51 protein-coding genes and 2 pseudogenes (1 of these 53 running past the window's edge) are annotated in these 57,671 nt (G+C 47.9%); 30 read left to right on the top strand and 23 right to left on the bottom strand.

Features of this window, described 5'->3' with window-relative positions:
- On the bottom strand, positions 1-209 hold the beginning of the coding sequence (locus tag AC5JO6_RS13290) for an HhoA/HhoB/HtrA family serine endopeptidase (protein ID WP_496081546.1). 1,015 nt of this gene lie to the left of the window's left edge; 209 of the gene's 1,224 nt are visible here — the first part of the coding sequence; it begins with the start codon at positions 207-209; its stop codon lies off the left edge, out of view.
- Positions 210-573: 364 nt separating this feature from the next.
- Here AC5JO6_RS13290 and AC5JO6_RS13285 point away from each other — a divergent pair, with 364 nt between their 5' ends.
- From AC5JO6_RS13285 to petM, 3 genes are all read left to right on the top strand, one after another.
- A complete protein-coding gene (locus AC5JO6_RS13285; protein WP_496081545.1) occupies positions 574-1,533 on the top strand; it encodes a peptidoglycan DD-metalloendopeptidase family protein in 960 nt (319 codons plus the stop codon).
- Positions 1,534-1,683: 150 nt separating this feature from the next.
- Positions 1,684-2,424 carry a photosystem II biogenesis protein Psp29 gene (psb29, locus tag AC5JO6_RS13280; protein ID WP_496081544.1) on the top strand — a complete coding sequence of 247 codons (741 nt, stop codon included), beginning with the start codon at positions 1,684-1,686 and terminating at the stop codon, positions 2,422-2,424.
- A gap of 196 nt (positions 2,425-2,620) precedes the next feature.
- Positions 2,621-2,722 (top strand): cytochrome b6-f complex subunit PetM, encoded by a 102-nt coding sequence (petM, locus tag AC5JO6_RS13275; protein ID WP_496081543.1) that lies wholly within the window; start codon positions 2,621-2,623, stop codon positions 2,720-2,722.
- Positions 2,723-2,777: 55 nt separating this feature from the next.
- Here petM and AC5JO6_RS13270 read toward each other — a convergent pair whose 3' ends face one another.
- Positions 2,778-3,332, bottom strand: a complete 555-nt coding sequence (locus tag AC5JO6_RS13270; RefSeq protein ID WP_496081542.1) for a hypothetical protein — start codon at positions 3,330-3,332, stop codon at positions 2,778-2,780.
- 386 nt (positions 3,333-3,718) lie between these two features.
- Here AC5JO6_RS13270 and ygfZ point away from each other — a divergent pair, with 386 nt between their 5' ends.
- On the top strand, positions 3,719-4,774 hold the full coding sequence (gene ygfZ, locus AC5JO6_RS13265; protein ID WP_496081541.1) for a CAF17-like 4Fe-4S cluster assembly/insertion protein YgfZ: 1,056 nt from the start codon (positions 3,719-3,721) through the stop codon (positions 4,772-4,774).
- Between the two features lie 485 nt (positions 4,775-5,259).
- Here ygfZ and AC5JO6_RS13260 read toward each other — a convergent pair whose 3' ends face one another.
- The 13 genes and pseudogenes from AC5JO6_RS13260 to AC5JO6_RS13200 all read right to left on the bottom strand — a co-directional run bounded on the left by AC5JO6_RS13260 (position 5,260) and on the right by AC5JO6_RS13200 (position 14,859).
- Positions 5,260-5,400 carry a hypothetical protein gene (locus AC5JO6_RS13260; protein ID WP_496081540.1) on the bottom strand — a complete coding sequence of 47 codons (141 nt, stop codon included), beginning with the start codon at positions 5,398-5,400 and terminating at the stop codon, positions 5,260-5,262.
- Positions 5,401-5,537: 137 nt separating this feature from the next.
- Positions 5,538-5,822: a hypothetical protein gene (locus AC5JO6_RS13255; RefSeq protein WP_496081539.1), complete on the bottom strand. Its 285-nt coding sequence runs from the start codon at positions 5,820-5,822 to the stop codon at positions 5,538-5,540.
- Between the two features lie 138 nt (positions 5,823-5,960).
- On the bottom strand, positions 5,961-6,185 hold the full coding sequence (locus AC5JO6_RS13250; RefSeq protein WP_496081538.1) for a hypothetical protein: 225 nt from the start codon (positions 6,183-6,185) through the stop codon (positions 5,961-5,963).
- Positions 6,186-6,368: 183 nt separating this feature from the next.
- Positions 6,369-6,914, bottom strand: a complete 546-nt coding sequence (locus AC5JO6_RS13245; protein ID WP_496081537.1) for a hypothetical protein — start codon at positions 6,912-6,914, stop codon at positions 6,369-6,371.
- A gap of 35 nt (positions 6,915-6,949) precedes the next feature.
- On the bottom strand, positions 6,950-7,321 hold the full coding sequence (locus AC5JO6_RS13240; RefSeq protein ID WP_496081536.1) for a hypothetical protein: 372 nt from the start codon (positions 7,319-7,321) through the stop codon (positions 6,950-6,952).
- 104 nt (positions 7,322-7,425) lie between these two features.
- On the bottom strand, positions 7,426-7,620 hold the full coding sequence (locus AC5JO6_RS13235) for a DUF6887 family protein (protein WP_496081535.1): 195 nt from the start codon (positions 7,618-7,620) through the stop codon (positions 7,426-7,428).
- Positions 7,617-7,706: pseudogene (locus AC5JO6_RS13230) on the bottom strand (DUF6888 family protein); the annotation flags it as partial. The gene AC5JO6_RS13235 and the pseudogene AC5JO6_RS13230, both read right to left, overlap by 4 nt.
- A gap of 49 nt (positions 7,707-7,755) precedes the next feature.
- Complete coding sequence (locus AC5JO6_RS13225; RefSeq protein ID WP_496081534.1) at positions 7,756-8,244, bottom strand: SMI1/KNR4 family protein; 489 nt, start codon at positions 8,242-8,244, stop codon at positions 7,756-7,758.
- A 143-nt stretch (positions 8,245-8,387) separates the two neighbouring features.
- Positions 8,388-8,612 carry a hypothetical protein gene (locus AC5JO6_RS13220; RefSeq protein ID WP_496081533.1) on the bottom strand — a complete coding sequence of 75 codons (225 nt, stop codon included), beginning with the start codon at positions 8,610-8,612 and terminating at the stop codon, positions 8,388-8,390.
- A gap of 71 nt (positions 8,613-8,683) precedes the next feature.
- Entirely contained in the window at positions 8,684-9,247 is a 564-nt protein-coding gene (locus AC5JO6_RS13215) for a transposase (RefSeq protein ID WP_496081532.1), read from the bottom strand.
- A gap of 79 nt (positions 9,248-9,326) precedes the next feature.
- Positions 9,327-13,313, bottom strand: coding sequence for a magnesium chelatase subunit H (locus AC5JO6_RS13210; RefSeq protein ID WP_496081531.1), 3,987 nt, complete (start codon positions 13,311-13,313; stop codon positions 9,327-9,329).
- Positions 13,314-13,689: 376 nt separating this feature from the next.
- Positions 13,690-14,091, bottom strand: coding sequence for a hypothetical protein (locus AC5JO6_RS13205; RefSeq protein ID WP_496081530.1), 402 nt, complete (start codon positions 14,089-14,091; stop codon positions 13,690-13,692).
- A gap of 381 nt (positions 14,092-14,472) precedes the next feature.
- On the bottom strand, positions 14,473-14,859 hold the full coding sequence (locus AC5JO6_RS13200) for a hypothetical protein (RefSeq protein WP_496081529.1): 387 nt from the start codon (positions 14,857-14,859) through the stop codon (positions 14,473-14,475).
- A gap of 164 nt (positions 14,860-15,023) precedes the next feature.
- Between AC5JO6_RS13200 and AC5JO6_RS13195 the strand changes: the two genes are divergently transcribed.
- Together AC5JO6_RS13195 and AC5JO6_RS13190 are read left to right on the top strand one after the other, a co-directional pair.
- On the top strand, positions 15,024-16,454 hold the full coding sequence (locus tag AC5JO6_RS13195; protein ID WP_496081528.1) for a 16S rRNA (cytosine(967)-C(5))-methyltransferase: 1,431 nt from the start codon (positions 15,024-15,026) through the stop codon (positions 16,452-16,454).
- 91 nt (positions 16,455-16,545) lie between these two features.
- Positions 16,546-16,971 carry a tellurite resistance TerB family protein gene (locus AC5JO6_RS13190; protein ID WP_496081527.1) on the top strand — a complete coding sequence of 142 codons (426 nt, stop codon included), beginning with the start codon at positions 16,546-16,548 and terminating at the stop codon, positions 16,969-16,971.
- A gap of 146 nt (positions 16,972-17,117) precedes the next feature.
- Here the strand turns inward: AC5JO6_RS13190 and psb35 are convergent, their stop codons facing one another.
- Positions 17,118-17,324 carry a photosystem II assembly protein Psb35 gene (psb35, locus tag AC5JO6_RS13185; RefSeq protein WP_496081526.1) on the bottom strand — a complete coding sequence of 69 codons (207 nt, stop codon included), beginning with the start codon at positions 17,322-17,324 and terminating at the stop codon, positions 17,118-17,120.
- 239 nt (positions 17,325-17,563) lie between these two features.
- Here psb35 and AC5JO6_RS13180 point away from each other — a divergent pair, with 239 nt between their 5' ends.
- Together AC5JO6_RS13180 and rimM are read left to right on the top strand one after the other, a co-directional pair.
- Entirely contained in the window at positions 17,564-18,865 is a 1,302-nt protein-coding gene (locus AC5JO6_RS13180) for a valine--pyruvate transaminase (RefSeq protein ID WP_496081525.1), read from the top strand.
- Positions 18,862-19,548: a ribosome maturation factor RimM gene (gene rimM, locus AC5JO6_RS13175; RefSeq protein WP_496081524.1), complete on the top strand. Its 687-nt coding sequence runs from the start codon at positions 18,862-18,864 to the stop codon at positions 19,546-19,548. The genes AC5JO6_RS13180 and rimM overlap by 4 nt, the downstream gene beginning before the upstream one ends.
- Before the next feature lie 105 nt (positions 19,549-19,653).
- Here the strand turns inward: rimM and AC5JO6_RS13170 are convergent, their stop codons facing one another.
- Positions 19,654-20,328 carry an HAD hydrolase-like protein gene (locus AC5JO6_RS13170; RefSeq protein ID WP_496081523.1) on the bottom strand — a complete coding sequence of 225 codons (675 nt, stop codon included), beginning with the start codon at positions 20,326-20,328 and terminating at the stop codon, positions 19,654-19,656.
- Positions 20,329-20,743: 415 nt separating this feature from the next.
- On the opposite strand from AC5JO6_RS13170, the pseudogene clpP reads away from it, so the two are divergent.
- Positions 20,744-21,361, top strand: a pseudogene (gene clpP, locus AC5JO6_RS13165) (ATP-dependent Clp endopeptidase proteolytic subunit ClpP); the annotation flags it as partial.
- A 142-nt stretch (positions 21,362-21,503) separates the two neighbouring features.
- Here the strand turns inward: clpP and AC5JO6_RS13160 are convergent.
- On the bottom strand, positions 21,504-21,872 hold the full coding sequence (locus tag AC5JO6_RS13160) for a hypothetical protein (protein ID WP_496081522.1): 369 nt from the start codon (positions 21,870-21,872) through the stop codon (positions 21,504-21,506).
- 100 nt (positions 21,873-21,972) lie between these two features.
- Between AC5JO6_RS13160 and AC5JO6_RS13155 the strand changes: the two genes are divergently transcribed.
- Both AC5JO6_RS13155 and pyk read left to right on the top strand, forming a co-directional pair.
- Positions 21,973-23,259, top strand: coding sequence for a HEAT repeat domain-containing protein (locus AC5JO6_RS13155; RefSeq protein WP_496081521.1), 1,287 nt, complete (start codon positions 21,973-21,975; stop codon positions 23,257-23,259).
- Between the two features lie 224 nt (positions 23,260-23,483).
- Positions 23,484-25,265: a pyruvate kinase gene (gene pyk / locus AC5JO6_RS13150; RefSeq protein WP_496081520.1), complete on the top strand. Its 1,782-nt coding sequence runs from the start codon at positions 23,484-23,486 to the stop codon at positions 25,263-25,265.
- Between the two features lie 104 nt (positions 25,266-25,369).
- Here the strand turns inward: pyk and AC5JO6_RS13145 are convergent, their stop codons facing one another.
- Positions 25,370-26,830, bottom strand: a complete 1,461-nt coding sequence (locus AC5JO6_RS13145; protein ID WP_496081519.1) for a phosphoglucomutase/phosphomannomutase family protein — start codon at positions 26,828-26,830, stop codon at positions 25,370-25,372.
- Between the two features lie 450 nt (positions 26,831-27,280).
- Positions 27,281-29,095 (bottom strand): ShlB/FhaC/HecB family hemolysin secretion/activation protein, encoded by a 1,815-nt coding sequence (locus AC5JO6_RS13140; RefSeq protein ID WP_496081518.1) that lies wholly within the window; start codon positions 29,093-29,095, stop codon positions 27,281-27,283.
- Between the two features lie 318 nt (positions 29,096-29,413).
- Here AC5JO6_RS13140 and AC5JO6_RS13135 point away from each other — a divergent pair, with 318 nt between their 5' ends.
- From AC5JO6_RS13135 to AC5JO6_RS13125, 3 genes are all read left to right on the top strand, one after another.
- Positions 29,414-31,024 carry a hypothetical protein gene (locus AC5JO6_RS13135; protein WP_496081517.1) on the top strand — a complete coding sequence of 537 codons (1,611 nt, stop codon included), beginning with the start codon at positions 29,414-29,416 and terminating at the stop codon, positions 31,022-31,024.
- Positions 31,025-31,929: 905 nt separating this feature from the next.
- Positions 31,930-32,967 carry a polysaccharide biosynthesis/export family protein gene (locus tag AC5JO6_RS13130; protein WP_496081516.1) on the top strand — a complete coding sequence of 346 codons (1,038 nt, stop codon included), beginning with the start codon at positions 31,930-31,932 and terminating at the stop codon, positions 32,965-32,967.
- Between the two features lie 198 nt (positions 32,968-33,165).
- The gene (locus AC5JO6_RS13125; protein WP_496081515.1) at positions 33,166-35,496 is read left to right on the top strand and encodes a GumC family protein; all 2,331 of its coding nucleotides are present in this window, start codon (positions 33,166-33,168) and stop codon (positions 35,494-35,496) included.
- A 110-nt stretch (positions 35,497-35,606) separates the two neighbouring features.
- On the opposite strand, the gene AC5JO6_RS13120 is transcribed toward AC5JO6_RS13125, so the two are convergent.
- Positions 35,607-36,071, bottom strand: coding sequence for a protein-tyrosine phosphatase family protein (locus tag AC5JO6_RS13120; RefSeq protein WP_496081514.1), 465 nt, complete (start codon positions 36,069-36,071; stop codon positions 35,607-35,609).
- Between the two features lie 694 nt (positions 36,072-36,765).
- Here AC5JO6_RS13120 and AC5JO6_RS13115 point away from each other — a divergent pair.
- Entirely contained in the window at positions 36,766-37,209 is a 444-nt protein-coding gene (locus tag AC5JO6_RS13115) for a hypothetical protein (RefSeq protein WP_496081513.1), read from the top strand.
- A gap of 333 nt (positions 37,210-37,542) precedes the next feature.
- Here the strand turns inward: AC5JO6_RS13115 and AC5JO6_RS13110 are convergent, their stop codons facing one another.
- Positions 37,543-37,692, bottom strand: coding sequence for a hypothetical protein (locus AC5JO6_RS13110; protein ID WP_496081512.1), 150 nt, complete (start codon positions 37,690-37,692; stop codon positions 37,543-37,545).
- Between the two features lie 755 nt (positions 37,693-38,447).
- Between AC5JO6_RS13110 and rffA the strand changes: the two genes are divergently transcribed.
- From rffA to AC5JO6_RS13035, 15 genes are all read left to right on the top strand, one after another.
- A complete protein-coding gene (gene rffA, locus AC5JO6_RS13105) occupies positions 38,448-39,680 on the top strand; it encodes a dTDP-4-amino-4,6-dideoxygalactose transaminase (RefSeq protein WP_496081511.1) in 1,233 nt (410 codons plus the stop codon).
- A gap of 177 nt (positions 39,681-39,857) precedes the next feature.
- Entirely contained in the window at positions 39,858-40,949 is a 1,092-nt protein-coding gene (locus AC5JO6_RS13100) for a CgeB family protein (protein ID WP_496081510.1), read from the top strand.
- Between the two features lie 40 nt (positions 40,950-40,989).
- On the top strand, positions 40,990-42,156 hold the full coding sequence (locus tag AC5JO6_RS13095) for a glycosyltransferase family 4 protein (protein WP_496081509.1): 1,167 nt from the start codon (positions 40,990-40,992) through the stop codon (positions 42,154-42,156).
- Complete coding sequence (locus AC5JO6_RS13090; protein WP_496081508.1) at positions 42,146-43,132, top strand: glycosyltransferase family 2 protein; 987 nt, start codon at positions 42,146-42,148, stop codon at positions 43,130-43,132. The genes AC5JO6_RS13095 and AC5JO6_RS13090 overlap by 11 nt, the downstream gene beginning before the upstream one ends.
- A gap of 590 nt (positions 43,133-43,722) precedes the next feature.
- A complete protein-coding gene (locus AC5JO6_RS13085; RefSeq protein WP_496081507.1) occupies positions 43,723-44,754 on the top strand; it encodes a glycosyltransferase family 1 protein in 1,032 nt (343 codons plus the stop codon).
- A 69-nt stretch (positions 44,755-44,823) separates the two neighbouring features.
- Positions 44,824-46,317, top strand: a complete 1,494-nt coding sequence (locus AC5JO6_RS13080) for an oligosaccharide flippase family protein (RefSeq protein ID WP_496081506.1) — start codon at positions 44,824-44,826, stop codon at positions 46,315-46,317.
- A 3-nt stretch (positions 46,318-46,320) separates the two neighbouring features.
- Positions 46,321-47,946, top strand: a complete 1,626-nt coding sequence (locus AC5JO6_RS13075) for a hypothetical protein (protein WP_496081505.1) — start codon at positions 46,321-46,323, stop codon at positions 47,944-47,946.
- 54 nt (positions 47,947-48,000) lie between these two features.
- Positions 48,001-49,179 carry a glycosyltransferase gene (locus tag AC5JO6_RS13070; protein WP_496081504.1) on the top strand — a complete coding sequence of 393 codons (1,179 nt, stop codon included), beginning with the start codon at positions 48,001-48,003 and terminating at the stop codon, positions 49,177-49,179.
- Positions 49,180-49,334: 155 nt separating this feature from the next.
- A complete protein-coding gene (locus AC5JO6_RS13065; protein WP_496081503.1) occupies positions 49,335-50,627 on the top strand; it encodes a glycosyltransferase in 1,293 nt (430 codons plus the stop codon).
- A gap of 76 nt (positions 50,628-50,703) precedes the next feature.
- Entirely contained in the window at positions 50,704-51,555 is an 852-nt protein-coding gene (locus tag AC5JO6_RS13060) for a glycosyltransferase family 2 protein (RefSeq protein WP_496081502.1), read from the top strand.
- A 51-nt stretch (positions 51,556-51,606) separates the two neighbouring features.
- The gene (locus AC5JO6_RS13055) at positions 51,607-52,227 is read left to right on the top strand and encodes a WcaF family extracellular polysaccharide biosynthesis acetyltransferase (RefSeq protein ID WP_496081501.1); all 621 of its coding nucleotides are present in this window, start codon (positions 51,607-51,609) and stop codon (positions 52,225-52,227) included.
- A gap of 244 nt (positions 52,228-52,471) precedes the next feature.
- Entirely contained in the window at positions 52,472-53,851 is a 1,380-nt protein-coding gene (locus AC5JO6_RS13050; RefSeq protein WP_496081500.1) for a glycosyltransferase family 4 protein, read from the top strand.
- A gap of 453 nt (positions 53,852-54,304) precedes the next feature.
- Positions 54,305-54,931: a YdcF family protein gene (locus AC5JO6_RS13045; RefSeq protein ID WP_496081499.1), complete on the top strand. Its 627-nt coding sequence runs from the start codon at positions 54,305-54,307 to the stop codon at positions 54,929-54,931.
- A gap of 117 nt (positions 54,932-55,048) precedes the next feature.
- Positions 55,049-55,933: a phytanoyl-CoA dioxygenase family protein gene (locus tag AC5JO6_RS13040; RefSeq protein ID WP_496081498.1), complete on the top strand. Its 885-nt coding sequence runs from the start codon at positions 55,049-55,051 to the stop codon at positions 55,931-55,933.
- Between the two features lie 43 nt (positions 55,934-55,976).
- The gene (locus AC5JO6_RS13035) at positions 55,977-56,864 is read left to right on the top strand and encodes an aldo/keto reductase (RefSeq protein ID WP_496081497.1); all 888 of its coding nucleotides are present in this window, start codon (positions 55,977-55,979) and stop codon (positions 56,862-56,864) included.
- Positions 56,865-57,192: 328 nt separating this feature from the next.
- On the opposite strand, the gene AC5JO6_RS13030 is transcribed toward AC5JO6_RS13035, so the two are convergent.
- A complete protein-coding gene (locus AC5JO6_RS13030; protein WP_496081496.1) occupies positions 57,193-57,447 on the bottom strand; it encodes an IS1/IS1595 family N-terminal zinc-binding domain-containing protein in 255 nt (84 codons plus the stop codon).
- Positions 57,448-57,671: the final 224 nt, after the last annotated feature.

Genomic DNA, 57,671 nt, shown 5'->3' with positions numbered 1-57,671 from the left:
CCTGAGCCACTACTTGCTGCATAAGGAGCGGCAGCCACCGTTGGGCTGGTTGGTTTGCTGGGCAATGTCTTCAGCACGGTTGGCATATCCGCAGAGTTGGAGCTAAGCCGCTCATGAGGCAAAAAATATTGACCACCAAGAATCCCTGCGCCGCTACCGATCGCCAGTAACGAGACGTATGTTGCCAACTGCTTTAACGAGAGATTCATAGGTTGATTAGCCTAACAACAGCGGTACTTAGCTCAAACATGGGCTTATTGTAACTGAGGCAGTGAGGAGTAAGGGGGCAGGGGGCAGAGGGAGCGGGGGCAGCAGAAGACGGAGAGAAGGATCAAAACTCACTCTTTAACCCGCAACTCACAACTCTCTAGCAGCGCTACTCAAAACTCTCCCCCTGCTCTCCCCTGCTTCCCTCTCTCCCTCGCTTCCTCTTCCTCCCCTGCTCCCCGTCCTTCCTCTTTGATTCAAAATCCGGATTAAGCCTGCATAACGAAGAAGGGCATAAAGGGCAACGCGATAGAGTGGAGGAGCAGCATTTACCTTTCACATGTCACTATTGGAACCCTTGGCTGTATGAGACGACTTCACTGGCTATCGATGCTTTCGGTATGTTTTGGGATGACCCTGGCAGCTTTGGATGCGGCACGATCGCCCGTCCTTGCCCAGACAAAACTTGGACAGACAATGCCCACAGCAGCGTCTACTCCATCAGCCTGTACTGCCCCGGTGCTCTCGCGGCTAGTGCGCCACAAAGTGGTCTCTGGCGAAACGTTAGAGGAAATTGCTCAGAAATATAACCTCATTCCCTCAACTTTAATGGGGTTCAACCCAGTGCTGCGTAGCGGTAAGGCACCGATCGGCGCTGAAATTTTAGTGCCTCCCTTCAACGGCATTCGCGTTGCGCTGAAGCCTAACCAAACCTGGCGGGATGTGGCAAAGACCTACAATATTCGCTCTGATGTGTTGTTTGAGGTCAACGGTTGCCAGCCAGCACCGAAAGTCGTCTTTGTGCCGGGAGTGAACTGGTCACCTGTAGCGACCACAACGTCTACTAGCCAACCTGCGGCTGCACAAACAGGAAAGATCCTGTCCGCCTATCCGTTATTATCAAAGCCCACGCGATCGGCACTACTGCTTGCGTATGGTTGGGGCATTCAGCCAACAACAAGCAAAGTTGGTTTTCATAGCGGCGTTGACCTGGCAGCAGCTGTAGGTTCGCCAGTGCTGAGCGTTGCTGACGGTACCGTTGCTTTTGTGGGCAGACAGGGCGCATACGGCAATCTCATTGTCATTAACCATGCTGAGGGCTTGCAAACCCGCTACGCGCAACTTGCCAGTTTTAAGGTCAAAGTGGGGCAGATCGTGAAACGTGGACAGCCGATCGCCACTGTGGGCACAACCGGAAGCCCTAGTTCCAAAGCACCACATTTGCACTTTGAAGTGCGATCGCGCTCTACACTCGGCTGGGTTGCCGAAAATCCTGCACCTTATGTCCTCAGAGATCCCGTGCGACCGACTCAAGCGCAGAAATGAGCAAAGTACGGTATGCGAAGTCTTTAACAAACTGATCAATGGTTCTCAGACGACGATCCAGGGGATTGCTGTCCGTCGCTTCTAGTCAAAACTTGGCAAACTTGCCGTCAAGCGCGAGAATAGAGATAGTCCTGCCCTATCCCTTTTGCTGTGAATAACGTCCGCACCGTCTCAGACACTAAGAGAGCTTTCTACATCACTCATACTCGTCCAATTAATTCGATCTACCGTCGGGTAGTAGAGGAATTAATGGTCGAGATGCATCTGCTGACGGTCAACGTAGACTTTCACTACGATGCTTTCTACGCGTTAGGTGTTTTTACCTCCTTCCATCGCTTCATGCAGGCGTATCGCCCTGAGCAAGATATCGCCTCCATTTTTGACGGTCTTTGTCAGTCACTACAGGATGATCCTCAGCGCTACAGGCACGATGCAGAACGCCTGCAAGCCCTGGCAAGCCGATCGTCGGTCGAGACTCTTATCAAATGGCTAGAGCAAGCAGAGCCGATCGCAGACTTTAATGAGCTGCAAGCACAGGCAGCCGCGATCGCGCACAACGCCACCTTTAAATACAGCCGTTTGTTTGCGATTGGTCTGTTTACCTTACTGGAGACAGCCGATGCCGATTTGGTCAAGGATGAAACCAAACTCAAGGATGTGCTTAAGCGTGTCTGTGCGGCTTTAAATGTGTCTGAAGACAAGGTGCAAAAAGACCTGGAGCTTTACCGCAGCAACCTTGAGAAAATGGCTCAGGCTCAGATTGTGATGGAAGATGTGCTAAAAGCAGAGCGCAAGAAGCGAGAAGAGCGCGATCGGGCAAAAATGGCTGCGAATACCGTCAACCCATCTGATGCAGCCGAAGTAAAAGGAGAACCGACCCCCGGCTCCTAGCGATCGTCAACGGTTGCTCAACAACTGCGGTCAGTCCTGAACGCCTCCTCTGTTCAAACTGCCAGGTACATAGCTAAACCGGGTGTACCAATCTAGTTTAGAATGCTCTCTATCAGCGAGATGGCAGCGTTGGCAATCGGTGCTGCCTTTTTCGCAACGCCATCCGTCAACGCACTCCCAAGGAAGAACATAACCCATGAGTGAAATTCTCAATGCTGCTTTACTGGCTCCCGTTCTGGTTTTAGTTGGTCTCAGCGTCGGCTTTCTCCTGCTGAAGCTCCAGGGCGGTGAAGAATAACGGCAATAGGCAACGAATAACAGTCATAGGCAAAAGCAATATTCAACCTTTTGCCTCAGCCTTCTAATCGTTCAGGTTCGTATTCCGCTGTTGCGTACGGCAGATTGGCAAACGTTTGCTCTACAAGGTGCTGCGTTTTTTGATCGAGTCGATGCCAGTCTATGTCTCCAGCTTCATCGAATAAAGCACCATCGATCTTGACTCCTTGACTACTACCGCTTTCTCCAGGAACGTGAGAGGTGCCGATCGCAGCGTCATAATCTTGAAAACAAATTTGGTAGCAGAGGTTCCAGAGGTCTACCGTCACATTACACTCCTGTTTCTGAAGGTGCAGATGATAGCCCGGATAGGGTGATGGTAGTGCTGTCAGAGCTGATTCGATCGCGATCGCCTCTTCTGCTGAGGCGGTTTCAAGTTCTGCTTGGAGCTGAGCCACTTTAAACTGAGTTGCCGCATTAACATCTTCAGCCCAAACCTGAACCTCTTCATACGTACCGCGCCACGTAGACTGTTCGAGCTGCTTGCGAAGATTGTCAATCAACCGGATAAAGGCAGGTTGCATGAGTTGCTCTGCTTGCTGCCAGGTCGCTAAATCCTGAAATTTTGGCATCGGTAGAACTGAAAATGTAGCTTACGCGACCGTGAGAATAGCTGAAAAAAAGTATTTCCTCAAGTTTTCGTAACAGAACCGCAATAGTGTTTCGCACGGTTTGATTGCTGCTGCTCTGTTCTACCTGTCGGGTGTTGCGTACGATCGACAGCCCCTACTGTCGCCCATCAGCTACTTGAGGTCTTCTCCCAGTTTTCTGAAGCTCCCCGGTTTACTCGTCCTGCAACGCCTGAACTGCTTGGCATTATCAAGTAGGCTTGCTTCCGTTGACTCTCGCCTGAAAACTTAAAAGTCTGCATCATCGCTGGCGATCGTGCAGACTTTTGGTTTAGACGGGCTTGACTCGCGCTAACCTGTAAGCGAGAGGTTTGAGTGAGTTGATACCGATGGCTGAAAGTTTGCGTGATGTCCAAGTACAGCTTGGTGCTGTGTTTGAAGATGCAACGGTGCCTGTAAGTTTCGGCAATGAGGCAGTGGCAGTCCAGGCAGCACGATCGGGTGTGGCAATTTGCGATCGCACCCACTGGGGACGCATTGAGCTTTCTGGAGACGATCGCCTTAACTTTTTACACAACCAGAGTACTAATGATTTCAAGCGCTTGAAACCAGGGGATGGTTGCGACACAGTCTTTGTCACGTCCACCGCTCGCACCATTGATCTGGCTACAGCTTATGTTCTAGAAGATGCCATCCTGATTCTGGTTTCACCCAACCGCCGTATGCACCTATTGCAGTGGTTAGACCGCTATATTTTCTTTGGTGACAAAGTAACGCTGACTGATGTGACCGAGCAAACATCGACCTTTAGCGTCATTGGGTCGGACAGCAGCAAGCTCTTAAAACAGCTAGGTATTGATGCTTTGTCCAATCAACCGTATGCCAGCCATCGCTTGATAAGACTGGCAGGACAGGCTGTACAAATTGCAGTCGGTAGTGGTCTGGCACTAGAGGGCTACACATTGACGATGGATACAAGCGCTGCGTCGAGCGTGTGGAGGGTCTTGATGGAAGCAGGTGCTGTTCTACTTGGCGAACATGCCTGGGAGCGTTTGCGGATTGAACAGGGTAGACCTGCACCGGATCATGAACTCACAGAAGATTACAATCCATTGGAAGCGGGGCTATGGCAGACGCTTTCGTTTGATAAGGGCTGTTACATTGGGCAAGAAACGATCGCCCGTCTCGATACTTACAAAGGCGTTAAACAGCAGCTTTGGGGCATTCGTCTTCAAAGCATCGCTGCGCCAGGAACGATTATTACGATAGGGGATGAAAAAGTCGGTACCCTCACCAGCTCGACTGAAACGGATCAAGGAACGTTCGGGTTAGCGTATATTCGCACTAAAGCAGGTGGAGCTGGTCTACACGTTCAGGTTGGTGTTACAGAGGGGGATATCATTGATGTGCCGTTTGTGACGCGTGGGCGTATGGACGATCGCTAAAGAGCTTCTGCACCTACACAACACAATGACATCTGTAAACTGACGCTCCCCTAAATACAGTGAATACGTTAGCTAGAGCATAGTTTAAAAGTAAGGCTTCTTTGCACTGGAAACTGGCAGTGGCGACGACACAGACATTAGCGTTCGCAAAGCGAGTGCTTTGTACTCAGCCACGCTCAAAGGGCTACAAGCTGACTCCGCAGATTCTCAAAACTTTAAGTTTGCAGTCCCGCAGGCGGACTTTGTTTCTGTAGCGGCGTAGAGCCATTGACATCCAAGAAATGCAAAGCGTCTCCAAAGAAATTATTCGATTCGCCTGCTACTTCTCAGATATCCTCTCAGCCATTTGCTCAAAATATCACTTGAAGCTGAATGAAAAAAGGGCAGACAGTGCCCACCCTCAAAACGTTCTTTGAGTTTGAACTACTCAATGCCTTCGATGCGGTCTTCGACTTCTTGATAGAGTTGGCGAAGGCGATCGCGCCTTACGCAACATCATCTGCTACCGTTTGCTCAACAAAATTCTGCGCCTCTCCTGCTTCCAGTTCAGCGAGTTTTGCGGTTAGTTCTGCCAAGCGTCGCGCCGCATTTGCCCGACGCACTGGATTTTTTCTTTCCAGAGCCATTCACTCTCAAAATAGACGGCGAGTTGATGTGCTCTAAGTGAGTCTGCTGGCAGAATGTAATCGTCTGAGTTTGCGCTAGTGTCCATGAGAAAAACCTCATTTGCGTATCAATTCTCAGCAAGCGGCGTTGGGCTTCATTATAAACAAACCGACTTACTGCGATGAAACGGGGCAAACGCAGCTTCAACACCCAAACCCACGTCATAGCGAGCTTCAGTTGGCATTAGGCTGGTATGCCTTGCAATAATCGTGTAGTCCCCAGCCTCTAAATTTCGGAAGAAAGCAGTTGCTTGGCGAACCGTCACAGATTGTTGCGCCTGAAAACGACCATCGTTTGTGACGAGGACAACGATCAGGTCGCCATCGACTGAGGACATTGCCACTTCATTCTGGTTCCAAATCGCTACATAGATTTCAGCCATCTGTTCAGGATATCACTTGAGGCTGAATGAAAAAAGGGCGGACATTGCCCACCCTCAAGACTCCTTTAATTTTGGCGTTACTCAATCCCTTCGATGCGGTCTTCGACTTCTTGATAGAGTTCACGGAGGCAACGTACCTTAAGCAACGTCACTGGATGCCGTTTGCTCTAGAAACTTCTGAGCTTCCTCTGCTTCCATCTCTGCCAGTTTCACTGTCATCTCTGCCAGCAGGCGTGCGATGTTTGCCCGACAAACGGGATCTTTCTCGTTCCAAAGCGCCTGACTTTCAAACCAGACTCCACGCCTGTAAAGCAAGATTGAATCGTGCGGAACGATGTGTTGATCTGAATGTTCGCTATTCATCACAAGAACCTCATTTCAGTTTCGATTCTGAGCAAGCGGCGTTGAGGATCATCAGTACGATCGCCCCTTAACGTAATGTGATCGCCATGAAATTGGGAGAGTTTTCTAGTAGTTGAAACATTAGATTTAACATTTCAATCTAATCGAAGTAGGAGACAATTTCACCATTCTCAGTAGATGTTTTTAGGCAGTGGTGAACTTACGACTCAGCTTCTGGTGCTGTTCGCAGATGTGATCAAATAAAGCTAAATCTGCGGATGTAAGCTCACTTGCAGACGGTGCCTCTTCATATTGTGCCCGATTCGCACTAGCAATAAGATGAAGCAAGGTGGCATCAGCGAACTGCTCATTCCCTCTAATGAGATCGTTGATCTTATCTAGCGGAAAATCCGAGCCGAACTCAACCTCTCCGCTAGTTCCGAGTTCCTGTTTGTCAAAGAGTGCTTTTATAGCTTTATTAATGCCACCGCGTTTTACCAGAATCTTCCAAGAATTCTGCATGCGCTGCCAAAGGTACGGAGCACATCGCCCAATAGCAGTTGTGATGTGAGAATGAAGAAAAAATCCATACATCGGAGCGTACAGCCGAGAGAAACGGTTCTGCTCTCGCTCCGAGTTGATGCTTAATTGAGCGCGTTTGTAGCCGACTCTCAAGCCGAGTTCATAAACCGTGACCATGCAAGCCAACGCACCAATGATTGCTCCAAACGCTGTCCAGAAGTCATTCATAGTACACGGAAATACCTAATGAACATCAGATATTACTAAACCAACTTAAGTGCAACAAGAATTTTTATAACAAGTAGAAAACCAACAAGGAACACAAAAACAATTACTCCAGCAACAACTGATTGTAAAAGTGATGGCATTTCTGTGTAAGCAGCCACTATTCTCTTCAAGCCCTTTAAGAAAGCAGGATTATCTTCTGTAATATTCCGCTCAAAGAAAAGACGGATTGGATCGGTTTTTGGATTATTTGATGGACGCTGGAAAGCAGGACGAGCTTTCCATTGCTTACGAATACGCTGTAGTTGGTGCCAACTTTTTGTAGCTTCACGTCTGGTTCTACGAATGCTCTGCTGACGTGCCCGTGTCTCAGGGGAAGGATTTCCGCGTCCGTCATAGTACCAACCCATCTTTTTCCCTCAGTTAGTTCTTCTCTGTTCTGGCATTGATCAGAAGAAATGTCACGGAACTTCGCTTTTACGGTGGAGGAAATATGAGCAATCGCACTTTCCAATTACTCTGCCTGATTCTCATGGACTTTTTGCTTGGTTTCGATTAGTGTTGTCAGATCTTCTAAAGACTGAAGTTCTACGCCTTCTGTATGGACGCGATCGGCTAGAGCATAAAAGGCTTCATCATCTGTCCGATGGCTCAGAACATAGGCTCTTAGATCGGCGATTGACATAGCAGCAAAGTTAGGTTTGGTCATAGGACTTTCCTTGCTCCAGTTGGGTCAATTTCAATCACGATGTCTTCACCTGCACTGACAACAATGTTATCAGTGCGCCGATCAACCCTGACTAAGTGTGTATAACGCCCTTACCGAATGTTGAAGAAAAGGTGATTAATCAGGTCTTGGCAGCGTGCCATCATTTTTAAGCCAAGACCCCTCTCCTAAACGTTCCCTATTCAGAGCTCGTTCAATGAGGTGGCCAAAACTTGAAGCCTCGTATCTGGAATACTCAAAGTCACAAACCCCCAAACCAACAGAGTAAACTGCCCAGTTTCCTTTCCCAAGATAGTTCTCCGGATCAAAGTAAAACACATCATCCCCGCAATCGTTACCCAAGAAAATCATGCCAGGCAGATCTGGAGACCAATCAGGATCTGGATTAAACGACTCAATCTCATATATGCCAAACAAATACAAGCGATAATCTGTAAACGATCCCCCATCGCTATACATGAGAAACTGTCTATAGCTTTCAGGAAACCTAACACCAAGCTCCTGCTCTACTCGCAGCAAATCATCTTCCCCGACGGAAAGAATACTCCCACCAAATTTTTCCGGTGCGCTTTTTAGTAGCTGTACGATGTTTAATGGTTCATCCATGTTCTGCCTCTGATTCTGTCTGTAAGGAAGCTACATGTAACATCCCTATAGACAAAATGCCCAATTTAGAGAAGCGATCGATTATTCGATGCCTTCGATGCGGTCTTCGACTTCTTGATAGAGTTCGCGGAGGCGACGTGACCTTATGCAACGTCATCTACTACCGTTTGCTCAACGAAATTCTGCGCCTCTGCTGCTTCCAGTTCAGCCAGTTTCGCGGTTAGCTTTGCCAGTCGCTTTGACGCATTTGCCCGACGAACCGGGTCTTTTTCCTTCCAGAGCCACTCGTTTTCAAAGTAGACAGCGAGTTGATAGGTTCTAATGGAGTCAGGTGGCAGGATGTAGTCTTCTGATGTCTTGGTAGTCATGGCAGAAACCTCATTTCAGTTTATTACATGTCGTAGGGGCGTTACATGTAACGTCCCTACGAATCCGCTCTTCATTCTGGCTTCCAATTAATGGGATTATTTGCGATGTATTGCCGCATTTGATTAAGTGAAGCATCATCACGAATCATTTGCTCATGAAAGCGGTTTTGCCATGCAAAGGATGAATAGCCATTGAATTTGCACCATCGGCTTACAGCAGATTTATAGGAGCGCAGAATGACACTTAATGTTCCAGCTTTCGGCGATAGTGCTGACATGGCTGTAGCCAAATCGTAGTGTTCTGGATAATTGGTAGATACAGGACTGGAATCATTTTTGCAAGCTACGTTTTCTGTTATTTGAGAAGGACGATCGATCCCCAAAATACCATGTAGATGATTGGGCATGACGACATAAGCATCAAGACTGACATAGTTGAAATGGTCTAGAAGTTCTAACCAGTATTGTTGGGCGATTTCACCGATCGCGGATAATTGCATTGTCTCTGAAACGATATCACCGAAGAATAGTTGGCGATCGCGGGTGCAGATGGTGACAAAGTACCAGGCATTAGAGGCGTAATCCCAATTTTGTAGTCGAATCGAAACCCGATTGGGTCGTCTGGGTTGGGTCATATATCCCCCACAAACGTCTGTAGGGACGTTACATGTAACGTCCCTACAGACAGAATGCCCAATTTAGGAAGACGACCAATTACTCGATGCCTTCGATGCGGTCTTCGACTTCTTGATAGAGTTGGCGGAGGCGATCGAGGTTTTCCTCACTCGTTTCCCAGTAGCCGCGACCGTTTGCCTCTAGTAGCGTCGTCACCATTTTGCGGAACGAACTGGGATTGAGGTCGAGCAAGCGTTTCGACATCTCCTCATCCTTAAAGAAGGTGTCGTTGGCATCTTCGTAGACCCAGTTATCGACGGCTCCTGCGGTAGCTGACCAGCCCATCGTGTTGTTCAAGCGCTTCGAGAGTTCCCGTACACCTTCGTAGCCGTGGCTGAGCATCCCTTCGTACCATTTGGGGTTGAGCAATTTGGTACGGGCATCCAGGCGGACGGTTTCGGAGAGGGTGCGAACCTGGGCGTTGGCGGTGGTGGTGTCGGCGATGAAAGAAGTGGGCGCTTTGCCGTCATTCCGCAGGCGAGACACGACTTTAGTGGGGTCGGAGTCGTAGTAGTGGGAGACATCGGTGAGGGAGATTTCCGACGAGTCGAGGTTTTGGAAAGTGACATCTGCTGTCTTGAGGGCAGACTCGAAAATCTGGCGGTTCTGATCCATCGTGCCGGGGTTATCGGACGAGAAGGCAAAGGATTTTCGCGCCAGGTACATATCCTGAAGTTCCGCTTCGTTTTCCCAGGTGCTGTTTTCCACTGCCAGGTTGATGTTGGAGGAATAGGAACCAGAGGCGTTAGAGAAGACGCGGGTGGCAGCCTGCCGGATGTTGATGCCCATTTCTTCGGACTGCTTGAGGGCGTGTTTGCGGACGAAGTTCATTTCTAGCGGCTCATCGGCTTCCGCTGCCATTTTCACGGCACGATCGAGCAGTGCCATCTGGTTAATGAACAAATCGCGGAAGACACCGGAGCAGTTAACAACGACATCAATGCGGGGACGACCGAGTTCTTCCAGCGGAATCAATTCCAGCTTGTTCATCCGTCCCAGCGAGTCGGGCAGGGGCGCAACGCCGAGCATCCAGTAGATCTGTGCCAGCGATTCGCCGTAGGTCTTGATGTTATCGGTGCCCCAGAGGACAGCGGCGATCGTCTCTGGATACTGTCCATCATTCTCGGCGCATTGACGAGCAAGCAGGCGATCGACGACCACTTTGGCAGATTTCACTGCGGCAGAGGTGGGAATTGCCTGTGGATCGAGGGCGTGGATGTTCTTGCCAGTGGGCAACACGTCCGGATTGCGGATGGGATCGCCACCGGGACCAGGGATGACGTATTCGCCTTCCAGCGCGGTGAGCAGGGCACCGAGTTCGTTGTCTGCCACAATTTGCTTGAGGCAAAACTCCAGATAGTCGAAGAGGGGTTTGATTTGCTCCACGTCTACTTTGGTGTAGCCCGCTGTGTGTAGCGCGTCTACCCAGGGTTCCTTTTTGCCCATGTTGAAGAAGTTGAGCTTAGATACTCTGGACACACGCCCGTCGGCATCCACTTGCGCCTGGACGAGCGCAGCCGTAGCGGTACGGGTTGCCAGGGTAATGTCCTGAAGCAACTGCACGTCTTCTAACACACCACGATCGCTGCCCTGGTAGATCTCCTCCATCGTGCGACCGAGGCTTTGAGCGATGATGCTGGGCAGACTCAAGATGTCGTCTTCAGGACGATCGAGGCTGGCGATGTTGACCAGCGTGGCGATCGCTTCTTCTGCGGTGGGTGATTTGCCGATGACGTGCAGACCACAGGGCAACAGACGCGACTCGATTTCCATCAGCTTGATGTAGACTTTGCCGACGATCGTATCACGAGCGTCTGCGTCCAGTTCCTTCGCGCTTTCGGGGAACTCAATATCCTTATCCAGATTACAGATCCGCGCTTTGTCCATGATGGAATCGACGATCTGGGCACCGCGTCCCGTATCTTTCAGGGTTTGGTAGGACGCAACGAGTTCACCCAGTTCCTTCAAGCCTTTGTACAGGCCAGCGTTCTCAGCAGGCGGCGTCAGGTAGCTGATGGTTTCCGCATAGGAGCGGCGTTTGGCGATCGTAGCTTCGGATGGATTATTCGCCGCGTAGTAGTAGAGGTTGGGAATGGTGCCAATCAGACTATCGGGGAAGCAGGCATCGGACATCCCGATTTGCTTACCAGGCATAAATTCCAGCGATCCATGCGTCCCAAAATGTAGGACGGCATCGGCTTTCCAGATCTGCTCCAGATAGGTGTAGTACGCCGCAAAGCCATGATGAGGGCTGGCAGAACGGGAAAACAGCAGCCGCATCGGGTCGCCTTCGTAGCCAAAGGTGGGCTGTACGCCGATGAAGACGTTGCCAAACTCCTTGCCGTAGACCAGGAGATTCTGTCCATCGGTATTGAGGTGTCCCGGTGGTGGTCCCCAGGATTCGTGGAGGCGATCGGAATACGGGGTCAACGCCTCATACTCTGGCACCGACATGCGATAAGCAACGTTCAGTTCGGGACTGTTGTACTGGGCGCGGGCATCATGGAGCACTTCCAGCATCAATGCCTCAGCGGTTTCGGGCAAGTCCTGTACGTCGTAGCCGTTGTGCTGCAATGCCTCCATCACTTTATGGATGGAACCGAACACATCCAGATAAGCAGCGGTGCCTACGTTGCCTTTATCAGGCGGGAAGCTAAAGACCGTAATGGCGACTTTCTTCGTCAGCTTGGGCTTGCGGCGGAGGTTTGCCCATTTCATCGATCGTTGGGCGATCGCTTCCACCCGATCTTGCAGGGCGATCGCCTTACCCGTGATGCCATCCCGACCCGAAAGAATGATGGGTTCGATCGCGCCATCCAGTTCGGGCAAGGCAATTTGCAGCGCGACTTGAATGGGATGCAGACCCAGATCGCTGTCTTCCCATTCTTCGGTGGTTTGGAAGACGAGGGGCAATGCCACCATGTAGGGACGGTTGAGCCGCTTCAGGGATTCGATCGCCTTCGGATGATCTTGCTTGGCGGGACCACCGACCAGAGCGAACCCGGTTAAGGAGATGACGACATCAACGATCGCGGTCTGTCCTTTGGACAACGGATCGTAGAAAAACGCGTCCACTGGCTTAGAAAAGTCCAAGCCGCCTGCGAACACCGAAATCACCCGTGCGCCCATGCTTTCGAGTTCCTGCACCATCGAGACATAGTGGGCATCATCGCCCGTCACCAGATGCGTTCGTTGCAGCACGAGACCAATGCAGGGGGCAAGCGGATCTTTCAGGTCAGCCGAAATATCGGTGCGGGAGTTAAACCAGTTGAGGTATTCCTTCACATCCTCAAACATGGTGGGCGCTAAGGGATGCCAGATGCCCAGATCGGGATAGGTGACAGGATCGCGGTACTGCAATGCGCCGCTATCCGTGTCCATGTCTTTGTAGACGTAGCGATCAGCAAGCATCAGCAAGAAATTCTCTAGATTCTCCTGGGAACCACCGAGCCAGTATTGGAAGCTCAACATGAAATTACGAGCATCCTGCGCTTTGTCCATGGGCAGGTACTTCAGGACTTTTGGCAGCGTATTCAGCAGCTTTAGCATCCCATCCTGGAAGCCAGAGCCGGATTTTTCCTTGCGCTTCTTCATGAACTGGGCGATCGCGCTCTTGGACTGACCCAACTGCGCCATCGAGAAGCTGCCCATTTTGTTCAGGCGCATGACCTGGGGCATGGAGGGGAAGACAACCGCTACGTCGAGGCGATCGCGGTGGGGTTCGACAGCGGCAACCACTTTATCTGCTAAATCTTCCAGAAAAATCAGCGACGCAATGAAGATATTTGCCTGCGAGATGTCTTGCTTAAAGGCTTCGTAATTGTCTGAATCGCGGAGTTCCTCAATCAAGTAACCGCTAATTTCGACAGCCAGAGTGGGGTGATTCTGGTTGATGGCGCGCACCGCTGCCGAAAGCGAACTTTGATACTGAGGCTCTAGCACGACATAGACCACGCGTAGCAGAGCGCGTCCCCGCAAATCATCGGGTGCAACGTGTCTGATGGTGGGCTTGACGTGTGTGAACATGCAGTTAAGCTCCTTATCTGGTAATGCGCGAGGTAGAACGGTCAGGCGTGAGCAGGCAATCCGAAGCCTCGACTAAGGCGCTTAGCCTGGAGAGGACATCAGAATCAAGACGATTGACGCTGAACGCAGACTGTTAAGATAATCGCACACACACGTTTGTACCAGAAAACCAGACCACATAAGCGTTCTGGGAGCTATCCGACACAATTTGATAAAAATAATTCAAGTTTTCGTTACATTTGCCGCGCTTTAAGTGAGCGATCGCTCAGCCTCAAATTTGCAAAACTTCATTAAATCGGAGCGATGACACTCGTTCGCCAGGAGCGCATAAATCCCTACGCAGCGAAGCTTGTAGCCCTCTCTAACAGGAATCTGTTTACCGCTGATGCCGAGAGAGCGAGTCAGGCGTGTAGTCTGTGCAGTCGATCGCCTTTGTGGTGAGTGCATCGATCGGATTAATGGCGCATTTCAGGTAAGGGTTGTTTTTGAAAAAGATGCAGTTGCGGCAAGGCAAGCGGTTGAGCGGTTTGCGTCCATCACCTCTACTGAGCGCGTTGTTCTGTCGCTTCGCCTGTTGTCTCACGTAGAAAAGCGCGATCGTCCACAGCAGGACGAGACCAAACGGCACCAGAATCAACGTACTGTTAGACAGCTTAAGGGCGATCGGCGGTGTGGTCTTTTCGTACAACAAACTTTGTTCGATCGTGGTCGTCTGCGGCGATCGCGCATTCGACGTATCCTGTGCCTTTATGCCCAACTGAACTGGCTCGTCGTACATAACTCTCTGCTTACCCCAATTGGCGTGTATGACAGTGGCAGGATGAACGCAGAGCACCACCATAAGGAGCATTCGTTCCGAATCCTTACTACGGTTATGGTGAAATCACGTCTTTAGCGCCTCTCTCGTTCGTTGGACTTTTGAGTGGATTTAGCTATCAGCGGTCAGCGGTCAGCGGTCAGCTATCAGCGGTCAGCGGTCAGCGGTCAGCGGTCAGCAAAAGGATGTAGCTGATGGCTAATGCCAAAGCGTGCAGTGACTGTTTAGCAAATGCTAACCAGCTTCAAAGACTGGATCGTCGGTCAGTATATAACTGAGCACTCATAGCTGATAGCTGATAGCTGATAGCTGATAGCTGATAGCTGATAGCTGTCTACTAACCTAAGGCACTGGCAAGAAAGGAAAGAACGTTTTGATGAATTTGCGGAGACGCAACAGATTGAGGTTCTTTTCGAGCGATCGCCCTACTTGCGGTCGAGACGGTCCAGGCTCTTGCAGTTCTGCCTGGAGTTGGGCATATTCGCTTGCAGTGATAGGTTTGCCATCGATCGGCGATCGGGCACCTGTGATAATTTCCGATCGCAGCACTTCTTCCGGCGTATCGTCTGGGCTAGGTAGCGCTTGGGCAGGCTCGATCGTCAAAATCAGCCCTGTCAAAAGAAGCAGCGCCTTGAGCTTGTAAACCTGACCGTGTTGTTTAGCGATCGCCAAGGATGCTTTATGCGATTGCGCTGAAGGGTTTTGAAGGTTAGATGTTGGCTGCTTCATTCTCTTCTTGCTTCATCCTAGCTCTGGCGACAATGCGGTAATCGGACACATTCTACCCACACCCTACTCCTCATCGCCACACCTGACAACGGGGTTGCTTCACGCATCGACAACCTGCTTGGAACCACCCTGTTATCCTGAAAAAGGCGTTTTAAACGACAGTTGTGACTCAAAATCCTCGTCAGTTGGCTTTTTTGGCGCTGCGATCGGTGCATCGAGGAGCCTTCGCCGATGTAGCGCTCGACAAAACGCTGCGTCAGGCAAAGCTAAGTAACCTGCTCGATCGTCGCCTGCTGACCGAGCTAGTCTATGGCAGCGTTCGCAGACAGCGCACCTTGGATGCGTTGATTGATCAACTGGCAAAAAAGCCTGCCCAACAGCAGCCTGCTGATCTACGTGCCATCCTCCATTTGGGACTCTATCAACTGCGCTATTTGAACCAGGTCCCAGCCTCCGCAGCAGTGAACACGACTGTTGATCTGGCGAAAGAAAACGGGTTTGCTGGCTTAACAGGATTCGTCAATGGTTTGCTGCGGCAATACATTCGATTAGCGGCGAAAGAGCAGGAGGCGGGAGGCAGTGGGCAGAAGGAGAACCAAGAAACGTTACAACCATTAATGCCTTACTCCCCACTCCCTACTCCCTACTCCCTACTCCCTACTTCCCTTTATCCGTCTGACGTCGATCGCCTGGGCATTCTGCACAGCTACCCTGACTGGATCGTCAATCTTTGGCTAGAGCAGTTGGGGTTAGAAGCAACGGAGCAACTGTGCCAATGGATGAACCAGCCACCACATATTGATTTGAGGGTGAATACGTTTAAGGCTTCAATTGACACCGTTGAGGCGGCAATGCAGGCAGCAGGCATTGCGGTAAGCCGCATTCCTCACCTTCCACAAGCACTGCGCTTGCCAGACGCACCAGGAGCGATTCAGCAGCTACCAGGGTTTGCTGACGGCTGGTGGATTGTACAAGATAGCAGCGCTCAGTTAGTGGGCTATCTGGTCGATCCGCAGCCTGGAGAAATGGTGGTTGATGCCTGTGCAGCACCGGGCGGCAAAACGATGCATCTGGCAGAATTGATGCACGATCGCGGTACCATCTGGGCGTGCGATCGTGCTGCTTCTCGTCTCAGAAAGCTGCAGCAAAATATCGATCGCTTGGGTCTGCAATCAATCCAACTCTGTGAAGGTGACAGCCGCAACTTGCCGCAGTTCATCGGGCAGTGCGATCGTGTGCTTGTCGATGCGCCCTGCTCTGGTTTGGGCACCCTTCATCGTCATGCCGATGCGCGCTGGCGGCAGACTCCAGAAACGGTGCAGCAGCTCACACAACTGCAAGCCGAATTGTTAGAGCAAGCAGCGTTGTGGGTCAAGCCTGCTGGCAGTTTAGTTTACGCCACCTGCACCTTACATCCACTGGAGAATGAGGCGATCGTGCAGCAGTTTCTCGATCGTCATGTTGATTGGGCGATCGAGCCGCCACCAGCCGACTCACCTCCTGCTGTCTTTGTAACGCCTGAAGGATGGCTCAAAGTCTGGTCACATCAACACGACATGGATGGCTTCTTTATGGCTCATCTAAAGAACCGTTAAGCAGTAAGTTGGTGGTACAGACACGGTGTAGGGTGTAAGCAAATCAACCGCTCTCTGACCGCATCCACCCTATTCACACCCCTTTAAACTCATGGCAGCCGATCCCAACCTGAAACCATTACTCAAAATTTTGATTGGTGTCGCCTGGATTGATGGTCAAATTCAACCAGAAGAACGCACTTACTTGCATCGCGTCGCTGCCGAAAAGGGTTTAGAGAACGAGCCAGAGATCCAGTCGCTGCTCCACGAGGCGAGAGGCGTAAAGCCAGAAGAGTGCTACACCTGGGTCAATGAATACCTGGGCGAACATCCTACGTCTGATGCATGCCAGCAACTAATCGAAGCGATTAGTGGATTGATCTATAGCGATGGCATGGTGGACAGTGCTGAAGCGAAACTGCTCGCAAACTTGCAGTCGCTAGACCCTACACAAGCGACATCTGAGTCCGGTAAGAGTCCAGTGCTGACAGCAGTTCGTAGCGTTTATCAGCGCTGGATCTCCACCCTGAACTCATAGCCCCCTGTTTGGCACTTGACGCAGGGAGACACAATTAAATTCAAAGTGACCTAGGTTTTGTTGAAATGCAAACCCAACGTCCGCGTGGGTTACGCTGCTCTAGCCCATCCTACAGTTAATTATGCCCAGCTATCGAGCAATCTAAGTCAAAGACCAGGCGTTTCCTCTTTCTTCACTTCAGGCACAGCGTCAGGGCGATCTTTGCCTTCCCAACCGGGCGGACGCTTAGAGTTGTACCAGGCGATCGAGCCGATCGACACTGCTGCAATAAAACCGACCACATAGACAGCCGTGAACGAAACCGGAAACTGCATACCTGTGCCGACTGCATCGGCAACCATTAGTATATTCATCACTAGCACTCCATACGAATTTTGTGATCTATCAATCGAAGATATACGTGTGAGTATACCAACACATCTTCCACAGGTTGAATGTGCGATCGTAGACTTTCCTCATCTTGATAGATAGACATTTTTCTACATAGGAACGTTACAGATGGATTCCTACTGAAATCGTTGGCAAGCTGGCAAGCGGTACGTTCAATTCGGTAGTATGGGTGGTTAGCGCTCACGTACCTTACACTCGTCCTATGAAGCCTGCCCTGACTCAACTTGGCAATGAAATGACCCGCTTGACTGGCGTGCGGGCGATTATGAAAGATATTGTGGAGACGCTACGATCGGGCGCAGGGCAAGAATTTATCAATCTAAGCGCAGGCAACCCGCTCATTCTGCCCGAAGTCGAACTACTTTGGCGAGACTGTACGGCTGCGCTGCTGGCAAGTTCTGAGTATGGCGAAGTTGTCTGTCGCTATGGTGCAAGTCAGGGCTACCAACCGCTAATTGATGCTGTTGTCGCTGACTTTAACCAGCGTTACGGGTTGAGTCTAACCGCACGCAATATTCTCATCACACCCGGTAGCCAGAGCCTCTACTTCTATGCTGCAAATGCCTTCGGTGGTTACACGACCAGCGGCACCTTGAAAAAAATCGTTTTACCACTTAGCCCTGATTACACAGGCTATGGTGGCGTAGCGCTGACTCAAGCAGCGCTCTTTGCCTACAAGCCGTCACTTGATGTGGATACGGTCAAGCATCGGTTCAAGTACCGTCCGGACTTTAGCCAGCTCGAGATCGCCGACGATACTGGCTGCGTTCTTTTCTCCCGCCCCTGTAACCCAACTGGTAATGTGCTGACTGATGATGAAGTGCAGAAAATTGTGGCAATGGCGGCAGCTTACGATGTCCCTGTGCTGATTGATTCTGCCTACGCCCCGCCGTTTCCAGCGCTCAACTTTACTGAGATGACACCGCTGTTCGGCGAAAATATCTTGCACTGTATGAGCCTCTCTAAAGCCGGGTTGCCTGGAGAACGCATCGGTATTGCGATCGGCGACGAACAACTCATTGAGGTGCTGGAATGCTTCCAAACCAACATGTGTATTCACTCGCCCCGGTATGGTCAAGCGATCGCCGCCCGTGCCATCAACTCCGGTGCGTTAGCAGACATCGCCGCTAACGTCATTCGCCCTTTCTACCAGAAAAAAGGCAAGATTGTTGAAACGACCCTCGATCAGGCAATGCCCGATGTGCCCTGGTTTTTGCATCGTGGTGAAGGTGCCATTTTCTCCTGGCTTTGGCTCAAAGACTTGCCTATCACTGATTGGGAACTCTACCAGGCATTGAAGCAGGTCGGCGTGATTGTTGTTCCCGGCAACTCGTTCTTCCCTGGATTGCGGGACAATTGGGAGCACACTCGCCAGTGCATTCGCATTAGTCTGACTGGCAGCGATCGAGCGCTTGAAACAGCCATGAAGCGGTTAGCAGTGGTAGTAGAGCAAGTGTATCAGCAGTCAGCGGTCAACCAACAGCAATCAGTGGTGGCACCGTGAGCGATCGCAACTCAGAAGTAAAACCAACCGCAGCCGTAGACAGCACCAGAAAACGAGCCAAAACCAGAAGTAAAAAGGCAGAAGTAAAAAGGCAGAAGGCAGAAGGCAAGCACCCCACACCCCACACCCCACACCCTACCCCCCACACCCCACACTTCCTCCCAATCGGCAAAATTGTCGCTGCTCAGGGCATGAAAGGCGAGGTGCGAGTGTATCCAGAGTCGGACTTCCCAGAGCGTTTTTTGGCACCAGGAACACGTTGGCTGTTGCGATCGCATTCCACGCAACCAGAACCGATTGAGCTGATCCGGGGGCGCTACCTCGACGGTAAAGGGCTATACGTGGTGCAGTTTGCTGGCGTGACCGATCGCACTCAGGCTGAAGCGTTGCGAGATGGTCAACTGTTTGTGCCAGAAGGCGATCGTCCCCCCTTAGAAGAGGGCGAATTCCACATACTCGATTTGATTGGTCTGGAAGTCTTTGATCAAGCGACTCAAGTGGTGGTTGGCACTGTTGTCAGCATCGTCCAGGCAGGCAACGATCTTTTGGAAGTGCAACGCGGTCAAACAGGCGCAAAGAAAGCCCAAACGCTGTTGATTCCTTTTGTAGACGCGATCGTGCCCGTGGTTGATTTACAACAGCGCCGCATCGAAATTACGCCACCATCCGGGTTGATTGAGTAAGACCAATTCTATAAAATCGCCCTACAGATTCGTTTTTGCTGCTGACCGCTGACCGCTGACCGCCCCAGCCGAAGCTTGCCTGTTCATAGAAGGCGGTGAGCCGCTTTAATGGGTCATCACAGTAGCAAGCTCAGCGGGTTTGTGAATGATAAAATCTGGTTTTTGCGCTGCCAGCACTTCGCAGGAATTGAACCCCCAGCACACTGCGATCACTTTGATGCCAATTTTGCGGGCGGCTTCTACATCTCTAGTTTCGTCGCCAACATAAATGGCAGTCGCTGGAGCAATGTGCTTCTGACGCAGAATTTGTTGAATAATCCTGCCTTTGCCGAAGAGCGTTAGCCCAGAATCAACAAAATCAAACAGTTCCCGCATGTCTTGAGCCTCCAGAAACGCAACGACGTTTTGCCTGGAGTTAGACGTAACAATACCGAGGTGATGTCCCTGATGCTTGAGTTCTAACAGTGCGTCTTTGATACCAGGAATCGGCTTGAGTCGAGCAATTTCTTGATTGAGTTCGCTGCGTAAGCGCCGGAGCAAAAAAGGCAGTTTGAAGAATGATACTTTCGATCGCCTAAGAATTTCTCTAGAGCTTAAATTCTTCAAAGCATTCACATTTTCTAGCGGTGTGGATGGGTAGCCAAACTCATCGGCTAACCGATTGCTAATGCTAAAAACGGCATCGAATGAGTCGGCGATCGTCCCATCAAAGTCGAAAATGATGACCCTTGCGGTTTGCTCAGGAATAAGTAGCGGCAAAGATTGGTTTAGCACAGGCATATTTTGTTTGGGTCGGTTTTAGGGTGACAACCGAAGCAATACCAGCAGCCACTTCTCAGATCTATGATGCTATCTTGCCCACATAGACCTAACGCCTATAGCTTAAGTTTACAGATTCCTGCGATCGTTACAGCTATAGCCATAGTTCTATGAGTTAGGACGGGATGAAGGGGTGAAACCCTTAGCTGGGGCAAAGCCCACGCACCCTTTAATCCTAATGTCCTAACTTTTATGGCGACAGCCGTAAGTCACACAAGGCATTGCCAGCCAAGAACCAATCATAGTCTTTGCTGAAAGTGCGGCAGGCACATAGGACTGGAACACCAACTCTACTGCTCACCCGACCGCAAAGCGGAAGCAAGCGACCCTCCTCACCGCTTACCCCTCAAATAGGTAGAATGAGGAAAACGAATCGAGAGCAAGCACCATGATTCCTACCGTCATTGAGCAATCTGGTCGGGGCGAACGCGCCTTTGACATTTACTCGCGCCTGCTGCGGGAACGGATTGTGTTTCTAGGTCAGCAGATTGATGCCGATTTGGCGAATTTGGTTGTGGCTCAGTTGCTCTTTCTGGATGCTGAAGATCCAGAGAAAGATATCTATGTCTATATCAACTCTCCCGGTGGCTCAGTCTCAGCAGGGATGGGCATTTATGACACGCTGCGGCACATCCGTCCTGATGTCTCGACGATTTGTGTTGGGTTGGCTGCTAGCATGGGTGCCTTCTTACTCAGTGCGGGTACAAAAGGCAAGCGCATGAGCCTGCCCCACTCTCGCATTATGATCCACCAACCGTTGGGTGGCGCACAGGGTCAGGCGACTGACATTGAGATTCAGGCAAAAGAAATCTTGTACCACAAGCAGCGGCTCAATGAGATGCTGGCAGAGCATACGGGGCAGTCGATCGATCGCATTCAAGAAGACACCGAGCGCGACTTTTTCATGTCTGCCGAAGAAGCAAAAGACTATGGCTTGGTTGATCAGGTGATCGATCGTCGTCCTTCTGCGACTCGCCCAGCGGTAGTGGCATAGGTGAATTGAGCGGTCAGCGGTCAGCGGTCAGCCTGTAGGACAATGCAGAATTAAACTATTTACTAATTTCGGATTCCACTTTTAATGTTGCATCAGTGCCTGTTTCTCACCAGTCAGATGCTGACCGCTGATAGCTGATCGCTTATGATGCTTGTTCCGATCGCTGAGCACGAGCCGACTTCATGATTTCCTGAATTTTGGTCTTCTGTTCTGACGTGAGGTTTAAACTTGCCATCGCTTCGCGCATTCTGGTGCCTTGTTGCAGTTTTGCTTGCAATTGTTGTACCTGCTCTGGTGTCAGCACTGCCTCAATCTGTTTACGCCTTGCTTCACGTCTCTGGGCGCGTTCTGACGATTGAGTCGTGTCTGGTTGAACCTTGTCTGACTGTGGCGCACTCGATGACGTACTGTTTGCTGGGGGTGGTTGGGAAGCATTAGGCTGCGAACAAGCGGTCAGCCCACCGAGTAGGAGTGTTCCGCATAGCACTGCCGTTGCGATCGTCCGTTTCATTGAGCTTCCTCTATCGTAGGGGTCTAGCCTCCTTAGACTGGTGCTATGTTTTTGTGGTTCAGACAGGCTGGCGGTTCATACAGATAATGGGTTTGAATGTATGTCAAACGCACTAGAGCGAGCCGAAGCAGCGTTTCAGCAGGGCAATTGGTCTTCACTGCATCAACGCTTGCAGCAGTTGCTGGTCGATCGCACCACAGAATTGTCCGACAGCACCACAGCGCGTCTTCTAGAGTTAGCCATTGCTGTCCTTGAAGCGGGCGACTTTCAAGATCGGTGGGATATTGCAAAACTCTTGCCTGCCTTCGGCGATCGTGCGATCGCGCCGCTGCTTGCTTTACTCCAAGATGACGAAGCCGATCTGGAAGCGCGGTGGTTTACTGCCCGCATTCTCGGTAGCTACAGCCATCCTGATGTCGTCAGAGCGTTGATGAATCTGTTGCAAACTACTTCTAGTGAAGAACTTAGCAGTATTGCTGCTGAATCATTGGCAACCCTGGGCACGGCGGCGATCGCTGCCCTGACAGACTTGATCGCGCAGGACAACACGCGACTTTTTGCTGTGCGATCGCTGGCACATATTCGCCATTCCGAAACCATCGCTCCCCTTTTAACAGTGGTGACTGATCCCGACCCAAGCGTGCGGGCAGTCGCGCTTAGAGCCTTGGGCAGCTTTCATGATCCCCGTGTGCTGTCGGCGCTGGTAGACGCGCTGTACGACGAGCAAGCCACCGTCAGACAGGCTGCTGTCGAAGAGTTGGGCTTTTGCAACGACTTAACGCTGCAACTCGATTTAGTCCAGCTTCTCTCTAATCGCCTTCAGGACGTGCATTCAGCCGTTTGCTCTGAAGCAGCGATCGCGTTGGGACGGCTGGGCACCGATGCAGCGGCAGACGCGCTTTTCGCCGTCTTACAGTCTCCGCAGACCCCAAAACCATTGCAGCTTGAGCTTGTTTGGTCACTTGCCCGGATTGGCAGCACGATCGCGCTGGAGTACCTGCAACAAGCATTGTCCCTGTTCAACCAGCCAGCGTCGATGTCACTCTATCAGGCAATGATCGTAGCGGTAGGACGGTGGGAAACCGTAGATTGCAAGCCGCAAGCCGCTCAAATTTTAATCGCTGCGCTTGATACCTCACTTGCCACTGAACAGCCGACGCTCAGACAAACAATCGCGATCGGGCTGGGAGCGTTGGGACAGCTAACCGCGCTCGAAACCCTGATTCAGCTTTTAGCGGATGAAGAGATGAGTGTAAGACTTCATGCCATTGCCGCGCTTAAAGCCCTGGATGCCCAGACTGCTCATCAACAGTTACAGCGGTTAGCACATAGCGACCTACCAGACGCGCTCAAACGGGGTGTGGCGATCGCCATCAGAGAATGGTGACCATAAATTAGCATCGTTACTTACTACCCGTACGTCTCGGAAACCAACCTCATTCCTGTTGCAAACCCTGTCTAATCACAACCGATCAACTACTCCTTTTCGACCAGACACTTGCATGGACGCTATACAATGCGGCAAACTGACGCTAGTCAGATACATTGACTGATTCCGCCCGTGCCAGTTCGCCCCTGGCATCCTCCTTAATTCCTCTGAGATTGACCTTCATGCCGCTGCAAAAATCCCAACGCCGCACCAAGATTGTTGCCACAATCGGTCCAGCGACCAGTAGTCCAGAGGTTCTACGTGAGCTAATTGAGGCAGGAGCAACCACGCTGCGCCTCAACTTTTCCCACGGCACACATGAGGATCACCAGCGCAGTATTCGCCTGATTCGCCAAACCTCGTTTGAACTGAATCAGCCAGTGGGCATTTTGCAAGATTTGCAGGGACCCAAAATTCGGCTAGGACGGTTCAAAGATGGATCGATTGTGCTGAACAAGGGCGATCGCTTTATTCTCACCAGCAAGCTCATGGAAGGCACTCAGACCATGAGTGCCATCACCTACGAACCGCTGGCAGACGAAGTGCCGGAAGGTTCGGTGATTTTGCTAGATGATGGCAAAGTGGAAATGTTTGTCGAAAAAGTCGATCGTACCGCGCGCGAACTCCACTGCGTCACGGTTGTCGGTGGCACACTTTCCAACAACAAAGGGGTCAATTTTCCGGGTGTTTCCCTTTCTATCAAAGCGCTCACTGACAAAGACCGCAAAGACCTGACGTTTGGGCTGGATCAGGGCGTAGATTGGGTCGCGCTCAGCTTTGTGCGGAATCCGCAGGACGTGCTGGAAATTAAAGAGCTGATTGCCAGTGCGGGCAAAAATGTGCCCGTGATCGTCAAGATTGAGAAACACGAAGCAATTCAAGAGATGGAGTCGATTCTCTCCATCAGTGACGGGGTGATGGTCGCACGGGGCGATTTGGGCGTGGAACTCCCTGCCGAAGATGTACCTGTCCTGCAAAAGCGGTTGATTTTGACCGCAAATCGGATGGGCATTCCGGTCATCACCGCGACTCAAATGCTAGACAGCATGGTGCACAGCCCCCGCCCCACTCGCGCTGAGATTTCTGATGTGGCAAATGCGATTTTGGACGGTACGGATGCCGTGATGCTGTCGAATGAAACGGCTGTTGGCAAGCATCCGGTCGAAGCGGTGGCGACCATGGCTCGCATTGCGGTGCGAATTGAGCAGGAAAAATGGAAACGGGCGATCGAAGACAGTGGGCGATCGATCCCCAATGCGATCAGTCATGCCGTGAGCCAAATCGCCGACCAGCTAGATGCGGCTGCCATCATGACCCTGACGAAGACCGGAGCGACTGCGCGCAATGTTTCCAAATTTCGCTCAACCAAGCCTATCTTAGCCATCACTCCCCATGTTGATGTGGCTCGGCAGCTTCAGCTTGTCTGGGGTGTAAAACCCTTGCTAGTGCTGGATTTGCCATCGACTGGGCAGACCTTTCAAGCTGCAATCAACGTAGCGCAAGAGAAACACCTCCTGAGTGAAGGCGATTTAGTCGTCTTGACGGCTGGTACCTTACAAGGCGTTTCTGGCTCGACTGATTTAATTAAAGTTGAGGTCGTAACTGCGGTTCGTGGCAAAGGGGTCGGTATTGGTCAAGGCATGATTAGTGGCAAAGCTAGAGTCATGCATAACAGCGCAGACATTAGCCACTTTTGCCCAGGCGAAATCTTGGTGGCGCAACACACGGGCGCTGATTTAATTGAAGCGATTCGTAAAGCCGCTGGCATTATTACGGAAGATGGCAGTCTCACCAGTCACGCGGCTGTGATTGGTCTGCGGTTGGGTGTTCCTGCGATCGTGGGCGTGAAAAACGCAACCTCGGCAATCCGCAACGGTGAAATTGTCACCCTCGATTTACAACGGGGCTTAGTTTACGCGGGCGCAGCAATCCCACATCAAGCAGAATCAGCGCTACCCGTTTAAAGGTACTTTAACTCGCGCTTAATTGCGGATCAGCACTTCTTCTGCCCTCTGCCTTAAACCCTAAAAACTCATACCGCACTCAAGCGAAGCGCATAGGTTGTGATCTACGCTGACTTCGCCCAGTCTTTCGCCCAATTAAGCGTTTGATGAACTTGCTCTAACGTTGCGGCTTCGCAATAGAGCCGCAAAACGGGTTCAGTGCCGCTGAAGCGGATCAGGAGCCAGCTTTGATCGTCAAGGCGAAATTTGTAACCATCGACGGAGAGACAACCAATCACCGCATGTCCAGCAATTTCACCAGGCGGCTTGGTTTGCAGTTGATGGAGCAGCTTTGCCCGCACATCCATTCCTGCAAGGGGAAGATCAATGCGATCGTAGTTAGAGAAAAAGCCCGTTTGCTCTTGCAGCTTGCGATACAGATCACTTAGATCTAAGCCGGAACGAACGATCGCCTCCAGCACATAGAGCGCTGACAGCAAAGCATCACGTTCAGGGATGTGGTTGCCGTAGCCGATACCACCCGATTCTTCGCCACCCAGCAGCACCTGTGTTTCTAACATGCGATCGGCGATGTATTTGTAGCCAACGGGCGTTTCAAAGACAGGTAAGTTGTAAAGTGCTGCCACTTTGGGCATCAGATCAGAACCGCTGATGGTCTTGACTAATTCACCACTAAAGCCACGATTGGCAACCAAATGCTCAATCAAAATTGGGATCAGGATTTGCGAACTAAGAAAATTCGCCTGTCCATCGACAGCCGCAATGCGATCGCTGTCGCCATCAAACACTAGCCCCACTGCCAGCCCAGTTGGGTTTTCCTGACGATAGTCACGGATGTGGGCAAAGAAGTCTCCCAAATAGCGCGGTAACGGTTCGGGTGCGCCACCGCCAAACAAGGGATCGCGATCGCTATGCAGCTCTCGAATCGGTGTCTTCAGCAATCGCTCCAACCCACTCGCAGCGGCTCCATGCATCACATCTGCAAACACGGTCAGCTTGCCCTGCTGAATTGCCTGCCGAATCGCTGCAATATCCACTTTCGTTTCTAACCCGTTGCAGTAGCCCTCCCAGGGATCAAACGACTGGAGGAAACCCGGCGTACCTTCAACCGTCTTTCCTTCTGCGAGGAGCGCTTCTACTTGCTGCGTCACAGAAGGAGGGACGGAACCACCAAAGGCACCTTTGATTTTTAAGCCAGAGTAACTACCGGGATTGTGGCTGGCAGTGATGACCAGCGCACCTAACGCGCTGTACTGTTTAGCAGCCCAGCTAAACGCAGGCGTTGGGGCATAGCCGTCTGACAACATGACATCAAAGCCAGCGTCTCTCACCGCTTCAGCCGTTGCCAGGGCAAACTCTTCGGACAAAAAGCGCCGATCGTATCCCACAATCACCAACCGATTAGTGGTGGCGTTACCGTAGACATCCGCCAGCACTTGAGCCGCCAGTGGTGCCACAAGGGTCAGGCGATCGAAGGTGAAGTCTGCGGCAATCAGCCCTCGCCAGCCATCTGTACCAAACTTGATTGGGTTCGACGTAACCGACGTTGGAGAAGGGTGATTCATGGACGGACAACCTCACGTTCGCTTCGATTCTTGCCCTTCGAGTGTATGCGGAGAACAACTTCTTCAGCCACCCTCCGCTTCATTTTAAGCTGGGTTTGGGATCGACGCTAAAACCCATTGCCACCGTCTTTGAGCGCTACCTCGGCTCTATCGTGCTACGCAGCAGCTTTATAGAAGCTTTACATTACAACCCTAAACGTCTCGATCATAGTTAAGAATTGACCGTTTTTCCGGTTTTTCTACGGTATCTAGTTCTTGGGCAAAGCAAACTTGGGCAAAGCAAAGACGGTTGATCAAGGTATAGCGATCCTAAATGAATTATGAGAAGCAATATTGATAGCAAGCAGTCAGCGATCAGCGGTCAGCGGTTAGAGAAAAGCTGATGGCTGACCGCTGACTGCTCCATGATTAAGCTCCGCTCACAACTGATTTGGGACTGCTACATTTGTCTTAAAACTGATAGCTAAGGCTGAAATAGAAGCCTTCGTCCTGAGCATCGTTGCCACGATCGCTCAAATCCACAAAGGGCACAGCGTAGTCAAGCCGAAGATTCAAACGCGGCAGTGGCTGCCAGAGGAGACCGAGACCGATCGCGGCGAGAAATGTTTGTGACGGTAACGGATTGGGATTATCTGCCTGGTTCCAAACGGCACCCATGTCAAAAAATGGTGCAAGCTGAAAGTTTGGCAATCCGGCTTCATCGCGTGCTAACGTGATGCGATCTTCAACGGAGAAGCGGAACCCATTGTCGCCAGAACGAGCGTTTTGGCGGTAGCCGCGCAACGATTGCCCGCCACCAATCACAAACTGTTGAGAGGGCAGAAGACTATTGGGCGTGAGCTGTAAATCTAGCTGAGCGATGAGCAAATTGCTGGTGCCCAACCGCTGCACCCGCTGTGCCTGACCCAACCAGCTCAAGAATCGCCCATCTGGGATGGGAGAATCATTCTCGGTCGCATTCAAAATGCCCAAGCCCAGGTTGAATTGCGATCGTAGCGCCCAGGCTCCTTGCGGGTCACGCTTCACGTAATCTTGCCCAAACTTAAGAACACGCGTTTTGCTATTGCCATCCGCATCGGGACCAATGCCAAACGGGAAGCCCAAATCGTTAAACAAAAAGGTTTGCCCATCCTGAATGGCAAACCCAACTGAGAGGGCAAATTCTTCGCGCGGTGTCCGAAGCAACGGCTGACGATAGCTCAATTCGTACAGCGTCGTCTCGCCACGAATATCGAGTGCGCTAAAGTCAGGGTCGATAATGCGGTTTCTGCTGGGTGCAACACGAAGCTGCACGGTACCATTCATGGCATTGATGGGAACCGTATAGTTAAAGTCGAAGGCACCCGAACCACCACGAGTTGTACCAAAGAAGGACGCAGAAAGCTGATCGCCAAGACCTGTCAAATTACGATAGCTGATGGCTCCACCCAGTCGTACAGCACCGACGCTGGGTGGTGAGTAGTTGTCGGTTTGCAGCAACCCATCGATCGCCGTTGCCTCTGTCACCCTCACAATCAGGATGCTCTGTCCCAGTTGGGTGCCCGGTCGCAAACTCGCCTCCACGTTGGTAAGCAAAGGATCGGCTTTAAGTAATCGGAGCTGATCTTCTAATTTGTCACGGCTGAGCGGTGGGTTTGCGCCAAGCTGCACTCGGTTGCGTACGTAGGAGGGGTTTAACCGCTGTGTGCCTTCAACGTCAATCCGTTCCAGTGAGCCTTCCACGACTCGAATTTGTACAACCCCATTCGCCACGGTCTGATCTACCAGAATTGCCCGCGATGTAATGTAACCACGATCGAGATAAAGCTGAGTAATCGCATCTGCCGCCTGTCTGAGTTGTTCCAGCGTGACCGTCTTACCCTCTAGTGGTTGCGTGATTGGCTCAAGTTCCTTGGTGCCAAGAATCGTGCTGCCGATGACCTCGATTTTGGTAAGGGTGATGGTCGGCGACGGTTGTACAGGCGGTGTTGCTGGCGATGGTGTCGGTGTGGGCGGCAAGACGGGCTTGATCTGCTCTGGCGGTGACGGTGTGGGAACAGGTTGAATCAGGCGATCGCGGTTTGGATCAGGCGCAAGCTGGCTTGGATCAGGAAGCTGTGACGGCGGATTTTGACCAGGATTTGGCGGTACCTGTGCCATCAGTGCTTCGGTACGTGCCGCCGAGGTTGAACCAATTGGAGAGAGCGCCAGTGCTTGTGGCAGTAAGCAGAAAACGGCACCTGCGATCGAAACCCCACACTCAAAACCAAAAAACAGTCGTTGCATTAGTTACTCAATTTCTAATTTTCAAATAAAAATATCTGGCTGCCCAAATCTAACCGATCGAGCCATACAGCAAAGCAACCCAAACAATTCGTCAACATCGCTGTATGAAGCGATGCCCCATTTTACGAGGCTATGCACTCAAGGCAGGAAAATGTACCGACATCGACACACTTGGAAACCAAATACCAGAGGCAATCGTGTCCAAATCTACGCTAAAACGACATCTGCTTTGATGGTGTAGCAACACTTATAATGCGCTGACGGAAGCGCTGGCAGTCAGCAGTGTACGATGTAACGTGACCCGATCGAAGTCTCGTTATGTCGCCTCAGCTACCATCGCAACAGCCATCTCTCAATCGTCGGAAAAATCTGTGGTTTGAGCGGGTGATGGCGATCGTGGCTCTAGCAAACCTGGGACTGGTACTCTTCGATCTCAGTTACGTGCCACTCCGCAACTTTTGGCTACTGGGCAAGGTAAAACTGCCGTTGCTGCCTACCGTCACCTTGCCCATGCCGCCCGCTCCAGAAGCGTGTAAGCCGTTAGGCGAAACTCCAGACAAGGCAACGTTGATTACCGCTTGCTACGATCGCGTCAAAGGCATTGAGGCATACCGCGACACTCAAGCATATCTAGAAACCGTTAACCAACTGGAACAACAAATTCAGCAAAATGGCTTGCAATCAGCGGCTACGGTTCAAACGCTAAAAAGCCTGCAAGAGCAAAGCGAGCGCATGATTTCCGCCAACTGGTTCACCGTCGCCAACAAAAGCGGTACGTTGGAAAAAATCAAAGATCGAATGCGCGATCGCCTCTACGTTGACAATGCCTCAGTGACTGCCCGTATCGTCAGCACCGATCCAGCCAAACGCAGTGCCTTTCAAGAAGCGACCCAAAAAAAGGCGAAGCGATCGGCACAAACAGCCTTTGCTCTCTTTTGGAGTCCAGACTATTTGACTCAAGCTGGTGTGCAACAGGAGCTTAAGTGGTTTGACACTCGCATTCGAGATTTAATGCAAACTAACTACTACCGTTCGATCGAAGAAAACGGTGAATTTACCAATAACTTTTGGCTGTTAGATGCACCCTTTGTGATTCTGTTTGCGATCGAATTTCTTGCTCGTACGTGGTATATCAGCCGTCAGTTCAAAAGCATCAGTTGGCGCGATGCCATCTTCTGGCGCTGGTACGATGTCCTCCTGTTTTTTCCGTTTGGAGTGTTGTTCTACCCCTGGGCATGGCTACGCATCATTCCCGTTTCCATTCGCCTCCATCAAGCACACCTCATTGATTTAGAACGGCTAAAGGAACAAGCAACACAGGGCTTTGTCGGCAGTATCGCCGAAGAACTCACTGAAGTCGTTGTTGTGCAAGTGTTGAACCAGGTGCAGCAGGCAATTCGTCAGGGCGAAATCGTGCGTTGGCTGCTACAGCCAAAAACAAACCAGATCACCGTCAACAATGTGGATGAAATCACCGAACTCGTTTCCCTCTTTATCAAGCTGACGGTTTATCAAGTGTTGCCCAAAGTGCAACCCGATATTGAGGCACTACTGCGGCACAATATTGAAGCCGTACTCAACCAAGCGCCTGCGTATCAAACGCTCAAAACTGTGCCTGGATTGAAGGAAGTGCCTACTCAATTGATCGATCGCCTCATCACCGAAGTGATACAAGCCACCTACAGCACGCTGACCACTGCACTCGAAGATCCGATCGGAGCCGAGTTGACCAATCGCCTGGTGCAAAACTTTGGACAAGCACTGGGCAACGAAGTGCAACAACAAAACGTCACCGATGAATTGAAAATTCTCATCCATGACTTTCTCGAAGAATTGAAATTGAATTACGTGAAGCGATCGACTGAAATTGACGTACAAACCCTACTTGAAGAAACTCGCCAACTCCAGCAAAGTGCTAAAAAGCCCTAGGTCGCGTCATTAATTCAGCTCCAAAACCTTGGTCTCAGCATGATCGCGCCCGCTCCAACACACGAGGCTAGGGGCTGGAACCCTTGTTGCAAGTCATGCGTAGTCGTAATTGATGACAGCCCTTAGTGCAAGAGCAAAATTGGCACGATTGCAAGACTGTTGTACTTTTCACCACTAGAGACACAGAGTACTAACCGTCAGTACACGAACTTGCTCACTCCTGCTGGAACAGAGGTGACGACATTGTTTTCTGTCAGCGATCGATCGCCGTATGGACAAAGCGCTTCATGCAACAAACGGGCGCGTGACTGAAACGCTCACTGACCCTCCTCCAAACACAGCTAATGCTTACTGACTACTTAGGCGTGATTAAAGCTCCGTGTAAAGATATCGTGAAGCCTACCAAGACTAGTATTAAATGCTACGTAGATCTGCGATATTCTGTAAAGCCTCAGGGAAATAATATTAGCAAATGGTGAGAAAAGCTTTTGCAACGTTCGCCAGCAAGGAGCTGTAACGAAGTATGAGGCGCAAAACTTAGTATCTAAGCATTGACGCGCTCCTAGTCATGTTAAGCAAGATCGTTCTTACTTAGACTGGTTGACTTCTACCTTGCCTTGAATATTAATACCCTCTCTTCATAGCAAATTATTTAAACCTGGCTGCAAGTACAAAACTGGGTCTTCTGCGAACATGTTACACGAGGATAGACGCTTCTAAATCAGCCCAAGAAGGATTTTCAGGTCAATGTGTTAGTTGCTGGCGGATGATTCAGAATGATTAGTTGTCAAATTACACAGGTAGGTTTTCCGTTTCTAACGCTCACATCCTTTTTAACTCGAGAAAAACGTATTCAGTCCGTTTTTACCGTTGTTTTGTTTGCTGTGCTAGCGGATATCCTGCCTATGGCAGCTCAAAGCCCTACTAATGTTCTCCGTGAGTACCCCTTGCCTGCTGCTGCTCAAGTGAAGGAATCTTCACCCACTGCACCAGGCAATCCAGCCGATTTGCTTGGTGCTTACATACTGGATTCGGGCGATCGCATCAAAATTGAAGTCTTTAATGTTCCAGAGCTGAGCGGTGAGTTTGATATCTCAGTGGATGGCACGCTGAATTTGCCGTGGGTAGGTACTCTCTCTGTACAGGGGCAAACGGTCAGCGAATTAAAGAAAGCACTTCAAGAACAGTACAGCCAGTTTGTCAATCGCCCTCCTGTCATCAATTTGCGTTTATTAATTCCTCGCCCAATCCGCGTTGCCGTTGCCGGAGAGGTGTATCGCCCTGGAACCTATCTCATCGATTTTGGCGGTGAGCCAAACCGAACGAAGGAGGTGTATCGGTTTCCCACCGTCACTCAGCTCATTCAAAAGGCAGGCGGCATTACACAGGTTGCCAATGTCCGCAATATCCAGATTCGACGATTCACTGGTTCCAATCAGCCACAGGTGATTGATGTCGATTTGTGGAAGCTGATCCAGGCGGGAGACATTGCTCAGGATGTGAGTTTGCGGGATGGAGATACCATCATGATTTCAACTGCCAGCCAGGTTGACCTGGGTGAGGCGGTGCGTCTGGGTAGAGTAAACTTTGCGCCTGACAAGATCAATGTGCAGGTAGTAGGTGAGGTGGTTACGCCGGGTTCTGTCTCCGTCCCTCCAAACACGTCAATGAATCAGGCGATTCTGACCGCAGGCGGTTTCAAGAACGGGCGCGCTCGCGTGAAAGCCGTTGAGCTCATTCGGTTGAACCCGGACGGCACGGTGAAGCGGCAGACGATTTCAGTAAACTTTGCTGCCCAGCCTAATGATCTTGCTAATCCCCTATTACAGCCTAATGATGTCATCATTGCCAAGCGTTCAGCGACTGCCAGTCTCCTCGATACGTTCGGAACCATTTTCACCCCACTTTCAGCTTTGACTAGTATCCTCTACCTGTTCAGGTAAGGCTGCGATCAATCATTCAAGTCTGTGTGAAGCGCGTTCATCATGTTTTCATCAAGGGTGTCGATTCAATCCATCATGTGTGCATTCAATAAACAAGTTGTTAGTAAACAAGTTATCAGTCTGCGCTCATCATCCAGAGCTGTATTTGAAGTAGGTTCTCTTTTCTCCTATAAATAGAATCCTGCCACCCGTAATTCAATGAACTCTGATACCAGATCCAATCAGCCGTTAAGTTCCTTCGCAGAGCCATCTAGAAATGGTAAGCTGCCCCCTTCAGAATTTGTCCTGGAAAAGGGAGAGGACGAGGATTTTGATGTCAAGCAAATCCTGACGATTCTCAAGCGTCGTTCTTCTATCCTCGTCCCAGTCTTTGCGTCTGTAACAGCGCTCCTGTCACTTCTGGTTTTGCTTCAACCGCCGAGCTATTCGGGTAAATTCAGTGTGCTGGTCGAACCAGTCACCCAGGGGCAGCGATTAACTAACTCCCTCACTTCTTCTGCGGAAGCCCAGCGAAGTAATGAGGCAGCCTCTTCAGGTTCTCCCTATGACCCACAATATGTCAGTCAGATTGCCGTGCTTAAAAGCCAGAATCTTTTAGAAGCAATTGCGAAGGAAATTCAAGTCCGCTATCCCGATGTTACTGCCGAGAGCCTGATTCGCAGTCTTAAGATTAACAATCCGAAAGATACCAAAGTCCTGGACATCACCTATGGCTCTAAGGATCCGGCTCAGGTGCAGTTTGTGCTCCAGAAGGTGGCGGAGGGGTTTATAAAGTACAGTATTGAAGATCGACAGCGCAACCTGCGGAAAGGGATTGATTATGCCGATGATCAGCTCCAGCGACAAAACCAGAAAGTAGAAGCGCTGGAAGCTCAGTTGGAGGCGTTCCGTAGAACGAATAGCCTGGTTGATCCTAAAGAGGAATCTCAGGCACTGACCAGTCAGTTAAGTGCGCTCCTGTCTGAACAGCGGACTAATCAGGTTAAGTATGTAGCGACCCGCTCTCTCTATGCCAATTTGCTCCAACAGTTGCGCCTCGACCCCTCTGAGGGAGTGATTGCAGCCAACCTGAGTGAGTCTCCCGGTTATCTGGATCTGCTGGGTAAACTGCGAGATACAGAGACGCGGTTAGCCAAGGAGTCAGCGCGCCTACGTTCAAATACGCCAGTTGTTCAGGCACTCCAGGATGAACGGGATCGTTTGCTGCCGCTGTTACAGGCGGAAGCGCAACGAATCCTGGGCAAGAGCCGTACGGCTGACCAGACGAATGGTCAAGATCTGGGTTTTCAGGGCACTGTTGGACGTGATTTGATTAAAAATTTAATTGATTCAGCCAATCAGGTGCAGGTGCTGCAAGCCCAACAACTAGCGATCGCCCGCGCCTTGTCTGCTCTCAACGGTGAAATTCGTGACTTGGCGACATCATCGCGCAGTTATGGTCAGATCTCGCGGAATCTGGCGATCGCAACTGACAGCCTGAATCGGTTGCAGGCTGCACGCGAGAATTTACAACTGGAGTATGCCCGACAGCGTAATGTCTGGGAATTGCTCTCTAAAGTGGATGAAAAAAGTGTCAACGATGTATCGGGAACCAGCCGCAAGGTGTTTCTGGGTGTTGTTGCTGGTCTATTGTTGGGCGTTGCAGCCGCGTTCCTAGCCGAAAAGCTAGACCGCATTATACACTCTCCCGATGATCTGAAAGCGACGCATCTGCCGGTGCTGGGTATGATTCCCTATCAGGAACGGTTAAAGCAGCTTCCAATCGTCACTACTCAAACCGCCTTTGCTTCTGTACCTGAATCGTCTGGTTTGTTTTCCTACCCTGCGGAAAGCTATCAATCGAACCCAGTCCCCTTCCTGGAAGCCTTTTATTCGCTTGATGCAAACCTTCGCTTACTCAACTCGGATGCTCCCATTCGCTCGGTTGTCGTCTCTTCTTCGACACCAAGCGAAGGTAAATCAACGGTGGCTATTCATTTAGCAGTTGCTGCTGCCACTATGGGACGCAAGGTTTTGTTGGTCGATGCTGACATGCGCCTGCCACAGGTTGACAAGCGCCTACAACTTCCCAATTTTCGTGGTTTGAGCGACTTGCTTACGTCTGATGCTGATCCGATGGAGCTCAGTCAACCGTTCTCTGAGAACCTGGAACTTTATGTGTTGACCTCTGGTCAATCTCCCCCTGCTCCAGGACGGTTGCTATCGTCTAAAAAGATGGCAAAAACTGTTGAGTTTTTTACAACCCGGTTCGATTTGGTGATCTTTGATTCTCCTCCCTTATTAGGGTTTGTCGATGCTAAATTGCTGGCAGCTCACACAAATGGCATTTTGTTAGTAGCCGGGTTAGGCAAAACGAAGCGAGATGAATTAAAACAATCTTTAAATGATCTAAATGCAACCGCTCAGACTACTCTCTTGGGCATCGTTGCTAACGGCTTAAAACCATCAGCAATCCATCTCTCTAATGATCACCGTTACCAAAAGTACAATCAGAACTTTCATGACGATCATACAAGTTTGTCAAACTAGGCACAATCCAGAACACAATTCTCTGTGCACTACCGTTTAATATTTCTTTGATAATCGAGGACGTTGTGTACGGTTGCGTTCTTTCATTACTAATTTTATAGTGTTAATTACTAGCCTAAGTTGTTTTGGAGAAGCATACGAACCGTCTTTAATTGAGCATCCGTTGGACCAGTACGAGGATGTCTTTGTTTTAACCAGTTTAAGGCTGCCCATAACTCCATCTTCTTGTGCAAACAAAGGTAGGCAATACAAACCGTGGGCGATCGCTCAATGCCAGCAAGGCAGTGGATATAAGTAGATTGATTTGCTTCAACTAGCTGGTGCAATTGTGCTACAGCTTCGGCAAGTTGCTCAATCTGGAGTGGATGCTTGTAATGACTATCTGGCAAAGGAATGGCTATCCATCTGAAGTCTTGTTTGATGGCGATCGGCAATTCTCCTTCTGATTCTGAACACAAGGAAAAGACAACCTGGATTTTTGCTTCAAGCAGCTTAGAATGATCAGCCATTGTAGGTAGAGCACCAATCGCTAATGTCTTGGGTATGATCCAGCGTAGGGAGGAAAATTGACTCATTGAGCAAGGGAGTAGTCGTGATGAGAAGGTAGTCCTTAAAGAAGTATAACAATTGTTCGTGAAGTCATGGAATGAGCAATGTCTTCATTCCCTATTGAACCCACCCTAACGTTAATCATCTCCCCCTACAAACTACGTACATATTGCTGTGTGACCCTAGACTAATAAAATTATTTTTTGCGCACCTCGGAAAGGCGATAGTAAGGTAGCTTTACAGGCTAGTTTCGTCGTTTTTAAGCTTAGACTTCTCAAAGTAGCTTGATAAATTATTTTTATAATCAAAATATACTATGGCATCTCTATAGTGATATACTCTGAAGAAAGCGAGAGTTCTATCAAGCATTCTTATCGCATTTAGATTATCGAGTGCTTCACTTTTTTAGCTCACCTAACTCCAAGTTTCTAAAATAGTCTTCTTGCCAAGGATGGGGCTTTGATGGTCTTTACGATCTCGGTCTAATCCACTTTACCCATGCATTTAATTTGCTTGTCATTGGGTAATTTAGACAGGCTTGGTCTGTGTAAAGAGATTTTGGCTGGAGGAGCTTTTTCTCAAATATAAAGATCGGTAAGAACAGGTTTAGACGCGGTTGAATGGTTCGATCGGTAGGCTTAGTACGAAACCCGCTCCAGCGAGAACGGCATCTGGTTGCGAAACGTTCTCTTCGGCTTCTTAACCCCACCCAATCAAGCTATGACAACAGAATCAAAGTGTTTGCGTCGGTGCGATCGCAATCGAAAGCGATCGAAGCGTCGGGCTCTCTATTGCCCGATTCATGAATGTCATCTAGACAGTGCCAGCCCTAAACATTCTCTTTATGCTGACCAAGCAGCGCAACTTCAACAACGCGGGGTGAGTCGTAAAAATTCCTTGCTACTGGTGGCAACTCACAGTACTGTCTCCCTCAATGGAGAATGGTTAGAAGCATTCTGGTGTAACGAGTGCCAGGAATCAAAATGGTTTCACGTACGAAAGCTAGGACCTTCCAGCTATGAGCTTTCGGTGGCACCCGTTCATTTATGGCAGCAGGCAATGGGAGTGATTGATCCGAAGGGCAATCCGACCGTGGGAGATTTCACTCGACGGCAGGCACGTATGCTCTCCCAAAACCAAATCAAGGACTTTAAGTTTATGTAAGCACTGCTGGCTTGAGGCTGGCTACTGTACAAGCTCTTCAGGCAGGCGGCACCAACGAGCCGTAAGAAATACAGTCCGCCTTCATGGAGTAGCATCTATAAGGATTTGAAACCCCGTAACGCTGGGTTTTGTCTCTTTTGTCTCTTCTCTTTTGTCTCTATAGTTGCAACGCCAAGCACAGACATGCACCTGCTACTGAGCGTTCTCCGTTCCAGCAGTCGGAGTTTTGAAGCGGGGCTTGCTTGATGTGCCACATACTTTGTGAAGCACTCCGACTGCTTCGGGAGGAGGGGCAATTGGGCAGCCTAGAAATCAAAGTTCCAGGATCGGAGGTTAGGCAATTGACTGAGCCGATTTCACGCTCTTACGGGTTCTGGGTTTCCGCTCGGATTTGCGGATACCGCCTGCCATCGTGTATTCGGCGCTGTCTTTGCCATACCGTGTGGCAATATCGGTCAGCATCCGTTCGGAAAAGTCAGTCAAGCGTCGTTCGGTTTCCCGGATGTTGCTTTTAGCCTGGTCGATCGCGGAAAGAACGGTGTTGTAAGCGGTAAGCTGGTCGCGCAGGTCGTCAATGAGGGTGTTGTACGCCTCAATATCTAACCGCTACCAAAATCTAAGGTTTTGCTGATGGACTGTAAACTAGCAGAGCGACGTTCGGCTTTTTCCAACGAGATCGAGCCACGTTTGGATCTTGCCATAAGAATATTCCTCGTACAAGGTAGAACAGTTTTCAGCCTAATCCACTGCAAAGCTGCCAGACTTGAGCGAACTTACGGATTGCAATTTCTGTGCCTGATCTTAATTTCTGTGATTACACAGAACAGTAGAGCGATCGCGCACAGTTGATCAAAGAAGAACCACTGTGGATCAGCGATCGTCAACGATCGATCAAACAAAGAGTTGATTGAATCAAAGAAAGAGACTTAATGATCAAAGAAAAGGAGCTGCCGATCAGACTAATCGATGCAGCGATCGAATGACATGACTATAAGAGGATGTTTTAAAAGTCCAGATGCGTGTAGCTCTGGCGACTGAAGTCGCGGCTACACGCACAAAACCTGCCTACGCAGGTTCCAAAACCCTCGTGCTGAGGTAGTCCGCGCAGGCGGACTTTGTTAATGTAGTCGCGGTTTTAACCGCCAGACACTTTTCAAACAGCCTCTAAGGATCAAAGAACAGCTCTAGGGCACGACCGAAGATCTCTATATAACTACTTGCTATCTTTTAGAGGCTCCATGAAAACTACTGAGGATACAGCATATGCTAAAAATAACCAGTCTTCAACCAGTCCTTATACGTTGGATAACCCAACTATTGAAAAGGCGGTTGAAATCATTCCGTTCAGCAAGCTCTACACAACAAATTGCGAGATAGACTACATTATTCAGGCAATCAGTAGTGGGCAAGTTGCTGGTGATGGAGCGTTTACAAGAGAGTGTCAGAAGTGGTTGCAAAACACAATTGGTGGGCAGAAAGTGTTACTCACCCATTCCTGTACAGCAGCCCTAGAAATGGCAGTAATCCTGGCTAATATTCAGCCTGGAGACGAGGTGATTATGCCATCCTACACGTTTGTTTCAACCGCAAATGCGGTGGTTTTGCGCGGTGGCACACCAGTTTTTATTGACATTCATCCTGATACGCTTAATCTGGATGAAATGCAGATAGAAGCAGCAATTACGCTCAAAACCAAAGCGATTATACCTGTTCACTATGCAGGTGTAGCTTGTGAGATGGACACCATTAAAGCATTAGCTGATCAGTATGGGCTTACTGTAATCGAAGATGCTGCTCAAGGGTTTTGTGCACGATATAAGAACCGACCAGTCGGAAGTTTAGGACATATGGCAGCGTTTAGCTTTCATGCAACCAAAAATATTGTCTCTGGTGAAGGTGGAGCACTAGTAATTAATAATCCTGCGTTGACTGAACGGGCAGAAATTGTGTGGGAGAAAGGCACAAATCGCAGTCGTTTTCTGCGAGGAGAGGTCGATAAATATACATGGACTGATATTGGCTCATCTTACCTGCCAAGTGATTTACTGGCGGCATTTCTTTGGGCACAATTAGAGCAAGCTAACGAGATTACACAGCAGCGCTTAAAACTTTGGAATCGTTATAATAAAGCCTTTGCAGAACTGGAACTTCGGCGTAAGGTTGATCGCCCATCAGTGCCTGCAGATTGCCAACATAATGCTCACATTTATTATTTACTAGTCAATGATCTTGAAACTCGGACACGCGTATTAGCTAATCTCAAGCGAGGGGGGGTGCAAGCAACATTTCACTATATTCCTTTGCATAGCTCTCCTGCTGGGCAAAAGTATGGTCGTACACACGGCAGTTTAAATGTGACTGAAGCAATCAGCGATCGTATTGTGAGGTTGCCACTTAGCGCCGCTTTGACCGTAGAGCAGATAGATCATATTATCACTCTGGTCTTGCAAGAATTGAGGAAGACAACCTGAACATGCAGGGCATGAACGAACCTCCACTCTATCCTATCGAGCAATGTCAATGTGTTGAAGTGGTTACCACTAATTCTCCATCAGTGGTAGCTCTATTTCCACCCAAGTCTACTAGCAATACATTTAGTTTTGTCACTACTTCCTGATTCACTACACTCTTTAAGCGTGTTAGTTTTCATGACAAGCCCACGAAAGATTTTATATCTAGGTTCTAATTCTGGCACATCAAAGCATCGAGCTGATGCCCTGGTTCGACTAGAGCATCAAGTTGAGATTATTGACCCTTGGGGCTTTTTTCCACAAAGTGTTCTTTTAAGAAAGCTTCAATTTGATACAGGTATGCCCTGGTTAGGACATTATGTTCGTAGACGGATTTTGCGAACTCTTAATGGAAGGGAAAATAATCAATATGATTTGGTAATCGTTAACTGTGGAGAGTTGATTAATGCAAAGCTGGTCAAGGATTTAAGGGCTAAGTTTGGGTTAGTCGCTAACTATAATAATGATGATCCCTTTGGCAAAAGAGATCGAAATAAATGGAAACTATATTTAGAAGCACTTCCTCACTATGATCTTGTAGTCGTTGTACGTGAAGTTAACGTTCAAAAGGCTTACGCTTCAGGTGCCAAAAAGGTTTTAAGGGTGTTTATGACTGCAGATGAGGTGGTTCATCACCCTCGGTGTTTGAGTGAGCAAGACTACTCCAAATGGGCTAGTGACGTTTTATTTATTGGCACCTGGATGCCTGAACGAGGAGAATTCATGGCACGTCTCATTAAGATGGGAATTCCGTTATCAATTTATGGTTCGCGCTGGCAAAAAGCGCCTCAATGGTCGATCATTAAGAATGCTTGGCGGGGGGGAGAATTGCATGGCGATAATTACGCCAAGGCAATCCAGTCAGCAAAAATTTGCTTGGGTCTTCTATCTAAGGGCAATCGAGATTTGCATACAACTCGCTCTATAGAAATTCCGGCTTTGGGTGGCTTATTGTGTGCCGAGAGAACTCTTGAGCATCAACAGTTATATCAGGAAGGAAAGGAGGCTATTTTTTGGAGTGATGCTGAAGAATGTGCAGCAGTTTGTAAGAGATTAATTAGTGAAGATGCGTGTCGAGCCAACATTGCTTTAGCAGGTAAAGAAAGAGCACAGAAGAATAACCTGTTTAATGAGGCAATTATGCAAGCAGTCCTTAAGACAGTTGATGAAAATGGAAATCACTCTCGTACTTCTTCACAAATATCCAGTTTCCCGACTTGGAGCAATTAGTCAAGGAATCATTCATCTTACCTAGTTAATTCTTACTACAATGCAAATTACTGTTGCAGTTCCAGGTCGCTTTCATGGCTTTAATCTTGCCAAACAACTCCAAAAAAGAACTCATCTTTACCAACTGATTACAACCTATCCCAAGTTTGCTGTTTCAAAATTTGGCATCGATACTTCCTGTGTTAAATCGATCTGGTATCTAGAGGCATTAGCTCGTTTGTATCGAAAGCTACCCTCTTTTGCAACAAAGAACTACAACATGCAGCTTTGGTATATGGAGCAGTTTGATCATGCTGTTTTGCCATTCATTGATCCTGAGCTAGATTTATTTGTTGGCTGGTCAGACTCCAGCCTATGGTCAATTCAAAGGGCAAGAAGCATGGGGATACCGACAGTATTGCAGCGAAGTAGTAGTCATAGAATCTATCAAAGCCGGATTTTGGATGAGGAATATGCCTATTGGGGATTAAAATTTACTGAGACACATCCAGGTGTCTACGATAGAGAATTACAAACGTATGAAGAGGCTGATACGATAGAGGTTCCTAGTCTCTTCGTCAAACAAACGTTTTTGGATGCAGGGGTTCCTGAGAGCAAACTTCTTCATCTTCCCTATGGCGCTTCACTCCAGGAATTTTATCCAGGTCAAAAAGAAGATAGTATTTTTCGAGTCGTTCATTGTGGTGCTCTCAGTCTTCGTAAAGGTATTCCCTATCTCCTTCAAGCTTTCTATGAACTGAATTTACCTGAAGCAGAATTATGGCTTATAGGTTCACTCACTCCAGAAATAATGCCATTCTTAGAAAAGTATAAAAATGATCGTGTTATTTTGAAAGGAACATATCCCCAGAGCAAGCTACGCTTGCTCTACTGCCAATGTTCTGTATTCTGTATAGCCTCTATTGAGGAAGGTTTAGCTATGGTACAACCACAAGCGATGGCTTGTGGCTTACCCGTGATCCATACAACCAATACTGGAGGCTCGGATGTTGTCCGAGATGGTTTGGATGGTTATTGCGTTCCCATTCGAGACGTAGAAGCTCTGAAAGAGAAGATCCTTTTCTTCTACGACAACCCCACGTTGAGAGAAGAGATGGGGAGCAATGCCTTGTCGCATGCTCAAACAGCCTTGTCTTGGGAGAGGTATGGCGACAAGACAATTAGCAGCTATCAGCACCTACTAAAATCTAAAGATTATGATCATTAAGCGCAATGATGTTCTTGTCTCTGTCATTCTACCTGTTTATAATCGACCTGAGTACTTAGCTCAGGCAATTGAAAGTGTTGTAGGACAGGACTATCCCAATTGGGAGTTAATTATTTCTGATAATGCTTCAGATACCCCTACTAAGGAATTGCTAAAGAAATTTGAGCAACATCCTAAAGTGAAAATCTATTATAATTCTCGGAATCTAGGCCTTTTTCGAAATTTGAATCAGGCAATACACCATAGTTTAGGAGACTATGTTGTGTTGTTATGCAGTGATGATCTTCTTCTACCACACTGCTTGAGTATGGGACTATCTCTTCTACAGCAGCATAAAGCAGAATTCTTGCTTTCTGCGTTGCAAACCCTTCAAGGAGGTAGACAACAATCAGTTAGCTCATCACAATTACATTATGATTTATTTATGAAAGAGCAGTTAAAACTTTTTGATTCTTATTCTGCTCTTGAGCTATTACTAAAGTATGGCAGCATTAATGGTAATTTAACTGGCATGTTCTTCGCACAAAATCTATACAAATCTGTAGGAAGATTTAGGGAGTGCTCCTATCATACCGCAGATTGGGAATGGGTGTATGAAGCAGTACGCCGCCACCCTGTTTTACTGTCTAAAATGCCAATTGCAACAATTAGAGTTCATGAGAAACAGTTATCGGCGGCTGATCTTGGCAATCTCAGAAATTCCTTAGAAGTTGCTGAAATAGTTAAAAAACTGTTGGATGACCCTTACTTGAAACAACAATCTGAATCAATAAAATGGGCGCAATATATAATGCAAGATCATTTGTGGCATGGACTTAAACTTGCCTTGAGAGGGGATATGCCCAAATTTCTTACCCTCGCGCAGGTAGTTCATCAAACAACAGGGCTTTGGGGTACGTTTTCATCATTGCTAGAAAATTTTCCGCGTCGATGGGATGCTTATCAGAAAAAAACTTACATGCTTCCTCCGTATTAGGCTAATGGGTCGTTCTAAGATGTGTCAGACAATCAGCCTACTGATATTCACTTTCAGCAAAGAGTTGAAGTTATTTCCCAATATGGAACCTACAACCCTTATGAGTCTTAGAGGCTGTTTGAAAAGTGTCTGGCGGTTAAAACCGAGACTACGTAAACAAAGTCTGCCGACGCGGACTATCGAAAGGCAGGGGTTTTGTAACCTGCGGAGGCAGGTTTTGTTCGTGTAGCTGCGACTTCAGTCGCTAAAGCTACGAGAATCGGGACTTTTAAAAAGCCCTCTTAGGTCAGTGAGCTTTTGAGTTGAAATCCGCCCATATACTCAAGACGGGAAACTTCCGACTACATTACTATGATGCCCATGGAGCCTTTATTACAGGCATCATTACCTTTAGGGCGCTACCGACTAATGACGAATATGGGAACCTAACTTTGTTTCTAAAATATATCTGAAACTCTTCTTTGAGAAGGTATTTTTAATAGTATATATTCGTTTCTAGTTAACCAATTTAGTATTGAAATATTGAGTTTAATTGTCAGAAAGAATTTAAATAGTCTGTATCTTTAGGAATAATCGAAAAGGTTACCTCAATGCCTAGAATACTTTTTTTGCACCCAAATCAACAAGACTATCTTGCCGAAGGAGTTTTTCATGGCTTACGAACCTTGTTAGGTGCTGATTGTGTTGATATTCCCAGATATGATTGTATGTACAAACCGCTCACACACAATCTGAGAATTAAATTAAGGGGTAATGGCTTTACACTTTACGGATTGCTTCCGGAGATTCCGGAGCTATCAGAAGACAGGTTTTTTTGGGAAAATGAGATTGATAAATATGACTATATTATAGTCGCTAATCTTACTCGGCAGTGGCATCAGGTTATGAAGCTGTCTCCCAATGTGAATCCTGAGAAGCTTATTCTTCTAGATGGTGAAGACCAATCTACTTGCTTTCCTTTTGAAGCTATGAGGCGGCGTTTATTAAAAGATAATCCCTTAAGCTTTTTTACACCTTCATGGAAATACAGATGCTTTAAGCGAGAATTAATTGGGGAAGGATATAGCTATGGGCTGCTTACGAAATTCCTGCCTTCTTTTTTAAGGAGAAACATTCCATTACCTGATAAGTTGATGTCTATTAGCTTTTCTATACCCGAAGAGAAAATTTCCTTGATAGATTTATCTAGAAAGAAGAAAGATTTTCCTGTCTATATTGTTGACTCTGAAGTGTCAAAGCAGGTGAAGGATTCATTCTTTGGTTCTCTGGGTGCAGAACAGTATTCTTTTGATAAAGAAGAAGATTATTACGATGACTTGAGAAAATCCCGCTATGGTATTACTACGAAACGCGAGGGTTGGGATTGTTTGAGACACTATGAGTTGGCCGCAAATGGATGTGTTCTTTGCTTCAGAGATTTACACTTAAAGCCGGAAACCTGTGCGCCCCATGGTTTGAATGAGACAAATTGTATCTCTTACACTAACTGGACTGATTTGAAGTCAAAACTAGAGGCAATAACGCCAGAAAAATATGCTGTTCTCCAGCAGAATACTTATCAGTGGGTTTCTCAACAAACGACTATCGTTCGTGCAAAGCAGTTATTAGAGAAATGCCTATAAGCTTCTCTGACTGAGAAATAATCTGAGAGTATTTAGATCGTCTAATTTTCGCCTTTAACGGCAAAGCAAATGTTATTTCAGTCTCTAAAACCCCTTTTAAAGAGTAGTTTTCTACTTGTCATCGCAACGCTAGTCAGTCGTCTCAGTGGGCTGATTGTCCTTCCAATTGTAGCTCGACTCCTTGGACCTAGTAGTCTCGGACTTTTCAGTCTTTTACAAAACACCGCTCAGACAGCAGATATGCTGTCGCGGATTGGGGTCGATGCTGCCATGCACCGAAACGGTGCTCAATACGAGAGCCTTGACAGGCAATCCGTTGGGCGATTACTTGGAGTGGGTTCTTGCTTAATTATTATTGCTGGAATTTTCATTGCACTCTTTATTTGCTTAAATGCTCAGTTGGTTGCCAGTTTGGTTTTAGGAGATGCCAAAGCCGCTCAATGGCTAAACCTGACCGCTCTTACTGTTGTCTTGACTGTGGCGTTTACCCCTTCCTGGATTTGCCTAATCGCGCTACACGCCTTCAAAGCCTATACCATTCTCACCTCTCTCTCATCGATAGTAGGAGCATTGTTAACATTGCTGCTTACTTACCGATTTGGCATAGCTGGGGCACTGTGGGGCTTGGCAGGTACAGCACTAATTCAATTTATATCTGGCTGGTGCTTGACCTTGCCAATTCTGCGTCAAAAAAAAATTAGTTTACGGTGTGATCAGTTTATTGCAGAGTCTAAGAGTCTTCTTGGTTTTGGCTTACCCTTTTACTTTGGTAACTTTTTATCTGGATTTATTTTACTACCGCTGCTTGGCTATGTCGGTAAAGTAGGCGGTCTTGATCAGCTAGGTCATCTGCGCGTTGCCCAATCCCTCTCTCAGATTGTCAGCTTCCTGCCTACTGCGGTTGCTCCAGTCATCATTTCTAGCCTCTCTGCAACGTTAGTGGCTGACTTAAATACGCATCAGCGAATCAAGTCCTTAAGTCTTCGCTGTCTTTGGTTACTGATGCTATTTTTTAGTCTAATGATTTGTTTGAATCTCGACGGTGTAATCAAATTACTGTTTAGCTCTAAATATCTTGAAGCAATCGTCCTTTCTAAAATAATGATCTGGATGGTCGCCATTAACAGCCTCTCTGGTGTATTCAACCAATACATGGTCAGTGCTGGTAAAACTCACGCGATCGCAGTCATTCAAGTTTTCGGTTTAATAATTACAGTTCTAATAGCACTGCTGACTGTTCAACATCACGGTGCAATGGGGCTATTATTAGCTCAACTGGTAGCTTCCATTTTTACTTGCTCAGCTTACGTAAGACCTTCTCTCTCAGACCTAGATCAGACTGAGCAACGAAGGATATTGTATTTGTTTTTGATTAGTCTGCTCGCAATTAGCCTTACATTTTTACCCTTCTCCAACATTACCAATTTTTGGGTTTGTCTAGTTCTATCTTTGATACTAGGAGTTTTCATATTGAGCATATCAGCTCATTGGGCTTTTGCTGAAAATGAGCGAGAAGCTTTCAATTCAGTTATTCGCAAAAAAATTAAGGGAGCTCTAAAGTAATTCGTGGAAATCGTTCATTATTCTAACGGTAGTGATGAGTCGAATCAGAAAAGATCACTCTTTTCTCAATTTAAAATCAAAGAGTCTTTTCTTGCATTCGCTTTGCTTGGTCCATCGGCCTTCGCCATGCTTTTACCTAGCTTCCTTAAGCTGGATCAGTTTAAGAGAAGAGGTTCAACGATTGCAATTATTGCAATTGGACTCGCCGCTTTAGCATTATTGTTTTTGTTGAGTGATACCTTGAATTTTTGGTCTCGCTTTTTATTTTGCTTTGCTATTGCAACTTTTCTAATTGGCAGTGATTGTCGTAGAGAGAAGTTCAACGATCATGTGATCGCACACTTTGTAAATTATCTGTATGTAGCCTTCTTCTTTCAATTTTTTTTAATGAACCTTAACCCCGAGGGATTTAAGGGTGTAATACCATTCAATGGTTGGCTTAGAATTTTTAGTTCATCACCAGTAGCAGCAGATTTACTTTTACTATGCTTTGTCTTCCAAAATTTCGGATATTACTTAATCTGGGAACTAATTCCTTCCGTTAGTTCTATCAAGCGTTGGTCGAGTTCAGCGGCTAATTTAGTAAATATCAAATTCGTTTCTACTAAAAATCATCAGCTTCTGCTCGTCTTAATTTTGATGAGCTTGGGCTTAATCTACAGGCTTTGGAAGGTTGCTACAGGTAGTGCCGCCTACTTGGATACTGGAGGCGTTCCTGAGGCTATTAACGGATTTCTCTCTCAATTTGAGCGCCTTTATGTTGTAGGCTGGCTCTATGCTTACTCAGCTTGCCTTCGTAAAGAAGGCTCAAAACAGCTCAATCTTCTAATCTGGGCTTTTACGGTAGCTGAACTTTTTTTTCAAATAATTAGTGGCTCAAAGGGTAGGTTCTTCAACTTTGTAATTTTGCCCCTTGCTACTACTTTTCTTCTAGTACGTAGAAGAGTAGGATGGCTTATCTTTTCTTTAATTTGCACTCTGGGGTTATTTTCCTGGCTCTTTGTCTATCCAGTTCTAGTCATCTATCGTGAATCACTGCAGTTTGCTGCATCACTTGGCCGTGCAGGCGCTTCAATCTCCCTGATCGAAGCTTTAAACATATTTTTGGGCTACTCATGGGAGCAATATATTGAGCAATTGCTGACCCCCTTTAACAAGTCAGGAGTGGCAGAACAGGTAGCTGCATTAACGTCACTTGTTCATTATCAGGTTTCTCAGCCTGCGGCTTTACTTTGGCAACGGCTTTTTCTTTTTTGGGTGCCCAGGTTTATTTGGGCTGACAAGCCGCAACCCATTTCGGGTAACGAGCTTGGAAAACTATCGGCGCGTGTTAACGTTGATGATGATGATACTTCAGTGCTGCAAACTTCTCCAGGTGAGGTGTTTGCATACCACGGCATCGCTGGGAGTGTACTTTTTATTCTTTCTGGTCTCCTCTTACGCTGGTTTAGTGAGGCAACGTCACCCTTCAAGATACTCACTCCCTTTCGAGTGGCTGTATTCGTCGCTTATCTACCTCTGATCAAAGATTGCCTAAGCGGAACTTTTGAGTCGGCGTTAACAGGTTTCTCACTTCAAGTTGGCGTTTTATATGCGGTTTTGTGGTTAGCCAAAAGATTGATTAAGTAGTTCTTAATTCATAATAATGTTCTCTGAAATTTGCAGAGGTTCAATTTGATGTAAATGGCTAAAAAACTTACTCCAAAACGTAATTTTTACCATTCTATTCACTTGTGGATTCCCAATATCTTTGGCTTTAAGGGCGGTATTCAGGTGTATTCAGCTTTTTTATTAAAGGCATTACACCAGGCTGATCCCAACGCAAAATATGATGCGTTTTTGAAAAACGATATGTGTAAAGCAGGTAACTTCTTCGACACCAACCCAATTCAGTTCCATTTCTCAGGTCGCATTGCCAATCGACTGCGTACTTTTACCTTTACAATGCAGCTTATAGTTGGTGCTTTGCGAAAAGCGCCTGAATTAGTTATCTCAACTCACATAAACTACACACCTGTTGCCTGCTGGCTTAAACAGCTACTTGGCATTCCCTATTGGGTCGTAGCTCATGGTATTGAAGTTTGGAATTTAAAAAATCCACAACTAATCAAGGGGTTGCGCCACGCCGATCGCATTCTGTCCGTTAGCGAGTACACCCGCCAGCGACTATTGTCAGAACAAAATCTAGATCCCGATCAGGTAGTGCTATTACCCAATACCTTTGACCACACCCGCTTTCAGATTGCCCCAAAACCCGACTACTTACTGAAGCGCTATCACCTGACTCCAAAGCAGCCCGTTGTCCTCACTGTTGCACGTCTTGATCCTGCCGATCGCTACAAGGGATACGACCAGATTCTTCAGGCACTACCCCAGATTCGACAGCAGATTCCAAGTATTCATTACCTGCTAGTCGGTAAAGGGAAGGATCATCCACGGATTGAACAGCTCATTGCCAGCTTGGATTTGCAAGACTGCGTTACTTTAGCAGGTTTCATTCCCGATTCAGAGTTGGGTGACCACTACAACCTGTGTGATGTCTTTGCCATGCCCAGTAAAGGCGAAGGCTTTGGGATCGTTTACCTGGAAGCGATCGCCTGTGGGAAGCCAACGTTAGGAGGCGATCAAGATGGTGCCCTTGATGCACTCAAGAATGGCGAATTAGGAGCATTGGTTAACCCAGATGACATCGACCGGATTGCTGATACCATCACTCAACTAATACAGGGCACATATCCTAACTCCATTTTGTATCAACCCCAGGTACTGAGGCAAAAAGTATTGGAATACTATGGGTTTGAGCAATTTCAAAAGACTCTCGCTAGTTTGATACAAACCTTCTTGAAAGAATCTAACAAATGAGTGGAACTGACTTAAATAGAGTGGGCAATGCCTACCCTACAAATTACTCAGCCCAAAATTACATCTAAAGGTTCTTTCACTACTGGCTCCTGAATGCAAACTCCTGACTTCTACTGTATGTATATGAACGATTCCCTCTCTAAGCACTTATATTTATGAATTCAAGCCCGAATCAACCTGGGGCATTGCAACCGCTTACCGCACTCGACGCATTGAGAGTCTGCCAGGTAATCGATAGCCTGAATGAGAATACAGGGGGACCTGTCCCTGCCGTAGTTAATTTAACTGAAGGGTTAGTACAGGATGGCGTTCAGTCCTATGTTGTAACGCAAGATTATCCTAACTGGGGAACTCAGGTTCAGCCCCAAGGTGCTCAGTGCTATAGCTATCCAGGCAACAGCGTCATGAAATATATGGGTACACCCAACGCTAAATTTTACAAAACACTGCGATATCTGGCTGAGTCAGAAATTAATCTGATTCATAATCATGGTATCTGGCTCTTCATTAATCGGTGTGCCCGCTATGTGGCGACTGCCAACCAGCTACCACTGGTGATTTCACCGCGGGGAACCTTGGAACCGTGGGTCTTTGAACGCAATTTTTATAAGAAGTGGTTAACCTGGCATCTCTTTGAGCAACAAAATTTGCGGCATGCCGCTCTGTTTCATGCAACGTCGGCTTTGGAGCTGAACGCCATTCGGCGGCTTGGCTTTACTCAACCGATCGCCCTGATTCCAGATGGAGTGAATTTACCCGATCTAGCAACTGTTCCAGGTCGAGATATCTTGATTCAAGCCTTTCCTGAGCTTGCAAACAAACGGTGGTTACTCTTTATGAGTCGGCTTCATCCTAAAAAGGGCATTGATACGCTGCTCATTGCCTGGCAGCGCCTTGCCACCGAGTTCGTCGATTGGCATTTAATTATTGCTGGTCCCGACGAGAACACCTATAAAACACAACTGGTCAAGCTCGTTAATGAATGCGGCTTAGAGCAGCGGGTAACGTTTACCGGCATGTTAAAGGGCGATCGCAAAGCTGCCGCCCTTGGAAACGCCGATCTATTTGTGCTGCCGACCCATTCCGAAAACTTTGGCATTGTCATTGCCGAATCCCTTGCTTATGAAGTGCCAGTGGTTACGACGCAAGAAGCACCCTGGTCTGAACTTAACACGCACAACTGTGGTTGGTGGGTCAAGGATGCCCTCGACACTCTCATTGATGCTCTGACAGAAGGACTGCGGTTATCAGAGAGTCAACGGCAGACAATGGGTAGTCGCGGACGACAACTGATTGCGGACAAGTATACATGGCAGGCAGTTGTCCATCAGATGGTTGCTGCCTATGAGTGGGCTACGCGGGGTGGCAATCCACCCAACTGCATTATTTTTGAGAAAGGAAAGGGTTGTAATTTGCCTCAAGCCTTGTTAGAAGCAGACAACGCTTAAGAGCAGGTTTAGCCAGTTATTATTAGTCTCGACATAATTTGGTTTCCTACCCAACGCTTCTTTGCAGTACAACCCTATGAAGCTACTATCAGTCATCATCCTTACTAAAGATGAGGCAATTAATCTCAAAACCTGCCTGAAAAGTTTGCAGTCTTTAGACGCAGAGATTTATATTGTGGACTCTGGTAGTACGGATGCGACCCTTGAGATTGCCGCAGAAGCAGGCTGCAAAATTTATACAAATGCTTGGGTCAACCATGCTCACCAGCTAAATTGGGCGATTGCAAATCTGCCCATTACAACCCTATGGACAATGCGGGTCGATGCAGATGAGCACCTGACCCCAGAACTCGTTCAGGAAATTCTTCAGGTACTTCCAACAACGTCTAAGGCTGTCACCGCTTATCAAATGAAACGACGAGTCTATTTTATGGGCAAATGGATTCGGCATGGGGGACGCTATCCATCCTGGTTGTTGCGGATTTGGCGTACTGGGATGGGGCACTGCGAACAACGCTGGATGGATGAGCATATCATTATTTCCGATGGGAAAATCGCTGACTTGAAGCACGACATTATTGATGAAAACCAAAAGGGGTTAACTTTTTGGGTCGATAAACACAATCGCTATGCCGATCGGGAAATCTCTGACTTGTTAGCTGATGATCCAACCCTGGATAGTCAGCTCCTGGATGCAGAGTACTCTACCCAGGCAAGTCAGGTTCGTTGGGCAAAGAAGAACTTTTATAACCGCTCCCCCTTGTTTATCCGAGCGGTTGTTTACTTTTTATTCCGGTACTTTATCCGGCTTGGTTTTTTAGATGGCTGGGAAGGATTGAGTTTTCATGTTCTTCAGGGGTTCTGGTATCGCTTTCTGGTGGATGCCAAACTGTACGAGTTGCGTCTTAAAGACAAGCGATTGCCCTAGCAGAGCCTCTATTTTTTAGATTGCTTTTTACTACTTCAATTAGTAAGCCCTATGCCCTTTGACTTCGTTCGCTTAGATCAATATGCCCCACCGGGTCTACCCACAGGAGGTGCATCGCTTTGGAAACAATTGTTGTGGTTCTTTGTGGGCGATCGCCTGGTGCAAAGCTATCTCATTCCGATATCTGGCTTCAAGGTATGGGTGCTCCGCCGCTTTGGCGCAATCATTGGTCAGGGTGTGCGGATTAAGCCCGGTCTGCGGGTTAAATTTCCCTGGCTACTCACCATTGGCGATCATTGCTGGATTGGTGAACAGGCATGGTTCGACAATATTGAACCGATCGTGATTGAAAATCAGGTTTGCATCTCTCAGGCTGTTTACCTCTGTACAGGCAACCACGATTGGAGTGATCCAGCCTTCCGCTATCGTTCTAAGCGTATCCATATTGAATCGGGCAGCTGGCTTGCCGCCAAAACCGTGGTGGGTCCTGGCGTGACGATAAAGCAAGGTGCAATCCTGTCTTTGGGTAGTGTGACCGCACAATCCCTTGAACCCATGACCATCTATGCCGGAAACCCTGCCCAACCTATTAAGCAGCGAGTGATGCGTAACCATCAGAACCCAACTCAGGAGAAAGCACCACAGCCAATTACAACAGTTCAGTCAGATTAGAGTGAACGGACTAATTAGTTGTGTTCTAAAGCCAATGCCGAAAGGCTCTGAAACCCGTCATCCAAAATTTGACTGCAAAGCGGCTGATTGAATGCTTTAAGCAGAGAGCAGCGATTCTCGAAATTTGCTGCCAAAGCAGGGGTTAAACCGTCATTTAACAGCCCCTGCTTTGCCATGGCTACTTACCATGGCTGCAAACAGCGTTGTCTAGGTCTATCTGAATATTTTTTACCTATCGAACCGAATGCAAATATTAATCTATTCCTACAACTATTATCCTGAGCCGATCGGTATTGCCCCCCTCATGACAGAATTGGCTGAGAGTTTGGCTACCAGAGGGCACAAAGTTCGAGTGGTAACGGGAATGCCTAATTATCCCGAACGTCAAATTCATCAGGAGTACCGGGGAAAGCTATATCAAACTGAAGAGCGTAATGGCGTTACCGTACAACGGTGCTACATGTGGATTCGACCCCAGCCAGGTTTGGTGACTCGCATCTTATTAGACGGCAGCTTTGTTGCCACTAGTTTTGTCCAGGCACTTAGAGGTTGGAAGCCAGATATTATTTTGTTGACTATTCCTCCCCTCCCCATTGCAGTGCCTGCCGCAGTGCTGAGTTGGATCTATACTTGCCCTGTTGTCTTGAATTTGCAAGATATTTTGCCAGAGGCAGCCATTCACGTGGGTTTGCTAAAAAATAAGCTGGCGATTCGCATCTTTGAGGCTCTGGAACGGTTTGCCTACCGTACCGCAACTGCAATCAGCGTGATCACCCCTGAGTTTACTGAAAATATTCTTCAAAAGGGTGTGCCGAAAGCAAAAGTACACTGCATTCCAAACTGGGTTGATACCAACTTCATTCGCCCCCTGCCTCAGTGTCACAATGCCTTTCGAGCGAGACATGGACTAGAAGACAAATTTGTCGTTCTTTATTCTGGAAATATTGCCTTGACCCAGGGCTTAGAAACTGTCATTGAAGCAGCAACAAAGCTCACGCATTTACCAAAGATCGCTTTCGTCATTGTAGGAGAGGAAAAGGCTCTAGCACACCTAAAGACTATCTGTCAGGCAACTAATGCCAACAATATCCTACTTCTCCCCTTTGAACCCAGAGAGACGTTACCCGAAATGCTAGCAGCGGCTGATGTGGGGTTGGTTTTGCAAAAGCGCAATGTGGTTGGGTTCAATATGCCATCCAAAATTCAACTACTCCTGGCTAGCGGTCGTCCAATCATCGCTTCTGTTCCCCTTCAGGGGGCAGCCGCCAAAACGATCGCGACTAGCGGTGGTGGTGTAGTAGTGGAAGCAGAGCAACCAACTCAACTTGCCGATGCGATCGTTGAGCTATATTTGAACCCTGAGCAGCGGGAGAAACTAGGGCACCAGGGACGTATCTTTGCCCTGGAAAACTATGAATTTACCTCTCTAGTGCAACGATATGAGCTGTTATTTAGCAGTCTGGTCAATGCTCCTACAGAAACTGTTGTTTCTACAGAAAGTGTAGTGATAGAGTTGCCGTCCCCAACCGAAATGCTTAGCCCAGACCTAGATAGTCTAGACCTGGGTAGCAGCCCCATCCTTGTAGAGTCCCACAGCTCCGATACGCAAACCCTCGTTAATTGACAAAACGCCTGGATGCTGTACATTGCGCAGCACTAGGTTGGCAGTCAATAATGTAACTCATGCAGGTATTAGGAGATTTCTAGCAAACAAAATACTCATAGGAGCAGTTTGACACTAAAGCGACTAGGCAGAGGCTCTGGCAAAACCTGCCCCTAGCCTGCGGTATATCCTTTCTCAAACATTTCCTTAGGATCGTGGATTTAATAAAACCGGATTCTTGCGTAGGATGCGTAAAGCCATACTGGCATACCAGAAAAGTGCAGCCTAACGCATCGCTTCCGGGCTTGTGATGCGTTAGGCGACAGCCGTAACGCACCCTACAAAAGCCGATCTTAATTTAATTCTCATTCCTTAGGTCTCGCGCATCAACCTCACGTGAGGGTAGGAATGACAAAAGCCCTGGTGCTAAAGTGCTGAAGAACAAAGCCTCATTTAGCATCCCTTAACAAAACCATGAAACGGTTTCCCCGTCGCCTCACCAAACGCTGGTGGTTTTGGCTACTCATCCCTATCTCGTTGATTTTGTTGCTCAGTCTATACCTGGCTGTACGAATCGTCATTGCAGGGTTTCAATTCCCAACCCCTCAACTTGTTTTCGTTTTAGGTGGTGGATCTCAACGTGAAACCTTTGCCGCTATATTTGCCAACGCTCATCCTGATCTAAAGATTCTGGTTTCGTCAGGTACTGATCAAGCGGAGAAAATTTTTCGGGAGGCGGGTGTTCGCAATCCAGTCTTGTTGGATTGTCGCGCTACAGATACCGTAACGAACTTTACAACAGTTGCTCAAGATTTAGAGCGCCTTGGTGTTAAACACGTCTACCTTATCGCTTCACCACAGCACTTAAGTAGAGCCAAGGCGATCGCGTTTATTGTGTTCGGCAGTCGAGGCATCACCACTACACCTGTTGAGACAACTTTTGATGATTTGCCCCAGGATCCACGGCGCACCTACAGAGACTTTGGGCGCGCTCTTCTCTGGTTATTCACAGGGAAGACAGGGGAAAAATTCAACGGTCGAGATCGAGATCTAGCCTGCCGCTATCCAGGCTATATGAGAGGTATTCCTCAGAATTGGTAATAGTAGTGTTTATTTGTAAGTGGTTGTTCACTTGCTTGGCTCTGCTAACAAACTAGCTACTGCTATCCTCAATGCTACTTTGACGAACAAACTCACTGGCGAATTTTTAGGTGGATAATGAAAAGTCTTCTCAAGATCCTTAAAAGTCGAAATATTCAGCGACTACACTATATACTCGGTCGTTTCCTTTTAGTACGCCGTAGTTATAGCCTATTGAACTTCATCAATGACAAGCTAAACCCAAAGCAAAGAAAATTAAAAATTTGTGATAACTATGAACAAAACTATAAGTCAATAAATAACTATACTACTGGTTCTATATTGACAGATGTATCGTCAGATCAACACGTTCAATCTATTTCTAAGTCATCATATTCTACAGATCTTAGGTTGAGTTCAGCATTGTTAACAGAACTGTTAAGCGCGGCAACCACTTTACCTTTAGTTATAAAAGGGCATACTAATACTTTCACTTTGCAGGAATTAAAGAGCAACGGGATGGATTTACGGGTTACACTTGCAACAGTTTTTAATTCATCTGATCTAAAATCTATTCAGAAAATTGCAGCAGATCAGGAAATTCTTGAGGTTGTCACCGCTTACTTAGGCTTTCAACCCAAAGAGGTTTCAAGTTGGCTCTTTTGGAGCTTTGTGAATAACACTAGCCCTCTACAACGTGAAGCGAATGGACAGACAGTTCATTTTCACTACGATGTTCACGGCTATAATTTTATGTATGTGAATTTTTATCTGCTTGATACAGACGCTAATAATGGAGCCCATACCTTAATATCCGGCAGTCATTGCCAAAAAAAGCTTGCACACCTTTTGGGTTCAGCTTGCTTGAGCGACGAAGCAGCCGTAAGATTTTACGGGGAAGATCGAGTTACCGTTATTTCTGGGAAAGCAGGGACGGGTTTCTTTGAAGATACCTCATGTTTCCATAAAGCTTTACCACCTCAGCAGGGCGATCGATTAATGTTACAGCTTCGTTACTCATAGCGCTCCATAATTATTTACCCTTAGTAAAGCGGTTTTGATTACAATGAATTATCCTAAATTGGGATTTGGTTGCGCCCCTGTTCTTGGGCGTGTGTCTCGCCAAACTAGTCTTAAAGCTCTCTCTTGTGCTTATTCTCAAGGTATTCGCCACTTTGATGTTGCTCGCTCTTACGGATGGGGAGATGCCGAAAATTTGCTTGGGCAGTTTTTACAAAAATTTCCTAGATGCGAATACACTCTTGTAAGCAAATGCGGTATCCTACCCTCCAAGCCTTCGGCTATTAAATCTTTTACGAAAAAAACAGGACAGATTTTTTATCACTCTATTCCCCAACTAAGAGCGCTTGTGAGACAAATTGGTGCTTCAAGTTTTCAGCCCAGTCAAACCTACAATCTGTCAGCTTTAAAATTTAGTCTGGATCAGAGCCTGAACGCTCTTAAAACTGATTATTTAGATGTACTACTATTGCATAATTATCAACCTGAATACCCTGGCATCGATGATGTTATAAACTGGTTTAAAGAGACAAAGCAATCTGGAAAGATTAAACGTTATGGGGTTTGCATTGAGGGTGATTTACTGAAAGGGTTAGAGGGTCTAGATTCTAGCTGGTTAATTTCTACCGATTTTGTTATTCAAGCTCCTCTAACAAAAGAGGCTTTTCTCTTGCCAAGCAAGTTTCGGGATTTAATCTTTTTTTACCACTCCCCGTTTCAGTTTTTAAAATCTCACTCATTTGATGGGCGGCATGATGCTTCACTATCTTTTCTACTAGCAGCGGCATCTAAAATAGCTCATTGTGAGGCAGTAATTTGCTCAATGTTTAATGAGGAACATATTCGCCAGAATTGTTCTTGGTCAAAGCAATCAACTTCTATTTCACCAGAGCAAATCGACGATTTTTTGCAACCATACATCATTAATAGATAGCTTCTTGCTGCTAAGTGAATCATAGAATCGCGGTTAGGGTGGGCTTACATGGTCAGAGAATATCCTCCCTTCGTTACTTTGATAGGAGTACAGTCTAGAAGCCCGATTGAAACTTAGTTTTACTCTTTTGCAAGTTCTATACAGTTAAAAGGAGGAACTCATGTTGGCTAGGGTTTTCAAATTTCATCTTGGTGAGAGTGACTAAAAAGGGGTATTTGAAAAGCTATGAGGAGCCGAATTTTATGCAAAATACCTCACTAAAACCATTGCTCATGCCCTCTGTCATCAATAAACGACCGCAATTCATTCATCTGCGCACCAATTACTGTTACGGTTCTATTGTTACTTTGGCTTGCCAAGGGGTCGCTTTGTAAATTGCATTGACGTAACATTGCAGACAAGCCTTAAAAAGCTGTATCACACAAGCAATCCCTGTAAAGGGCATCTTCTTCGACAACAAACGGTCAGTTATGGCTTGGCTCTCTACAGACTTCGCTTGCCATGGTGGGTTTTCCACCAACTGCCGACTACAAGAGCGGCACTTGTAATGTTGCTTGCCCTGTCGAGTCATACCGTTTTTCATAAAGTGCCTGAACCCATTAGTGGGTCATAACAAATAGAGTTTTATGATTGACTGACTAAGCCGGAAGCTTCACTCATTATCATTTTTCTCTATAGTTCATAAAATGAGCACTACCGACTACGTTGTTTTTGGTTAAGGAAAAGGAATGACGATCAAGAAACTTGCCTTAATTACGGGTATCACTGGTCAAGATGGGTCTTATTTAAGTGAGCTACTGCTCGATC

This window comes from Tildeniella sp., from assembly GCF_059505325.1.
The sequence above is the reverse complement of the archived record's forward strand: the minus strand, read 5'-3'. Positions and strand labels throughout refer to the sequence as shown.

Bases quoted from the DNA above. Each gene is read 5' to 3' on its own strand.
- AC5JO6_RS13045 (WP_496081499.1), top strand. From the start codon at position 54,305: ATGAAACGGTTTCCCCGTCGCCTCACCAAACGCTGGTGGTTTTGGCTA.
- AC5JO6_RS13030 (WP_496081496.1), bottom strand. From the start codon at position 57,447: ATGAAAAACGGTATGACTCGACAGGGCAAGCAACATTACAAGTGCCGC.
- ygfZ (WP_496081541.1), top strand. From the start codon at position 3,719: ATGGCTGAAAGTTTGCGTGATGTCCAAGTACAGCTTGGTGCTGTGTTT.
- AC5JO6_RS13220 (WP_496081533.1), bottom strand. From the start codon at position 8,612: ATGACTACCAAGACATCAGAAGACTACATCCTGCCACCTGACTCCATT.
- AC5JO6_RS13065 (WP_496081503.1), top strand. From the start codon at position 49,335: ATGAATTCAAGCCCGAATCAACCTGGGGCATTGCAACCGCTTACCGCA.
- AC5JO6_RS13125 (WP_496081515.1), top strand. From the start codon at position 33,166: ATGAACTCTGATACCAGATCCAATCAGCCGTTAAGTTCCTTCGCAGAG.
- AC5JO6_RS13160 (WP_496081522.1), bottom strand. From the start codon at position 21,872: ATGAAACGGACGATCGCAACGGCAGTGCTATGCGGAACACTCCTACTC.
- AC5JO6_RS13245 (WP_496081537.1), bottom strand. From the start codon at position 6,914: ATGAATGACTTCTGGACAGCGTTTGGAGCAATCATTGGTGCGTTGGCT.
- AC5JO6_RS13210 (WP_496081531.1), bottom strand. From the start codon at position 13,313: ATGTTCACACACGTCAAGCCCACCATCAGACACGTTGCACCCGATGAT.
- AC5JO6_RS13240 (WP_496081536.1), bottom strand. From the start codon at position 7,321: ATGGGTTGGTACTATGACGGACGCGGAAATCCTTCCCCTGAGACACGG.
- AC5JO6_RS13090 (WP_496081508.1), top strand. From the start codon at position 42,146: ATGATCATTAAGCGCAATGATGTTCTTGTCTCTGTCATTCTACCTGTT.
- AC5JO6_RS13085 (WP_496081507.1), top strand. From the start codon at position 43,723: ATGCCTAGAATACTTTTTTTGCACCCAAATCAACAAGACTATCTTGCC.
- AC5JO6_RS13285 (WP_496081545.1), top strand. From the start codon at position 574: ATGAGACGACTTCACTGGCTATCGATGCTTTCGGTATGTTTTGGGATG.
- AC5JO6_RS13095 (WP_496081509.1), top strand. From the start codon at position 40,990: ATGCAAATTACTGTTGCAGTTCCAGGTCGCTTTCATGGCTTTAATCTT.
- AC5JO6_RS13190 (WP_496081527.1), top strand. From the start codon at position 16,546: ATGGCAGCCGATCCCAACCTGAAACCATTACTCAAAATTTTGATTGGT.
- AC5JO6_RS13250 (WP_496081538.1), bottom strand. From the start codon at position 6,185: ATGAATAGCGAACATTCAGATCAACACATCGTTCCGCACGATTCAATC.
- rffA (WP_496081511.1), top strand. From the start codon at position 38,448: ATGAAAACTACTGAGGATACAGCATATGCTAAAAATAACCAGTCTTCA.
- AC5JO6_RS13120 (WP_496081514.1), bottom strand. From the start codon at position 36,071: ATGAGTCAATTTTCCTCCCTACGCTGGATCATACCCAAGACATTAGCG.
- AC5JO6_RS13140 (WP_496081518.1), bottom strand. From the start codon at position 29,095: ATGCAACGACTGTTTTTTGGTTTTGAGTGTGGGGTTTCGATCGCAGGT.
- AC5JO6_RS13270 (WP_496081542.1), bottom strand. From the start codon at position 3,332: ATGCCAAAATTTCAGGATTTAGCGACCTGGCAGCAAGCAGAGCAACTC.
- petM (WP_496081543.1), top strand. From the start codon at position 2,621: ATGAGTGAAATTCTCAATGCTGCTTTACTGGCTCCCGTTCTGGTTTTA.
- AC5JO6_RS13035 (WP_496081497.1), top strand. From the start codon at position 55,977: ATGAATTATCCTAAATTGGGATTTGGTTGCGCCCCTGTTCTTGGGCGT.
- AC5JO6_RS13060 (WP_496081502.1), top strand. From the start codon at position 50,704: ATGAAGCTACTATCAGTCATCATCCTTACTAAAGATGAGGCAATTAAT.
- AC5JO6_RS13215 (WP_496081532.1), bottom strand. From the start codon at position 9,247: ATGACCCAACCCAGACGACCCAATCGGGTTTCGATTCGACTACAAAAT.
- AC5JO6_RS13100 (WP_496081510.1), top strand. From the start codon at position 39,858: ATGACAAGCCCACGAAAGATTTTATATCTAGGTTCTAATTCTGGCACA.
- AC5JO6_RS13050 (WP_496081500.1), top strand. From the start codon at position 52,472: ATGCAAATATTAATCTATTCCTACAACTATTATCCTGAGCCGATCGGT.
- AC5JO6_RS13235 (WP_496081535.1), bottom strand. From the start codon at position 7,620: ATGACCAAACCTAACTTTGCTGCTATGTCAATCGCCGATCTAAGAGCC.
- AC5JO6_RS13180 (WP_496081525.1), top strand. From the start codon at position 17,564: ATGAAGCCTGCCCTGACTCAACTTGGCAATGAAATGACCCGCTTGACT.
- AC5JO6_RS13255 (WP_496081539.1), bottom strand. From the start codon at position 5,822: ATGGCTGAAATCTATGTAGCGATTTGGAACCAGAATGAAGTGGCAATG.
- AC5JO6_RS13225 (WP_496081534.1), bottom strand. From the start codon at position 8,244: ATGGATGAACCATTAAACATCGTACAGCTACTAAAAAGCGCACCGGAA.
- pyk (WP_496081520.1), top strand. From the start codon at position 23,484: ATGCCGCTGCAAAAATCCCAACGCCGCACCAAGATTGTTGCCACAATC.
- AC5JO6_RS13260 (WP_496081540.1), bottom strand. From the start codon at position 5,400: ATGGCTCTGGAAAGAAAAAATCCAGTGCGTCGGGCAAATGCGGCGCGA.
- AC5JO6_RS13145 (WP_496081519.1), bottom strand. From the start codon at position 26,830: ATGAATCACCCTTCTCCAACGTCGGTTACGTCGAACCCAATCAAGTTT.
- AC5JO6_RS13155 (WP_496081521.1), top strand. From the start codon at position 21,973: ATGTCAAACGCACTAGAGCGAGCCGAAGCAGCGTTTCAGCAGGGCAAT.
- AC5JO6_RS13070 (WP_496081504.1), top strand. From the start codon at position 48,001: ATGGCTAAAAAACTTACTCCAAAACGTAATTTTTACCATTCTATTCAC.
- AC5JO6_RS13115 (WP_496081513.1), top strand. From the start codon at position 36,766: ATGACAACAGAATCAAAGTGTTTGCGTCGGTGCGATCGCAATCGAAAG.
- AC5JO6_RS13130 (WP_496081516.1), top strand. From the start codon at position 31,930: ATGGCAGCTCAAAGCCCTACTAATGTTCTCCGTGAGTACCCCTTGCCT.
- AC5JO6_RS13200 (WP_496081529.1), bottom strand. From the start codon at position 14,859: ATGAAGCAGCCAACATCTAACCTTCAAAACCCTTCAGCGCAATCGCAT.
- psb35 (WP_496081526.1), bottom strand. From the start codon at position 17,324: ATGAATATACTAATGGTTGCCGATGCAGTCGGCACAGGTATGCAGTTT.
- AC5JO6_RS13135 (WP_496081517.1), top strand. From the start codon at position 29,414: ATGTCGCCTCAGCTACCATCGCAACAGCCATCTCTCAATCGTCGGAAA.
- AC5JO6_RS13080 (WP_496081506.1), top strand. From the start codon at position 44,824: ATGTTATTTCAGTCTCTAAAACCCCTTTTAAAGAGTAGTTTTCTACTT.
- AC5JO6_RS13055 (WP_496081501.1), top strand. From the start codon at position 51,607: ATGCCCTTTGACTTCGTTCGCTTAGATCAATATGCCCCACCGGGTCTA.
- AC5JO6_RS13170 (WP_496081523.1), bottom strand. From the start codon at position 20,328: ATGCCTGTGCTAAACCAATCTTTGCCGCTACTTATTCCTGAGCAAACC.
- AC5JO6_RS13205 (WP_496081530.1), bottom strand. From the start codon at position 14,091: ATGTACGACGAGCCAGTTCAGTTGGGCATAAAGGCACAGGATACGTCG.
- AC5JO6_RS13040 (WP_496081498.1), top strand. From the start codon at position 55,049: ATGAAAAGTCTTCTCAAGATCCTTAAAAGTCGAAATATTCAGCGACTA.